Annotated in this window: 48 protein-coding genes, 1 tRNA gene and 1 riboswitch (2 of these 50 running past the window's edge); of the genes, 23 read left to right on the forward strand and 26 right to left on the reverse strand. The window is 61.8% G+C overall.

Annotation, left to right across the window (positions count from 1 at the left end):
- On the reverse strand, positions 1-817 hold the 5' portion of the coding sequence (locus WNY80_RS15680) for an MATE family efflux transporter (protein WP_342888455.1). It extends 476 nt beyond the left edge of the window; the window shows 817 of its 1,293 coding nt (coding positions 1-817); the start codon lies at positions 815-817; the stop codon falls past the left edge of the window.
- Between the two features lie 348 nt (positions 818-1,165).
- Here WNY80_RS15680 and WNY80_RS15685 point away from each other — a divergent pair, with 348 nt between their 5' ends.
- Entirely contained in the window at positions 1,166-2,371 is a 1,206-nt protein-coding gene (locus tag WNY80_RS15685) for a GGDEF domain-containing protein (RefSeq protein WP_342888340.1), read from the forward strand.
- A gap of 60 nt (positions 2,372-2,431) precedes the next feature.
- The gene (locus WNY80_RS15690) at positions 2,432-3,337 is read left to right on the forward strand and encodes a histone deacetylase (protein ID WP_342888341.1); all 906 of its coding nucleotides are present in this window, start codon (positions 2,432-2,434) and stop codon (positions 3,335-3,337) included.
- A gap of 9 nt (positions 3,338-3,346) precedes the next feature.
- Here the strand turns inward: WNY80_RS15690 and WNY80_RS15695 are convergent, their stop codons facing one another.
- The 3 genes from WNY80_RS15695 to WNY80_RS15705 form a co-directional block, all read right to left on the reverse strand.
- On the reverse strand, positions 3,347-3,613 hold the full coding sequence (locus tag WNY80_RS15695) for a DUF6460 domain-containing protein (RefSeq protein WP_342888342.1): 267 nt from the start codon (positions 3,611-3,613) through the stop codon (positions 3,347-3,349).
- Positions 3,614-3,676: 63 nt separating this feature from the next.
- The gene (locus tag WNY80_RS15700) at positions 3,677-5,290 is read right to left on the reverse strand and encodes a cisplatin damage response ATP-dependent DNA ligase (protein WP_342888343.1); all 1,614 of its coding nucleotides are present in this window, start codon (positions 5,288-5,290) and stop codon (positions 3,677-3,679) included.
- 3 nt (positions 5,291-5,293) lie between these two features.
- A complete protein-coding gene (locus WNY80_RS15705; RefSeq protein ID WP_342888344.1) occupies positions 5,294-6,304 on the reverse strand; it encodes a ligase-associated DNA damage response exonuclease in 1,011 nt (336 codons plus the stop codon).
- A gap of 104 nt (positions 6,305-6,408) precedes the next feature.
- Between WNY80_RS15705 and WNY80_RS15710 the strand changes: the two genes are divergently transcribed.
- Positions 6,409-7,407 carry a methyltransferase domain-containing protein gene (locus WNY80_RS15710; protein WP_342888345.1) on the forward strand — a complete coding sequence of 333 codons (999 nt, stop codon included), beginning with the start codon at positions 6,409-6,411 and terminating at the stop codon, positions 7,405-7,407.
- Between the two features lie 38 nt (positions 7,408-7,445).
- Here WNY80_RS15710 and WNY80_RS15715 read toward each other — a convergent pair whose 3' ends face one another.
- Together WNY80_RS15715 and WNY80_RS15720 are read right to left on the reverse strand one after the other, a co-directional pair.
- Positions 7,446-7,907, reverse strand: coding sequence for a carboxymuconolactone decarboxylase family protein (locus tag WNY80_RS15715; protein WP_342888456.1), 462 nt, complete (start codon positions 7,905-7,907; stop codon positions 7,446-7,448).
- Positions 7,908-7,909: 2 nt separating this feature from the next.
- Positions 7,910-8,437 (reverse strand): Rrf2 family transcriptional regulator, encoded by a 528-nt coding sequence (locus WNY80_RS15720; RefSeq protein ID WP_342888346.1) that lies wholly within the window; start codon positions 8,435-8,437, stop codon positions 7,910-7,912.
- Positions 8,438-8,622: 185 nt separating this feature from the next.
- Between WNY80_RS15720 and WNY80_RS15725 the strand changes: the two genes are divergently transcribed.
- The 3 genes from WNY80_RS15725 to WNY80_RS15735 all read left to right on the forward strand — a co-directional run bounded on the left by WNY80_RS15725 (position 8,623) and on the right by WNY80_RS15735 (position 13,035).
- Entirely contained in the window at positions 8,623-11,109 is a 2,487-nt protein-coding gene (locus WNY80_RS15725; protein WP_342888457.1) for a ligase-associated DNA damage response DEXH box helicase, read from the forward strand.
- Between the two features lie 11 nt (positions 11,110-11,120).
- Positions 11,121-11,849: a ligase-associated DNA damage response endonuclease PdeM gene (pdeM, locus tag WNY80_RS15730; protein WP_342888458.1), complete on the forward strand. Its 729-nt coding sequence runs from the start codon at positions 11,121-11,123 to the stop codon at positions 11,847-11,849.
- Between the two features lie 256 nt (positions 11,850-12,105).
- A complete protein-coding gene (locus tag WNY80_RS15735; protein WP_342888347.1) occupies positions 12,106-13,035 on the forward strand; it encodes a hypothetical protein in 930 nt (309 codons plus the stop codon).
- A 58-nt stretch (positions 13,036-13,093) separates the two neighbouring features.
- On the opposite strand, the gene WNY80_RS15740 is transcribed toward WNY80_RS15735, so the two are convergent.
- The 3 genes from WNY80_RS15740 to WNY80_RS15750 form a co-directional block, all read right to left on the reverse strand.
- Positions 13,094-13,900: a TIGR02186 family protein gene (locus WNY80_RS15740; RefSeq protein ID WP_342888348.1), complete on the reverse strand. Its 807-nt coding sequence runs from the start codon at positions 13,898-13,900 to the stop codon at positions 13,094-13,096.
- Positions 13,900-14,826 (reverse strand): sulfite exporter TauE/SafE family protein, encoded by a 927-nt coding sequence (locus WNY80_RS15745; RefSeq protein ID WP_342888349.1) that lies wholly within the window; start codon positions 14,824-14,826, stop codon positions 13,900-13,902. The genes WNY80_RS15740 and WNY80_RS15745 overlap by 1 nt, the downstream gene beginning before the upstream one ends.
- 333 nt (positions 14,827-15,159) lie before the next feature.
- Positions 15,160-19,059, reverse strand: a complete 3,900-nt coding sequence (locus tag WNY80_RS15750; protein ID WP_342888350.1) for a peptidoglycan-binding protein — start codon at positions 19,057-19,059, stop codon at positions 15,160-15,162.
- Positions 19,060-19,393: 334 nt separating this feature from the next.
- Between WNY80_RS15750 and WNY80_RS15755 the strand changes: the two genes are divergently transcribed.
- The 6 genes from WNY80_RS15755 to WNY80_RS15780 all read left to right on the forward strand — a co-directional run bounded on the left by WNY80_RS15755 (position 19,394) and on the right by WNY80_RS15780 (position 27,309).
- Positions 19,394-19,795 carry a MerR family DNA-binding transcriptional regulator gene (locus WNY80_RS15755; protein WP_342888351.1) on the forward strand — a complete coding sequence of 134 codons (402 nt, stop codon included), beginning with the start codon at positions 19,394-19,396 and terminating at the stop codon, positions 19,793-19,795.
- Positions 19,796-20,136: 341 nt separating this feature from the next.
- A complete protein-coding gene (locus WNY80_RS15760) occupies positions 20,137-21,933 on the forward strand; it encodes an acyl-CoA dehydrogenase C-terminal domain-containing protein (RefSeq protein ID WP_342888352.1) in 1,797 nt (598 codons plus the stop codon).
- 75 nt (positions 21,934-22,008) lie between these two features.
- Positions 22,009-23,181, forward strand: coding sequence for an acyl-CoA dehydrogenase family protein (locus WNY80_RS15765; protein WP_342888353.1), 1,173 nt, complete (start codon positions 22,009-22,011; stop codon positions 23,179-23,181).
- Positions 23,182-23,185: 4 nt separating this feature from the next.
- The gene (locus WNY80_RS15770) at positions 23,186-23,839 is read left to right on the forward strand and encodes a glutathione S-transferase family protein (protein ID WP_342888354.1); all 654 of its coding nucleotides are present in this window, start codon (positions 23,186-23,188) and stop codon (positions 23,837-23,839) included.
- A 31-nt stretch (positions 23,840-23,870) separates the two neighbouring features.
- Positions 23,871-25,079, forward strand: coding sequence for an acetyl-CoA C-acetyltransferase (locus tag WNY80_RS15775; RefSeq protein ID WP_342888355.1), 1,209 nt, complete (start codon positions 23,871-23,873; stop codon positions 25,077-25,079).
- Between the two features lie 16 nt (positions 25,080-25,095).
- Positions 25,096-27,309 carry a 3-hydroxyacyl-CoA dehydrogenase NAD-binding domain-containing protein gene (locus WNY80_RS15780; RefSeq protein WP_342888356.1) on the forward strand — a complete coding sequence of 738 codons (2,214 nt, stop codon included), beginning with the start codon at positions 25,096-25,098 and terminating at the stop codon, positions 27,307-27,309.
- A gap of 55 nt (positions 27,310-27,364) precedes the next feature.
- Here the strand turns inward: WNY80_RS15780 and WNY80_RS15785 are convergent, their stop codons facing one another.
- Entirely contained in the window at positions 27,365-28,174 is an 810-nt protein-coding gene (locus WNY80_RS15785; RefSeq protein ID WP_342888357.1) for a class I SAM-dependent methyltransferase, read from the reverse strand.
- Between the two features lie 202 nt (positions 28,175-28,376).
- On the opposite strand from WNY80_RS15785, the gene WNY80_RS15790 reads away from it, so the two are divergent.
- From WNY80_RS15790 to WNY80_RS15805, 4 genes are all read left to right on the forward strand, one after another.
- Complete coding sequence (locus WNY80_RS15790) at positions 28,377-28,994, forward strand: 2-hydroxychromene-2-carboxylate isomerase (RefSeq protein ID WP_342888358.1); 618 nt, start codon at positions 28,377-28,379, stop codon at positions 28,992-28,994.
- 139 nt (positions 28,995-29,133) lie between these two features.
- On the forward strand, positions 29,134-29,805 hold the full coding sequence (locus WNY80_RS15795; RefSeq protein WP_342888359.1) for a helix-turn-helix transcriptional regulator: 672 nt from the start codon (positions 29,134-29,136) through the stop codon (positions 29,803-29,805).
- Positions 29,806-29,923: 118 nt separating this feature from the next.
- On the forward strand, positions 29,924-30,337 hold the full coding sequence (locus WNY80_RS15800; protein WP_342888360.1) for a tellurite resistance TerB family protein: 414 nt from the start codon (positions 29,924-29,926) through the stop codon (positions 30,335-30,337).
- Positions 30,338-30,443: 106 nt separating this feature from the next.
- Entirely contained in the window at positions 30,444-31,289 is an 846-nt protein-coding gene (locus WNY80_RS15805; RefSeq protein WP_342888361.1) for a sterol desaturase family protein, read from the forward strand.
- Positions 31,290-31,302: 13 nt separating this feature from the next.
- Here the strand turns inward: WNY80_RS15805 and WNY80_RS15810 are convergent, their stop codons facing one another.
- The gene (locus WNY80_RS15810) at positions 31,303-32,070 is read right to left on the reverse strand and encodes a transporter substrate-binding domain-containing protein (RefSeq protein ID WP_342888362.1); all 768 of its coding nucleotides are present in this window, start codon (positions 32,068-32,070) and stop codon (positions 31,303-31,305) included.
- Positions 32,071-32,464: 394 nt separating this feature from the next.
- On the opposite strand from WNY80_RS15810, the gene WNY80_RS15815 reads away from it, so the two are divergent.
- Positions 32,465-34,252 (forward strand): glycosyltransferase family 2 protein, encoded by a 1,788-nt coding sequence (locus WNY80_RS15815; RefSeq protein ID WP_342888363.1) that lies wholly within the window; start codon positions 32,465-32,467, stop codon positions 34,250-34,252.
- Here the strand turns inward: WNY80_RS15815 and WNY80_RS15820 are convergent.
- Positions 34,218-34,291: transfer RNA gene (locus WNY80_RS15820), tRNA-Gly, on the reverse strand. The genes WNY80_RS15815 and WNY80_RS15820 overlap by 35 nt on opposite strands.
- A gap of 137 nt (positions 34,292-34,428) precedes the next feature.
- Between WNY80_RS15820 and WNY80_RS15825 the strand changes: the two genes are divergently transcribed.
- A complete protein-coding gene (locus WNY80_RS15825; RefSeq protein WP_342888364.1) occupies positions 34,429-35,232 on the forward strand; it encodes an ion transporter in 804 nt (267 codons plus the stop codon).
- A gap of 25 nt (positions 35,233-35,257) precedes the next feature.
- On the opposite strand, the gene WNY80_RS15830 is transcribed toward WNY80_RS15825, so the two are convergent.
- Entirely contained in the window at positions 35,258-36,346 is a 1,089-nt protein-coding gene (locus WNY80_RS15830; protein WP_342888365.1) for a 2'-deoxycytidine 5'-triphosphate deaminase, read from the reverse strand.
- A gap of 80 nt (positions 36,347-36,426) precedes the next feature.
- A riboswitch (SAM riboswitch) is annotated at positions 36,427-36,504 on the forward strand.
- Between the two features lie 45 nt (positions 36,505-36,549).
- On the opposite strand from WNY80_RS15830, the gene WNY80_RS15835 reads away from it, so the two are divergent.
- Positions 36,550-37,734: an O-succinylhomoserine sulfhydrylase gene (locus WNY80_RS15835; RefSeq protein WP_342888366.1), complete on the forward strand. Its 1,185-nt coding sequence runs from the start codon at positions 36,550-36,552 to the stop codon at positions 37,732-37,734.
- Here the strand turns inward: WNY80_RS15835 and WNY80_RS15840 are convergent.
- Complete coding sequence (locus WNY80_RS15840) at positions 37,723-38,346, reverse strand: CDP-alcohol phosphatidyltransferase family protein (protein WP_342888367.1); 624 nt, start codon at positions 38,344-38,346, stop codon at positions 37,723-37,725. The two genes, WNY80_RS15835 and WNY80_RS15840, sit on opposite strands and share 12 nt — an antisense overlap.
- A 169-nt stretch (positions 38,347-38,515) precedes the next feature.
- Between WNY80_RS15840 and apaG the strand changes: the two genes are divergently transcribed.
- Positions 38,516-38,908, forward strand: a complete 393-nt coding sequence (apaG, locus tag WNY80_RS15845; RefSeq protein ID WP_342888368.1) for a Co2+/Mg2+ efflux protein ApaG — start codon at positions 38,516-38,518, stop codon at positions 38,906-38,908.
- Positions 38,905-40,362 carry a TrkH family potassium uptake protein gene (locus WNY80_RS15850; protein ID WP_342888369.1) on the forward strand — a complete coding sequence of 486 codons (1,458 nt, stop codon included), beginning with the start codon at positions 38,905-38,907 and terminating at the stop codon, positions 40,360-40,362. The genes apaG and WNY80_RS15850 overlap by 4 nt, the downstream gene beginning before the upstream one ends.
- Before the next feature lie 6 nt (positions 40,363-40,368).
- Here the strand turns inward: WNY80_RS15850 and WNY80_RS15855 are convergent, their stop codons facing one another.
- The 5 genes from WNY80_RS15855 to WNY80_RS15875 all read right to left on the reverse strand — a co-directional run bounded on the left by WNY80_RS15855 (position 40,369) and on the right by WNY80_RS15875 (position 48,480).
- Positions 40,369-43,782: an efflux RND transporter permease subunit gene (locus WNY80_RS15855; RefSeq protein WP_342888370.1), complete on the reverse strand. Its 3,414-nt coding sequence runs from the start codon at positions 43,780-43,782 to the stop codon at positions 40,369-40,371.
- Positions 43,779-45,158, reverse strand: a complete 1,380-nt coding sequence (locus WNY80_RS15860) for an efflux RND transporter periplasmic adaptor subunit (RefSeq protein ID WP_342888371.1) — start codon at positions 45,156-45,158, stop codon at positions 43,779-43,781. The genes WNY80_RS15855 and WNY80_RS15860 overlap by 4 nt, the downstream gene beginning before the upstream one ends.
- 85 nt (positions 45,159-45,243) lie before the next feature.
- On the reverse strand, positions 45,244-46,236 hold the full coding sequence (locus tag WNY80_RS15865; RefSeq protein WP_342888372.1) for an Hsp33 family molecular chaperone: 993 nt from the start codon (positions 46,234-46,236) through the stop codon (positions 45,244-45,246).
- A gap of 112 nt (positions 46,237-46,348) precedes the next feature.
- Positions 46,349-47,272, reverse strand: a complete 924-nt coding sequence (argF, locus tag WNY80_RS15870) for an ornithine carbamoyltransferase (RefSeq protein WP_342888373.1) — start codon at positions 47,270-47,272, stop codon at positions 46,349-46,351.
- A 14-nt stretch (positions 47,273-47,286) separates the two neighbouring features.
- Entirely contained in the window at positions 47,287-48,480 is a 1,194-nt protein-coding gene (locus tag WNY80_RS15875) for an aspartate aminotransferase family protein (RefSeq protein WP_342888374.1), read from the reverse strand.
- A gap of 474 nt (positions 48,481-48,954) precedes the next feature.
- Here WNY80_RS15875 and WNY80_RS15880 point away from each other — a divergent pair, with 474 nt between their 5' ends.
- On the forward strand, positions 48,955-49,479 hold the full coding sequence (locus tag WNY80_RS15880) for a GcrA family cell cycle regulator (RefSeq protein WP_342888375.1): 525 nt from the start codon (positions 48,955-48,957) through the stop codon (positions 49,477-49,479).
- 95 nt (positions 49,480-49,574) lie between these two features.
- Here WNY80_RS15880 and phoB read toward each other — a convergent pair whose 3' ends face one another.
- The 7 genes from phoB to WNY80_RS15915 form a co-directional block, all read right to left on the reverse strand.
- Positions 49,575-50,258, reverse strand: a complete 684-nt coding sequence (gene phoB / locus WNY80_RS15885; protein WP_342888376.1) for a phosphate regulon transcriptional regulator PhoB — start codon at positions 50,256-50,258, stop codon at positions 49,575-49,577.
- Positions 50,259-50,287: 29 nt separating this feature from the next.
- Positions 50,288-51,010 (reverse strand): phosphate signaling complex protein PhoU, encoded by a 723-nt coding sequence (gene phoU / locus WNY80_RS15890; protein ID WP_342888377.1) that lies wholly within the window; start codon positions 51,008-51,010, stop codon positions 50,288-50,290.
- Positions 51,011-51,056: 46 nt separating this feature from the next.
- The gene (gene pstB, locus WNY80_RS15895) at positions 51,057-51,872 is read right to left on the reverse strand and encodes a phosphate ABC transporter ATP-binding protein PstB (RefSeq protein WP_342888378.1); all 816 of its coding nucleotides are present in this window, start codon (positions 51,870-51,872) and stop codon (positions 51,057-51,059) included.
- Positions 51,873-51,939: 67 nt separating this feature from the next.
- The gene (gene pstA / locus WNY80_RS15900; RefSeq protein WP_342888379.1) at positions 51,940-53,298 is read right to left on the reverse strand and encodes a phosphate ABC transporter permease PstA; all 1,359 of its coding nucleotides are present in this window, start codon (positions 53,296-53,298) and stop codon (positions 51,940-51,942) included.
- Positions 53,295-54,755 carry a phosphate ABC transporter permease subunit PstC gene (gene pstC / locus WNY80_RS15905; RefSeq protein WP_342888380.1) on the reverse strand — a complete coding sequence of 487 codons (1,461 nt, stop codon included), beginning with the start codon at positions 54,753-54,755 and terminating at the stop codon, positions 53,295-53,297. The genes pstA and pstC overlap by 4 nt, the downstream gene beginning before the upstream one ends.
- Before the next feature lie 92 nt (positions 54,756-54,847).
- Positions 54,848-55,876, reverse strand: a complete 1,029-nt coding sequence (locus tag WNY80_RS15910) for a substrate-binding domain-containing protein (RefSeq protein WP_342888381.1) — start codon at positions 55,874-55,876, stop codon at positions 54,848-54,850.
- A 145-nt stretch (positions 55,877-56,021) separates the two neighbouring features.
- On the reverse strand, positions 56,022-57,326 hold the full coding sequence (locus tag WNY80_RS15915; protein WP_342888382.1) for an ATP-binding protein: 1,305 nt from the start codon (positions 57,324-57,326) through the stop codon (positions 56,022-56,024).
- 140 nt (positions 57,327-57,466) lie between these two features.
- On the opposite strand from WNY80_RS15915, the gene fumC reads away from it, so the two are divergent.
- On the forward strand, positions 57,467-57,671 hold the beginning of the coding sequence (gene fumC / locus WNY80_RS15920; protein ID WP_342888383.1) for a class II fumarate hydratase. It continues 1,187 nt past the right edge of the window; 205 of the gene's 1,392 nt are visible here — the first part of the coding sequence; it begins with the start codon at positions 57,467-57,469; its stop codon lies beyond the right edge, outside the window.

Below are 57,671 nucleotides of genomic sequence, written 5' to 3' on the forward strand. Positions count from 1 at the left end.
AATAGCCCGCGACCATGAAAAAGTTCATCAGGATGGCATTGGCGGCCAGGGTCGTCTCGCCAAAGCCGGTGCCCAGGCGGGTAAACCAGGCGAAGGCCGCGATAAGGGCAAAGGAGCGGATCATGATGTCGCCGTTGAGCGCCATCAGCCGCATGACCGAAGGCCGGTCGATGATCTGCTTCCAGCTCGGGCTGTTGGCGCGATCGAACCTCAGACGGATGATCAGGAACCCAAGTGCGCAGCCGGTGATTTCCGCGATCACCGTAGCCAGCGCAACCCCCTCGAGGCCGTAGCCGAGCCCCAACCCGAACCAGACCGACAGGACGATGTTGGTGCCGTTGATGACCGACTGCAGCAGCAACCCCGTCCCGCCCATGCCGCGGCCGAGCACGTAGCCAAGAATGGCGTAATTGGCCAGCGCCGCCGGAGCCGACAGCGCACGGATCACCAGATAGGTCGAGGCGGCGGCCGCCACCTCGCCTTGAGCGCCCATGAATGCAAGGCCTGCGGCCAGCAAAAGCGGCGTCGCGGCGATGATGCCCACACCGGCAACGACCGAAATCATCAGCGAGCGCCAGAATACGGCCTGCTCTTCGAGAGGGTCATTGCGGCCCATGGCCTGGGCCACAAGGCCGGTGGTCGCCGAGCGCAGGAAATTGAAGGTGGTGAACACCAGGTCGAAGAGGATCGCCGCGATTGCCAATCCGCCCAGAAGTGCCGCATCGCCCAGTCGTCCGACCACGGCGGTATCGACCAGCCCCAGAAGCGGCGTGGTCAGAAACGCCAGCGTCATTGGCACCGCGATGGCAAATACCATGCGGTTGTTAACGTCGAAAGGGCGGCCCTCCGGCGGCAGAACATCGGTTTTGAGCAGCAGATCGGTCACGCAATAAGGGTCCGGCTGGAAAAGGTGCTTCTTTCCTCTTCGACTTCGATGCCGCTGTAAAGGGGGCCGCTGAAAACCGGGGTCGGGTTAAAGCGGAATGAGCGACCAGCGACCTCATTGTTTTTGATGAACCGGGGAGAACGGGCCCGGCCGCCCGGCAATGCATGGCCATGGTTCCCCGTCGGGGTGGTGTCCGATTATCGGACACTGCGCATTTCTGTTTCTTAACACCCCTCGGGTTATACCGCCGCGAAGCTCCGTATGGCTGGAGGCAATTGCGTGGATTCTTCGTATATTTTATCGACAATCAACCCGGTTACGGGATTTTTACTGGCACTTACATTCTTCCTGATCTGGAAAAACCATCCGGGGAAAAAGTATATCCTGAACTGGTCTCTGGCCTTTGCCGCCGGGAGTATTGGCTATGCGTTTGAATTCTTCAATTTCTTCATCGCAAATTTCCGTTTTGCCAATGGTGTCAACATCTTCCTTCCGGTCAGCATGCTGTTGATGGCGAGGGGTATCTGCCTGCGCTATGCCGGCCGCTCCCCGGACCGTTTGCTGCTGTCGGCCATCACCTTTTGCGGCATGATTGGCTGCTGGTTGTCGTTTGGCGATCACAACGCGCTGATCCGGGGATCGATCGTCAGCGCCGGAGCTGTCGTGACGATGATCGCGGCAATGACTGCAATCCTGAGAGCCCCGGAGCGGGACAGGATCGACCTTTCGATCTTCATGGTGCTGCTTGCGCTGACAATCCTGTTGCCGGTCCGGCCGCTCGTCTCGTTCCTGATCGAGGGCGCGCCGCACATCGATGCAATCGAGGTCACCTCGTTCTGGGCCGTCTCGCTGAAGGTCGGCGGCCTGTTCGCCTGGATTGCCTTTGCCCTGCTGTTCCTGTTGCGCATCGCCTCTGACCTTTTGTCCGAACTCAACGCGCAATCGGTCACCGATGCGCTCAGCGGGATGCTCAACCGCCGCGGATTTTTCGACACCGCCGGGCCGGTGGTTCGAGACGCAACGCCAAAACTGCCGGTATCGGTGTTCCTGCTCGACATTGATCATTTCAAGACGGTCAACGACACCTACGGCCACCAGGTCGGCGATCAGGTGATCCGGAACGTCGCAGCGGCCCTGCACACCAATGCTCCAGAAACCGCGATCAACGGGCGGTTGGGTGGCGAAGAGTTTGCAATTGTTCTGCCAAACACCAACCGCAAGGCGGCCTTGGCCTTCGCCGAAGCCTTGCGCATGAACCTGGAGCGCCTGAGCCACACCGGCGTCCCGGACGATCATCCGGTCACGGTCAGCATCGGGCTGGCCCAGGGAACGGGAAACGCGCTGGACGAATTGCTGCATGACGCCGACATGGCGCTCTACAAGGCCAAGAGCGGTGGCCGGAACAAGATCGAGGTCAACGGAGGCGAAGCTTTCAGGGACCAGTCAACGCGCATGCCGGGAAGGCTTGTCCGGGCGCTGCAGTGATGGCGATTTGCGCTGATTGTTGCGATGGACGATCGCGGCAACGCCGGGCATAAGGAACGAATGCCATTCCTGCCGATAGTTCACGCCCCCGACTATGACGCCAACTTTGCCCCGGACCACAGGTTTCCGATGGGCAAGTACACACGGCTGATGGAGCTGATCCGGGAGAGCGAAACAGGATCGCGGGCGGTCTTTCATGCACCCGCGCCGGCATCCGCGGAATGGCTGTCGCTTGCCCATGACCGCGCCTATGTGGATCAGGTTCTGGCGTGCAGGGTTCCGGTTCCAATCGAGCGGGAGATCGGGTTTCCCGTCAACGAGCGGGTGAGCCTGCGTGCGCGGCTCGCCACAGCCGGGACAGTGATGGCGGCACGGTTGGCGCTTTCTTCAGGCATCGCCTGCAACACGGCCGGCGGCAGCCATCATGCGCGGCGGGCGCAAGGGGCCGGGTTCTGTACTTTCAACGATGTTGCCGTGGCCTCGCATCTGCTTCTCGCCGATGGCGAGGTGGAACGGGTTCTGGTCATCGATCTCGACGTGCATCAGGGCGACGGCACCGCTGAGATCTGCAGCGGCATTGACGCCATCCGCACCGTGTCGGTGCACAGCGAGAAGAATTACCCGGTACGCAAGCAGGCCTCGTCGATCGACATAGCCCTGCCGGACGGTGTGCGCGACGAGGCTTACCTGGAAACGCTCGACTGGCTGCTGCCGCGCGCAATCGAGGATTTCAGGCCGGATCTGGTGTTCTACAACGCAGGCGTCGATCCACACGAGAATGACAGGCTGGGGCGGTTGTCACTGACCGATCAGGGGCTGAAGGATCGCGACCGGCGGGTGTTCTCGTTCTTCAGGCAACGCGACATTCCGGTAGCGTCGGTTCTGGGCGGCGGTTACAGCCGGGTTGTCGATGCGGTGGCCGGACGGCATCTGCTGACCTTCGAGGCCGCTTGCGAATTCGTCTGAGAGCGGGCGCTATTTGCGCAGGCTGAACAACCGCATGATGATGAAGACCGGGATCACCACACCAGCGCCGAGCAGCAGATAGCCACCAAAACGGCCGAGGGCCGCAAAGCCGGTTTCCCAGAGATTGATCAGGAAATCACGGGCGATGTAGAGAAGGTCGACCGGATACCAGTTGAAAGCCGCCATCACCACGCCGACAACAAAGGACGCAACCAGCAGCTTGAGTGCGGTGCGGCCCGGCGTATCGCCCAGAAAGCGTGTCAGACCATTGCTCATCGTGGCAGTTCCCGTGTTCCGTTGGCTTTTACATAGTCATGGAGAGCAAACCGGGCAAGTGTGTCATGCGGCGCCATCAATCATCCGCTCGAGTGTTTCCAGCCGATCGGCCTCTGCCGGTGGCTTGTCCCAGCGCAACCGGTTGATGCGCGGAAAGCGCATGGCGACACCGGATTTGTGACGGGATGAGCGGTTGATGCCTTCGAAAGCAACCTCGAAGACCAGCCCCTTGTCTGCTCCGGCGCGTACCGATCGCACCGGGCCAAAGCGCTCGATGGTGTTGTTGCGGACATATTTGTCGATCTCGACAAGCTCGTCATCTGTAAAGCCGAAATAGGCCTTGCCGACCGGGACCAGTTCACCCGGCTCGCGCCAGACCCCGAAAGTGTAGTCGGAATAAAAACCCGAGCGCTTGCCGTGGCCGCGCTGGGCGTACATCAGCACCGCATCAATCAGGAATGGATCGCGCTTCCACTTGAACCATTCGCCTTTCGGCCTGCCCGGAAGATAGGGCGCGGCCTTGCGCTTGATCATCACGCCCTCGATCACCGGCAGCGGAGGATCAGCACGGAGTGCCGCGAGATCATCCCAGCTGTCGAATGCCAGCATCTGCGAGCAATCGAAGCGCATCGGATCAAGTTTCGAGACAAAGGTTTCAAGCCGTTGCCGGCGTTCGATGAAAGGTTTGGAGCGAAGGTCTTCCGCGCCATCCTGCAGCAAATCATAGGCACGGAAGAATGCCGGGTAATCGCGCAACTGTCTGGCGGATACGGTCTTGCGGTTGAGGCGTTGCTGCAGATCCGAGAAGCTGCCGGTTTCGACACCCTCGCCGGCGGGGCGGACGACCAGCAACTCGCCATCGAGCGCTCCGTCAAACCCAATCGCGTCGACCAGATCAGGAAAGGTTGCGGAGATATCATCGCCGGTGCGGGTGTAAAGCCCGCTGATGCCGCGCTCGGACGAGGCCTGCACCCGGATGCCGTCCCATTTCCATTCGGCTGCGAATTCCGCCGGATCGAGTTTTTCGAAATCATCGGTGTCTATGGCGTGTGACAGCATCACAGGACGAAACGGTGCGGCAGACGCATTGACCGGCTTGGGTCCCGATCCCTCGAGCCATGCGAACAGATCGGCATAGGGCGGGGTCAGCCCGTGCCACAACTCCTCGATCTCGTTGACATTCACATCGCCGAACGCTGCCAGTGCCTGCTTGATCAGGCGGCCCGAAAGCCCCATGCGGAAGCCGCCGGTGACCAGCTTGAGCAACGCATATCGTCCCGGAGGATCGAGCCGGTCGAGCCAGTCCTCGACCAGCCCCGGCCCCTCCCGGCGTGACGATGCCATCAGGGTCTCAACCACCTCGGTCAGTCCCGGCGCGTCGTTGCGGCCGGCAATGACCTCGTTTTTCCGGGGCCAGGCGAGCGCAATGGTTTCAGCCAGGTCACCGACATAATCATAGGAATAGCCGAACAGTTCGGGATCCATGCGGGTCGAGATCAGTTCGCGCAATTGTGCCGGCTTGACCGCCGGGATGTCCAGGTCCCGGGCGATGGCGGCGAGTGCATAACCACGTTCGGGATCAGGCACGGTTCGGAAATGATCCTGCAACAGCGAGAGCTTGGCGTTGCGCGAGGGGGTGAAGGCCAGCATGTCGAGAAGGTCGGCGAAGCGGTTCATGGCTCAATCCCCCTCATCTTCATAGCCAACCAGATGCAGTGGCTTGGCCGGGATGCCCTGCATTTCGCACCAGCGCACCAGCGCTTCCTCACGGCCATGCGTGACCCAGACCTCGCCTGGCGCGACCGCCTGAATTGTTTCAGCCAGTTCATCCCAATCGGCATGATCGGATATGACCAGCGGAAGCTCGACACCGCGCTGGCGCGCACGCGCCCTCACCTGCATCCAGCCCGAGGCAAAACTGACCAGCGGATCCGGGAACCGGCGGGCCCACTTGTCGCCAAAGGCCGAGGGTGGGCCGAGCACGATGGCCCCGGCGAAGTCACCCTTGGCGCCATTCTCGATCGTCGCCGGGCGCAAGTCCCCGAGCGCAATGCCCTGGCTCTCGTAGTAGTCGCAAAGCTTCTGCAGTGCGCCGTGAATGTAAAGCGGTTCACTATATCCGGCATCGCGGATCAGCCGGATCACACGTTGTGCCTTGCCAAGCGAATAGACCCCGACCAGGTGCGCACGCTCGGGATTGCGCTTGACCGAGCGCAGCAACCGGTTGATCTCATCGCCCGCGTCGGGGTGGCGGAACACTGGCAATGCAAAGGTGGCCTCGGTGATGAAGACATCGCACGGCACGGGTTCAAAAATGGCGCAGGTCGGGTCAGGGCGAGGCTTGTAATCGCCTGATGCGACAATGCGCATACCGTCCATTTCAACCGAGATCTGCGCAGAGCCGAGCACATGCCCGGCGGGGTGGAATTGCACGGTTACATCCCTGATGCGGATTGCCTCGCCCGGTCCGGCCGGCTGGGTGGCGCCGGCATGGTCCGCACCATAGCGGATTGCCATGATGTCGAGGGTTTGGGGCGTCGCCAGCACTTGGCCATGGCCGGCGCGGGCGTGGTCCGCATGGCCATGGGTGATCAATGCCCGATCGACACCGCGCACCGGATCGATGAAGAAATCACCGGGCTGACAGTAAAGCCCCTCGCGGCGGGGGATGAGCAGGTCTTCGGGTTTCATTGCCATACCTGTCAATTAGGGCGGCGGGGCGCATCGAGAAAGGGCTTGCGTAATTCACCCGCTCAACGCATAGGCTGATGTCTCCGTTCCTTTCTGGTCCAAACATGGCATCCCACCAGCTTTCCTCGGGCGATCTGACTGCCGATCGCCGCGCCCACTATGCTCGTCAGTACGCCGAAGGCGGCGATCTGGGTGCGGCTGTGGACTTGCAGACCCAGGCGCTCGAACTCGCGCCGGACTGGGCCGCGGGCTGGCAGGCGCTTGGCGACTATCAGCAAAAGGCCGGAGATCTGGCCGGTGCGGCAAATGCATGGCGCAAGGTGCTGGCGCTTTCGCCGGTCGACATTTTCGGCGCGGGCCTGAAACTGTCGCTGACCGGACAGGCGAAAACGCCGCCGGCTCCCCCTTCCGAGTATGTCGAAGCGCTGTTTGATGGCTACTCGAACCGCTTCGACACGGCGCTTCTGGAAGACCTTGGCTATTGCGTGCCGGAGCGGCTGACCGCACTGCTCAATGACGTTGCCGGCATGGATGCAAAATTTGCCAAGGTGATCGACCTGGGCTGCGGCACCGGTCTGTTCGGCGAGCAGATCCGGCAGATGACCTCCTGGCTGGAAGGCTACGACCTTTCGCAGGGCATGCTGGCCAAGGCCGGAGACAAGGGCGTTTACGACCGGCTCGGGCAAGCCGACATTCTCCATGGAATTCCTGCAGCGCGCCTGCAGGGCGCCGGGCCGGCCGACCTGGTGGCGGCAGCGGATGTGTTCGCCTATTTTGGCGATCTGGACGGTGTCATGGCGGTGGCCTCGGACCTGACAGCAAAGGGCGGATTGCTCGCCTTTTCGCTGGAAGCCGGACAGGAAGACTGCGATTGGATGCTGCAATCCTCGCTGCGCTATTGCCACGGCGAGACCTACCTCAAGCGGTTGCTGGATCAGCACGGCCTGGACCTGGTGAAACTGTCAAGGGAACCAATCCGGCGCGACGGACACAACACCATCACCGGACTTCTGGCCATTGCCCGCAAGCGGCTCAGCGCGACGGTGAGCGAAGACGTGGCCAGCATGGCAAAGGCAACGCCGCTGACCATCGCTCTCAACTGACAGCGATGGCGTAGCTGCGCTCGGCAGCAGGAAACAACTCAGGCGGCCGAGGCCGGCTGATCAACCGGATGCGGTGTCCGAAAGCCGACGGCGAGCCTGTTCCAGGTGTTGATGGTTCCGATCGCCACGGTAATCTTCATGATCTCCTCATCGGTGAAGTGCGCCTTGAGCGCTTCGAACTCTCCATCGGGAGCACCGGTTTGGGATACGTTGGTGATAGCTTCGACCCAGCCAAGCAATGCACGCTCCTTCGGATCATAGACACCGGATTCGCGCCAGACGCTCATCAGGTTGATCCATTGCTCGGCCAGCCCGTCGTGGCGGGATTCCTTGACGTGCATGTCGACACAGTAGGCGCAGCCGTTGATTTGCGATGCGCGCAGCTTGATCAGGTGGATGAAGCGGCGCTCGAGACCCGAGGTCTGAACATAATTCTCAAGCTGCAGAACGGCATTGAGGGCGTCGGGCGCGGCTTTGTAAAAATCAAGACGGGGTTGCATCATCAGTCTCCTATGGGTTGGGGCTGGCCTCGGCCGGCCGCCTTGCGTTGATGAAGGTCGAGAAAGGCGCAACCGCGGGCAACGATGCCGCCGTCGTCGGCTTCGGCTACTGCGGTGATCAGGTCGGCCACCGTTACCCTGGCAAGCTCGGCGCGGTAGGCCTTCTCGGCCCTGAGCATGGCGGCGTTGATGCCGCAGGGCGCGCTGAAGTAGCGCGCGGGCAAGGGATTGGGCCCACGTTGCCTGATCTCGTTGCAGCGGAATGCAGGTGCCGGCCCCTCAACGGCCAGCACGATATCGAGCAGGCTGATGGATCGGGGCACCCGGGCCAGACGATATCCGCCCCTGGGGCCCGGCACAGTGGCCAGAATGCCCGCGCCGGACAGAGCCTGCAGATGCTTGAGCAGATAGCTGGTGGAGACGCCGTGAAACTCGGCCAGGCTGGCAGCCGACAGCACCGCATCTGATTCAAGGCCTGCCAGCATGGTCACGCTGTGGATCGCCTGCTCTACCCCGTCACTCAGTTTCATGCCCTTCTCCTATCGTGGATATTTTTTATCCGTGATTCGGATACCTGTCAATCACTGCGTATTCCTGTTGCTCCAGTCTCTCGCGCTGATGATTACGCTGCGGCTTGGACTGCCAGCAGCGCTGCACTACATTGAACGGTGTGAAAGCCGAAACTCCCCCTCAATCCGGCACAACCGGCTTCGACCTGCCAGAACCGTTTCCGGGCTGGTTTGCCAGCCGTGGGTGGCAGCCACGCGCGCACCAGCTGGAACTGCTGGCCGAGACCGCCAAGGGGCGCTCGATGTTGCTGATTGCGCCGACCGGCGCCGGCAAGACACTGGCAGGCTTCCTGCCAAGCCTCACCGAACTTGCCACGCGCGGCAAACCCAAACCCGGCGCCGCCGGATTCAGATCACTGCACACGCTTTACATCTCGCCGCTCAAGGCGCTGGCTGTCGATATCGAGCGCAACCTGGCACGTCCGGTCGAGGAGATGGGCCTGCCGGTGCGGATCGAGACCCGAACCGGCGACACGCCGCAATCCAAGCGCGCGCGGCAACGCAGCGATCCGCCCGATATCCTGCTGACCACGCCGGAGCAGGTGTCGCTGCTGATCGCCAACCAACACGCCGAACGTCTGTTTGCCGGGCTGCGCTACGTGATTTTTGATGAGCTGCATTCGCTGATTGCATCCAAGCGCGGGCACTTGCTGTCGCTGGCGCTGGCCCGGCTTCGGAAATTGTCGCCGGGACTGCAGAGCATCGGGCTGTCGGCGACGGTGGCGGACCCCGAGGAACTGCAGCGCTGGCTGGTGCCGCAATCGCGCGAGAGCGAAGAGATGTCGGGGCAGATCACGGTGGCCGGCGGAGCCAGCCCGGTGATCACCATTCTCGAGAGCGAAGAGCGCATCCCCTGGTCGGGCCATTCGGCGCGCTATGCCATCCCCGATGTCTACCAGACCATCAAGGATCACCGAACCACGCTGATCTTCGTCAACACCCGCAGCCAGGCGGAACTGCTGTTTCAGGAACTGTGGCGGATCAACGACGACAGCCTGCCGATTGCACTGCATCACGGCTCGCTGGATGCGGCGCAGCGGCGGCGGGTGGAGGCAGCGATGGGGCGCAACGAGCTCAGAGCCGTTGTCGCCACCTCGACGCTGGACCTGGGGATCGACTGGGGCGATGTCGATCTGGTCGTCCATGTCGGCGCGCCCAAGGGCGCAAGCCGGCTGGCGCAGCGCATCGGCCGCTCCAATCACCGCATGGACGAGCCGAGCCGGGCGATCCTGACGCCAGCCAACCGGTTCGAGGTCCTCGAATGCCAGGCGGCAATCGACGCCAATTACGTCGGTGCGCAGGACACCCCGCCGGGCGGCGACGGCGGGCTCGACGTGCTGGCCCAGCATGTGCTCGGCATGGCCGCTGCAGCGCCATTCGATGCGGATGATCTCTACGCTGAAGTCACCAGCGCCTCACCTTACGCGTATCTTGGCCGCGAGACTTTCGACAAGGTGATCGAGTTTGTCGCCACCGGCGGCTATGCGCTCAAGAGCTACGATCGCTACGCACGGATCCGCAAACGCGCGGACGGTCTATGGCGGATCTCCAACCCGCAGGTGGCGCAGCAATACCGGCTCAACATCGGCACCATCATCGAAGCGCCGATGCTGAATGTGCGGATGACCAGCCGCAAGAACGGCACGCTGTCAGGACGCGGCGGCCCGCCGCTGGGCAAGGTGGAGGAATATTTCCTCGAAACACTGGCGCCCGGCGACACGTTCCTGTTCTCGGGCAAGATCCTGCGGTTCGAGGGAATCCGCGAGAACGAATGCCTGGTCTCCAAGGCCTGGGACCAGGACCCGAAGGTGCCTGCCTATGCCGGCGGCAAGTTTCCGCTGTCGACCTATCTCGCCGAGGGTGTGCGGGCGATGATCGCCGATCCGGCCAAATGGGGCTCGCTGCCCGACCAGGTTTCCGACTGGCTCAGAATGCAACAGCAGGTCTCGCAATTGCCGGCCCGGGACAGCCTGCTGATCGAGACGTTTCCGCGGGCGGAACGGTTTTTCATGGTGCTCTATCCGTTCGAAGGCCGCATCGCCCACCAGACCCTGGGTATGTTGCTGACACGAAGACTGGAGCGGCTGCGGGCGCAGCCGCTCGGCTTCGTCGCCACGGATTACTCGCTCGCCGTCTGGGGGCTGGAGGACATGGGCGCGATGATTGCAGACGGACGCCTGGATCTCGGCGAATTGTTTGACGAAGACATGCTGGGCGATGATCTCGATGCATGGCTGAATGAATCCTGGATGCTCAAGCGGACCTTCCGGGCCTGTGCCGTGATCTCCGGGCTGATCGAGCGGCGGCATCCCGGCAAGGAAAAATCCGGACGCCAGGTCACGGTGTCTGCCGATCTTATTTATGACGTTCTTCGCAGCCATGAACCGGACCATATCCTGCTGCGCGCAACCCGGGCAGATGCTGCCCAGGGGCTTTTGGATATTCAGCGGCTCGGGGCTATGCTCAAGCGAATCAAGGGCCATATACGCCACCGGGCGCTTGAACATATCTCGCCGCTGGCGGTTCCGATCATGCTGGAAATCGGGCGAGAAACGGTTGCCGGCGAGGCGCATGAAAGCATATTGGCCGAGGCGGCGGAGGACCTGCTTGCCGAAGCGCAGGACCAGACTTGAACGGAACAGCCATGCACGGCGCAAACGCGGCGCTCATAACAGACAGCCCGGCAACCGGCCCGGTGACAGTCGAGCTGATTGTCAACGCAACCGCCGTGGTCTGCGACCATGCGGGCGTGCTCTGGCTGCCCGGCAGCGGCGCCCTGGTGGTGTCCGACCTGCACCTGGAAAAGGGCGCGGCCTTTGCCCGTCGCGGCATGCTGCTGCCGCCCTATGACACCGCAGCCACCCTCGCCCGGCTTGCCAAGGCAATCGCGCGATACAATCCGCGCCTGGTGATCAGCCTGGGCGACAGTTTTCACGACCGGACCGGATCCGCGCACCTGCCCGAGTGCTACCGCGAACAGTTGCAGAGCCTGCAGCAGGGCCGCGACTGGGTGTGGATCGAGGGCAATCACGACCCCGACAGGCCGGTTGGGCTGGAAGGCCGTTTCTGCAGCGAACTGCATGTTGAAAGCCTGGTGTTCCGGCATGAACCGACTTCCGGCGCGGCGGACGGCGAAATCGCCGGGCATCTGCATCCCGCCGCCCGCGTCGTTCGGCGCGGAAAGGGCGTGCGCCGGCCGTGTTTCGCCAGCGACGGCAAACGCCTGCTGATGCCGGCCTTCGGCTCCACCACCGGCGGGCTGGAATTGCGCCATCCGGCGATGCGCGGATTGTTCAACAAGAGTGAACTGGTAGCGCATCTGATTGGCCGGGAGCGGATCTATTCCGTCGCGTTCAACCGAATGAACGGCTGATCCGGTTATCAACGCTTATAAAGCATAATACGATTGACATGATGGCGCTCTAGACTAACTAGATCTGTCAAATTGATCGGACACGGCACAACAGCATTTGCCGGTTGTTCGAAACCGCATCCCTTTTTTAACTGCTTGCGAAATTGCACCGCAAAGAGGTGCTGCACTGGATGTGGAATGCAGGCAATATCGAACGAAGAAACCAGACGAGCAAACGGATGTCTTGAGCAGGATTTTGATCCGAACGGGAGTGGCAATGCACAAACTCAACCTTTCACCTGACGTGTTTTTCTCCCTGTTCATTGATCCTGAACTTGGAAATGCCCAGGCACTCCAAGTCAACCGGGATGACTGCAAGGACGCCATGCTCGGCCTGATCGAGCGATATCAGCTCGCAGGCAAGAGCGTGCTTTCCCTCGGTTCGGGCCATTCGTTCGAGGAATTCTGGCTTCACGAGACCGGGTGCGACCTCACCTTGAACGACATCGACCTGCCGGTAAATGTCGATCTTTGCCAAGGCGACGGCATGACCTTTTACCACGGTGATGCCGCCGAAGCATTCGGGGACATCCCGGACAACCAGACCGACCTGCTCTATATCTCCAGCTTCCATCCTGATGAACTCCGGCGCGAAGCGATACAGGCGGACTTTGTTCCCCGCCGAACCCCTGAGCAGTCCAATCACTACGTGACGTGGCCCGACGGCGAATTGCCCTACCACCGCACGATTTACGATGCACTGGCGAAGATCAAGGATGGCGGGCTGGCCGTCTTCCAGCACTACCGAGGTGGCGTGTGCATCGACTACAACCCGCATTATCTCGACGCGATCAGAGATCAATTCGAAAGCGCGGGAGTTCAGCTGCTTGAAGTGTACGCATTCCGGCGCTCGACAGCGCATGTCCTGGTGGTTGGCTACAAAGGGGATGCCTCACACGCATTGGCGTTCAGCAAGTCCTTGCAGGGACGTCCTGAAATCAAGACATTCCACGGCCGCTATCAAGACAGGGAAATCTCCGCAGACGTCGTGAAGGCGTTCGATCTTGCGAATGAGCAGATCCGGCCGCGAGAAGTCTTTGGAATCGGCGCACCAGCCAATCCGGTGGAGCCCGATGAAAAGCCGCAACTCGCGTCTGCGGCGCCGATGGGTTTTTTCGACCGGCTTCGCCGCCGCTTTCTGAACTAGCGCCACCCCGCCGCGCACTACTGTCTGCCAGTGGCCTGGGCTGGCTGGTCACCGGGCCTCAGTCCTTGCGGAAGATGACGCTGCCCAGCCATCCGGTCAGCGTTGCCAAAAGCACCGCGATGATACCGTAGGCGAGCGAATAGACATGGGCGAAATTGTAGATGAACTGCTCCAGGCCGGTCTTGACCACCCGGAGCGGGATCACCTTTTCCATGACGAACTGGTTGTTCTTGTAAAGAACCGCGCGGACCTTGTGCTGACCGACCGGGATGTTGGCCGGAAGCCGGACGGTGGCGCGGAACAGCGCCTTTGAGATGAACTGAACACCAGTCGGGTCGCGCTGGTACAGCCCGCTTGCCTGCTTGATGCGCCGCAGTGCATCGCGGAACTCGGTCAGCCGCGAGCCGTCGCCGACGCCGCCGGTGGGCACAAGCCGGATGTTGTTGATCCCGATATCGCGCGAGGCAAGCTCCATCAGATTGGCGATATCGGCCAGAGGCCTCGTGCTCGACATCGAGTAGGACGCCGGAATCGGCTCAAAGCGGATCGAATGCCGGTTGATCCATATCCCCGCGACACGCTCCTTGCGCCGCACCGTCGAGGATTTGCGCGGGCCCTCCAGCGCGACGACAACGTCATAGGCGAAGGTGGCAAGCAGCAATTCGTCGGCACCGTCGATCGCGCCGAAAACGGTGATATCGGCGCCGGAGAAATCCGAGGTGATGGCGATCTCGTTGGTGGAAATTCCGATATCTATGCGTTCGGAGAACTTGTCGTTGACCGTCACCGTCGGATCGGCAAGCTGGGCCGCGGCAGGAAGACTGGCAAGCAATGGCAGGACAAAGAACAAAACCGCGGAGCGCATCAGAACCCGAAACTCCCGCTGACCACAGAGTAGATTTCATCGGGCGGCAGGACCAGTCCGAACCCGAGGCGAATGCCGACGCCCAGAACCAGCAGCGCAAGGCCGGCGCGCAATTGCTCGCCGCGCATCTTCTGACCGACGCGGACACCGTATTGCGCACCGATCACGCCGGCGACCATCAACAGCCAGGCGAGAACGATATCGACCGAGAAGTTGGTCGCCGCCTGCACAATCGTGGTGAAGGCCGTGACGAAGATGATCTGAAACAGCGATGTTCCGATCACGACGCTGGTCGGAATGCGCAGCAGGTAAATCATCGCCGGGACCATGATGAAGCCGCCGCCGACGCCCATCACCGAGGTCAGAACGCCAATGGCAAAGCCGAGCAGGATGACCGGGATCACGCTGAGATAGAGCTTGGAGCGCTTGAAGCGCATCTTGAACGGCAGCCGGTGCACCCAGTTGTGCTGACCCGGTTTGCGCATTGACACCGGCTTGTTCCTGGCCGCGCGGCGCAGCGAGATGACGCTCTCCCAGAGCATCAGCCCGCCGACAGAACCAAGGAAGACGACGTAAAGCAGCGAGATGATCAGATCCAGCTGACCAAGACGGCGCAGCATGGAGAATATCTGTATGCCGACGGTTGCGCCGGCCAGACCACCGACCAGGAGCACAAGTCCGAGCTTGATATCAAGCGTACCCCGCCGGAAATGCGCAAGCGCGCCGGAGACCGACGACGCAACGACCTGGTTGGCGCCGGTGGCAACCGCCACTGCGGGGGGAATATTGTAAAAAATCAGAAGCGGCGTGATCAGAAAGCCGCCGCCCACACCGAACATACCGGACAGGAAACCCACTGCCGCGCCCATCCCGAGGATGACGAAGATATTGACCGACAATTCTGCGATCGGCAGGTAAATGGTCACCTTGCCCCCCGGGCGTCAATGACGAGAAAAATGTTACGCGGGGAAAGCCCGACAAAACGGTTTTGCGCGTTTCGGCGGTGCGTGTCAAATCAGATGACAGCCCCCATGGACGGTTTTGGCGGTGTTCTTGACCTTTTTAAGGCCAAGCGGCGCATGACAGCGCCGAACAGGCTTATCGACCGGAAAGAGTTTCCGGTAACACTTTGAAATGACGCACATTCGCAACCGCCCGATTACGCCAGTCAATCAGACGTCTGCATTCACGCCATCACCAACGGACCGGAAAAACCGTGCCCGTTTGGGTTCACGGGCACAGGCCTTGCGCGGAATGGCTTAGCCGTTGCGGGCGAGCAGTTCCTGGACCAGCTTGTCGTCGACTTCACCGGTGGGTTCCATGCCGATGGAAGCCTGGAACTGCTTGATCGCGGAGACTGTCCGTTTGCCCATCACGCCATCGGGGGGACCGGCATCAAAACCATTGTTGTTGAGAATGGCCTGGATGTTGCGGATTGCCTTGCTCATGTCGACCGCAGCGGTTTCCGTGGACGCCCCTTGCCAGGACGCAGGAACTTCAACCTCATTGGCATCCGCGTTGATCGGCTGGGCCGTCCAGTTCGCGACCGAAGCGCGGGCTGCCTCGACCTGCTCGGGACGCAGCGCGTTGAAGACTTCGTCGCGCTTGACCGCGGCATCCTTGTCGCCGTCATTGGCGGCGATGGCGAACCATTTGTAGGATTTTTCGAGATCGCGAGGGACGCCATCTCCACGGGCATAGAGAATCGCCAGGTTGACCTGGCTGTCACGGACGCCGATTTCGGCGGCACGACCGAACCATTCGGCGGCGTTTTCGTAATCCGGCACGGCACCGGCCGTGGCATAGAGAACGGCGAGGTTGTGCATGGCGCTTGCGTTGCCCTGCTCCGCCGAGAGCTGGTACCATTTCTTGGCGGCATCGAGATCGCGCTCAAGCCCGCTGCCTTTTTCGTAGAAATTGGCAATCCGGTACTGGGAAGGTGCGTGGCCCAGATCGGCGGCACGCTGATACCAGGTCGCGGCTGACTTGAGATCGACCGGAACGCCGCGGCCTTCGGTGAAGCGCGCCCCGATTTCGTAGAAGGCCAGCGGATTGCCGGCAGCCGCAGCAGCCTTGAGCGCGGCGGTCGCGGCATCCTGAGGCAACGCATCCAGTGCAGCGGTCAGAACCTCATCGCTGAGCGGCTCCGCGGTCTCCTCCAGCGGGGTAATGGCCGCTGTCGCTTCCGGGGACGTCGCTTGCGGCGCCATTTCGGTCACCTGCGATGCAGGGTCCGTGCCGGGTTCGATCACCCTGACCTCGGGCAAACGCGTTTCAACAACGGGTTGCTGTTCCTCGATTTCGACCGGCCTGTCCGAAATGTCGCCAGACAATGCGGCCTGCTCGACCGTTTCGGCGGGCTCGACGATGGCCGGCTCGACAGCCGAGATTTCCTCATTGCCGCCGGAGAGCAAGCCGGAGACAAGCGGGAACGACATGACTGCCAGCAAAACCGCGCCGGCTGCCATCAGGATCGGACGGCGACGGGACTTGAGCACCTCAAGCATTCCGCCACCACCGCCGGAGCGGTTCTTGCCGATGGTTTCCACTTCGGCGGCCGCAGCCATGGCGGCGCGGCGGGCGGAGGCGAGAAATTCAGATTTCTCCGAGCCATTGTCGGCGGGGCTGCCGCCGCGCTGGCGTTCCGCTGCCTGGGCTTCGCGCACCTTCTGCAGGATGCGGTTGATATCAGGAGCGCCCGAACCCGGCTCGAGCGGCATGTTGGCGGTTTCCGCATCCATCTCCATGGACGGATCAAGCGGCGGGGAGTCGTCTTCGGTGAACTGGGGCTCGGCCTGTGACTTGGAAGTATCTTTGCCCGGCCGGATGCGTGCAGCCAGGCCGGAAAGGAAAGACTTGTCGCCAGCGCTGTCCGACCGCGATGCCACGTCGCCTTCCTGTGCCTCGGCCTCCTGGCTTTCCGCATAGGCCGCAGCCATGGCGGCGGCCTCGGATGGAGAGCGGGCGGCCTGGGCTTTCAACTCAGCCGGGGAGCGGGACAGTTCCGAAAGAGCGTCCTCATGGTCAACTGCCAATGGCATGACATCGTCAAGCGACCGGGACGATGCCTGCGGCATCGCGGCTTCGGCGGCGCCGTGCGCATCAGCCGCATTTGCATGAGCGGTCTCGGAAAATGCCGACGCAGGCGCACCGAGGCGCTCCAGCCGTTCGGCAATCTTCAGCATGGTCTCCTGGACCGCCTCGAAGGCACGGGTGGTCCGGTCCTCGGTCGTGCGGCTCAGACCTTCGAGCGCCTTGAGATCGTCGGCCAGCGCGGTGATGACTTCCATGTTGGCGAGCGATTGTGGCGACGGGGCGCTGCCCATCTGGCCGGAATAGGCCGACAGCGCCGCTTCGGCTGCCTGACGGGCGGCTTCGACGACAAATTCATCGCTGGTTGCCAGATGTTCCTCGATGGAGGCCAGGCGCTCCTCGATAACCTCGGTACTCCCGCCTGCCGGCGAAGAGCTGATCAGGCGGGAAAGATTGGCGATCTGGTCTTCAAGCCCACGCATTGCCTGGTCGCTGGCGCCGGCTCCGGCATTGCTCGACATATCCAGCCGGTCGGCGATATCGGCGAGCCTGGCTTCCAGGTTTTCGATCCCGGGCATCATCGCCGGGGCCTGCTCCAGATAAGGCCGGTCGAGCCGGGCCGAAATTTCGGCCAGCTGGGCTTCGACATTTTCCAGCCCGCTCACCGGCTGCAGGGCGTTGCCAGCAGCAGAGATTTCAGCCTGCTGCAGCCTGTTGGCAATCTCTGCCAGCCTGGCGTCGAGGGTTTCAAGTCCGGGCAGCGGATCAATGTCGCGCGAGACAGTCGCTTCGGCGCGGCCGATCAGCGCTTCGAGACGGCCGATGACTGCTTCCGGCACACCACCTGTTTGCGGGGCGGGGATCGAGAGGCTCTCGATCTGGTGGGCCAGATTGTCCAGCCGTGCGATCAGGGATTCATCCACTCCGCGCGCGTCGAGAGCTTCGATCTTGCCGGTGATGTCGTTCAGGTGGTCGGCCAGTTCCGGCATGCGGTCTTCACGGGCGCCGTTCTCGAGATACGACTGGAGTTTTTCAATCCGTGCATCCAGGCGCGCGATGGCTTCCTCGTCGGCCAGCTGGGCGACACGCGCGGCAAGATGTTCGATGCGGCTGCCGATTTCCGTTTCAACGGCAGCGGGCTCGAGTTCATCGATCTTCTGGGCGACCGACGCCAGCCGGGCCTCAAGCCGTTCGAACGGCGCATTGTTGACCGCGGGCGCCGTCTGAGCCGGCATGGCTGCAATGGCCCGGGTGATTTCATCAAGACGGGCACCGAGCATATCAAACTGCTCGGGCAAATCCGGGCTGGCGGACACCGTCTGCCGGGTCATGGCCTCGATCGTATTGGAGAGTTCGGCGATCTTGTCCTCGATCGCCTGCCCCTGGCCGGATGCGGGCATGCTGGCCAGGAATTCGCGGATTTCGTCGACGCGATAGGCCAGATTGACCAGCTCTTCGCGGAGCGCGGTCATGTCCAGGCCGGAGACCTGTTCTTCCATCGACTGCCAGCGTGTTTCAAGCGAACGGACACTGTCTTCCCGGGCCAGTTGATCGACCATGTTGCGCATGGAATCGAGTTCAAGCCGGAGCGCATCGGCTCCGCCGTCGTGTGCGCCGAGCGCATCGATCGAAGCCGAAATGCCGGCGAGGTCGCGGCGCAGTTCCCTGGGCAGCGACTGATCGCGGGCTTCCTTGCGCAGTTCACCCATTTCGCGGCGCAGCGCCGCCATTTCATTGACGAGCTGCTGGCTCAGGTCCGGCCTTGGGTCCTGGCGCGCGGCGGCAAACGTGTCGGCGGGTGCGGATGTCCGGGAGGGCTGGCTTGCCTGCGCCTGGCGGCCTGCCGGCATCGCGGTCTGGGCTGATCCGCCGCGCTGCGCTTCTTCAAGCGCGCGCTGCCGGGCACGAATGTCGTCAAGCAGATCGCCGCCGAGACCGGAAGACTGCGGCTTGGGCGCCGCGGCTTGCGGTGCTTTTGCCGGATATCTGCCACCGGGCGCGGCATTGCCGCTGCGGCCCATCATGGTTTCAATTCGCGCTTCCAGGCTCTCTATAGTGCGGTTGAGCGAATCCAGCGAGGATCCGCTTGCACCGGGCCTGCTTGAATGAGATCGCGATCCGTTCATTTTTGTTTCCGCTTCGCGTTGTTGACCAGGGCTCGTCGCCCCACCCCCGTCCGCAGCACATCCATATCGCTCTCCGGGCCGCAGGGACTAAATCCCGAACACCGAAAAGCCAGACTTCAAACCGGCAAAAAACAAGATACAACGAATCCGGGCTTACTGCTCTTCAGGCCCACATTCCGCGAAACGTGGTAAACAACCCGTTAACCAAGGTTACTTTTCTCTGTGTTTGTTTGCGAAGCTGCTGCGACTTGACGTGACGTAAGGTATAGTGTCACACCGCAATTCAGCTTACCGGAAAACAGAGAAACGGCGGCTTTGGCCAACGATGAATGACATGACTGACACCAGCGTCGACCATGATGAAGCGGTCTACAGGATCGGCGACCTGGCCGAAGAATTCGGCGTCACGCTCAGGACCTTGCGATTTTACGAAGACAAGGGCCTGCTCAAACCGACGCGGGTCGGGGTTACGCGGCTCTTCTCGAAACGCGACCGGGCCCGGCTCAAGCTGATCCTCCTGGGCAAGCGGGTCGGGTTTTCGCTGAACGAGGTCAAGCGGATGATCGACCTGTATGATCCACGGGGCAAGAATGTCACCCAGCTCAAGGTCGCCTTGTCGAAGGGCGAGGCGCAGATGCGGGTGCTTGAGGAACAGCGTGCCACCATCAACACCGCGATCGAAGAACTTGAACGGACCATTTCAGTGGTTCGCGAGATGCTGGCCGAATCAGAATAGCTGCGATCCGGCAGGCATTTACCTGACGACAACCCGCCCAAGAGGCGGTTTTTTTGTTGCGCAGCGCGTTGGCCGCCCCGCTTCAAAGTGCCACAACCCCTTTTTTCCGACATCGCCAAGATTACATTTTCGCTTACACAGCTTGATGTTTTTTCGTTTTTTTGCGCGCCCCGCCTCGAAAAAACACTGGTTTTTAAGAGATTTTGGGATCAGGATGCTGTTGCTGACCCAATGAGCTCCATTTTTGACGTTTACGCAAACGTCAAAATTTAGTAAGCAGCGACACGAGGATCGCCGGGCTATTGTGCCTGCGGCGACGAAACTACAAGGGATGAGGATCCATGCCAGTCTTCAAGGCGCCGGTCGATGATACGCTTTTCATTCTCAACGATGTGCTCGGCTATGAGCGCTACATGAATCTGCCGGGATTTGCGGATGCAAGTCCGGACATCGTCGAGGCCATCCTTCAGGAAGGCGCGCGCATTTCCGAAGAAGTGCTGTTTCCGCTCAACCAGGTCGGTGACCAGGAAGGCTGCACCCGGCATGACGACGCGACAGTGTCGACGCCGAAGGGCTTCAAGCAGGCCTACAAGCAGTACTGCGAAGGCGGCTGGCTCGGTCTGGCAGCATCCCCCGAATATGGCGGCCAGGGCCTTCCCTACGCGCTGCACACCGCCGTTTCCGAATACATGATCTCGGCCAACCTGTCGCTGATGATGTATCCCGGCCTGACGCAGGGCGCTGTGGCCGCGATCCACGAACACGGCTCGGACGAGCAGAAGGCCAAATTCCTTCCCAAGATGATCGAAGGTATCTGGACCGGCACCATGAACCTGACCGAGCCGCATTGCGGTACGGATCTGGGTCTGTTGCGCACCAAGGCCGTGCCACAGGCAGACGGCAGCTACAAGATTTCCGGCCAGAAGATTTTCATCTCCGCCGGCGAACATGACATGTCCGACAACATCATCCATCTGGTTCTGGCCCGCATCGAGGGCGCTCCGGAAGGGGTGAAGGGCATCTCGCTGTTCATCGTTCCCAAGTTCATGGTTGGCGACGACGGCTCGCTGGGTGAGCGCAACCCGGTGACCTGCGGCTCTCTCGAAGAGAAGATGGGCATCCACGGCAACGCCACCTGCGTGATGAATTACGATGAAGCCACCGGCTATCTGATCGGCACCGAAAATGCCGGCCTGAAGGCAATGTTCGTGATGATGAACGAGGCCCGCCTCGGCGTCGGCCTGCAGGGCCAGGCGATGGGCGAGATCGCCTATCAGAATGCCGTTGCCTATGCGCGCGAGCGGCTGCAGGGACGGTCGCTGTCCGGTCCCAAGTTCCCGGACAAGAAGGCCGATCCGATCATCGTCCACCCCGACGTGCGCCGCACGCTGATGACCATCCGCGCCTTCAATGAAGCCGGACGCGCCTTCATGCTGTGGACCGCGCTCAAATCCGATGTCGCCCACAAGTCCGACGTCGAAAGCGATGTCCAGCAAGCCGATGACCTGCTGACGCTGGTCACCCCGGTGGTCAAGGGCGTGCTCACCGACAAGGGCTTTGACCATGCGGTGATGGCACAGCAGATGTTCGGCGGCCACGGCTACATCGAGGAATGGGGCATGAGCCAGTATGTCCGCGATGCCCGTATCGCCATGATCTACGAAGGCGCCAACGGTATCCAGGCACTCGACCTGGTGGGCCGCAAGCTCGGCCAGAACGGCGGCCGCGCCGTCATGGCCTTCTTCAAGGAAGTCGGTGATTTCTGCGAGGAGAACCGCGAAAACGAAGAGCTGGCGCTCTACACCAAGGGCTTGAAGAAGGGGCTGAACGACCTGCAGGCCTCGACCATGTGGCTGATGCAGAACGCCATGGCAAAGCCGGACAATGCCGGAGCGGCATCAACCGACTACATGCATCTCTTCGGGCTTGTTGCGCTCGGCTACATGTGGGCGCTGATGGCCAAGGCAGCGGTTGAAAAGCGCGATGCCGGCGCGGATGGCAAGGAAGAGTTCCTCGCCTCCAAGCTGCTGGTCGGCAAGTTCTACATGGAACGCATCATGCCGGAGACTTCGCTGCGCAAGACCCGCATCGAGACCGGTGCCGACACCATGATGGAACTGGCCGAAGAGGCATTTTAAGCGGCAATCCGCGGCTTGAATTGAAAATATCGGCGGGCGCGTTCATTCGCCCGCCCGGAGGTTCAGGAGGAAGACATGGCGACATTGCCATCAGAAGTGCTTGGCGTACCCCGTCCGGACTGGATGGAAGATGATGTCGCCATGCTCGAGGACATGGCCAGCCGCTGGCTGGAAGCCGAAGTTGTCCCGCATTACGACCGCTACGAGAAACAGGAAATGGTCGACCGCAGCGCCTGGGAAGGCGCAGGTGCCGCCGGCCTGCTCTGCGCCTCGATGCCGGAAGAATATGGCGGTTCGGGCGGCACCTACGCTCACGAGGCAGCGATCATCGAAGCGCTTGGCCGTACCGGCACCGACGGTTTCGGCATCGCTCTGCACAACGCCATCGTCGCCCCCTACATCCTGCATTTCGGTTCGGAAGAACAGAAGCGGAAGTGGTTGCCGAAAATGGCCACGGGCGAAATGATCGGCGCCATCGCCATGACAGAGCCCGGCGCCGGTTCGGACCTACAGGGCATCAAGACGACGGCAAAAAAAGATGACAATCACTATGTCATCAACGGCTCGAAGACATTCATCACCAACGGCCAGCATGCCAACCTGATCATCGTGGTGACCAAGACCGATCCGTCGAAGGGCGCCAAGGGCACCTCGCTGATGGTGGTCGAGACCGACGAGGTCGAAGGTTTCCGCCGCGGCCGCAATCTCGACAAGGTCGGACTCAAGAGCAACGACACATCCGAACTGTTCTTCGACGACGTGCGGATTCCGACCGCCAACATGCTCGGCACCGAGGAAGGCCAGGGCTTTGCCCAGCTGATGACGGAATTGCCGCAGGAACGGTTGCTGATTGCCAACCAGGCGATCTCGATGATCGAACGGGCGCTGGCGATCACCATCGATTACGTCAAGGAACGCAAGGCGTTCGGCAAGGCCGTGATCGAATTCCAGAACACCCAGTTCAAGCTGGCGGAACTGAAATCCGAAGCAACGATGGCGCGGGTGTTCGTCAATCATTGCGTCGGCGAACATCTGAAGGGCCAGCTCAGCTCGACCACCGCCTCGATGGCCAAGTACCTGACCACCGACCTGCAGTGCAAGGTGGCGGACGAATGCGTGCAGCTGCATGGCGGCTACGGCTACATGAACGAGTACCCGGTGGCGCGCATGTTCCGCGATGCCCGGGTGCAGCGGATATACGGCGGTACCAACGAGATCATGAAACTGCTGATCGCACGGAGCTTGTGAACCCATGACCGAATTCACGCTTGATTGCTTTCTGGAGAGCGGCAACGCCTACAAGGTGGCGCTGATGCTCGAGCTTGCCGGCGCTGACTGGGCGCCGCGCCGTGTCGCCTTCTTTACCGGCCAGACGCGCTCGCCGGAATTCCGGGAGCTGAACGTGATGGGCGAAGTCCCGGTCCTGACCCACCACAGGCCGGACGGCGATGTGGTGTTGAGCCAGTCCGGCGCCATCCTTGACTACCTGTCACGGGAACTCGATCGTTTCGGCCCCGCAAACGAGGCGGAACGCCGGGAAATCCTGCGCTGGCTGCTGTGGGACAACCACAAGCTGACCAGCTATGTGGCGACCTACCGCTTCATGAGCGTTTTCCAGAAAAAGACCGACGATCCCGTCACACAATTCTTCCAGGCCCGCATGGTCAATGCCTGGAAGGTGCTGGAAGCGCATCTCGATGGCCGCGACTTTGTCGCCACCGGCCACCCGACAATCGCAGACCTGTCGATCTGCGGCTACCTGTTCTGGCCCGACCAGATCGGCATGGACCTGAACGCCTACCCCAACATTGCCGCCTGGCTGGACCGCATCGCCGCCCTGCCCGGCTACAAGAGACCTGAAGAGTTGATGCCAAGCGGGATGGACCCCGCGACCGCAACCGCCTGACCCGAACACGAAAACCCTGGAGATCACCGCAATGGTTGATGTATTTGTCTACGATCACGTCCGCACCCCGCGGGGCCGCGGCAAGAAAGACGGCAGCCTGCACGAAGTGCCGTCAGTGCGGCTTGCCTCGCACATGCTCGAAGCCCTGCGCGACCGCAATGGACTGGACACCAGCAAGGTCGACGACATCATCATGGGCTGCGTCGATGCCATCGGCGAAGCCGGTGGTGACATTGCACGGGCGGCGACCTTTGAAGCCGGCTACGCCACCGAGGCACCCGGGATCCAGATCAACCGTTTCTGTGCCTCCGGCCTCGACGCGATCAACCTCGCATCCGGCAAGATTGCCTATGGCTCCGATGACATCGTCATTGCAGGCGGCGTGGAATCGATGTCACGCATCGGCATCGGCGCACAGGGCGGCGCCTGGTTCATGGATCCTTCGGTCAACATCCCGGCCTACTTCATGCCGCAGGGCGTTTCAGCCGACCTGATCGCCACCAAATACGGCTTCACCCGCGACGACGTCGACGCCTATGCGGTGGAAAGCCAGAAGCGTGCGGCGCATGCATGGGAGCAGGGCTATTTCAAGAAGTCCGTCGTCCCGGTCAAGGACATCAACGGCCTGACCATTCTCGACCGTGACGAGCACATGCGGCCCGGTACCGACATGCAGACGCTGGCAAGCCTCAATGCCTCGTTCGGCATGATTGCCGAGATGGGTGGCTTTTCCGCCGTCGCCATCCAGGCGCATCCGGAAGTCGAAAGCATCAACCACATTCACCATGCCGGCAACTCGTCGGGCATCGTTGACGGTGCCAGCCTGGTGCTGCTTGGCTCCAAGCGCGGCGGCAAGACAATGGGCCTCGAGCCACGCGCCAAGATCCGCGCCTTCGCCAATATCGGCTCCGATCCCGCGATGATGCTGACCGGCCCGGTTGACGTGACCGAGAAACTTCTCAAGCGCGCCAAGATGAAGATCGAGGACATTGATCTGTTCGAGCTCAACGAGGCCTTCGCCTCGGTGGTGCTGCGCTTCCAGCAGGCCTTCGACATTCCGTCCGACAAGATCAACGTCAATGGCGGGGCGATTGCCATGGGTCACCCGCTGGGTGCTACCGGCGCAATGATCCTGGGCACCGTGCTTGATGAACTCGAGCGCCGTGATCTCAACACCGCCCTTGTGACGCTGTGCATCGGCGCGGGCATGGGCACCGCGACGATCATCGAACGCGTCTGATACCGGGAGAAGAACAATGAGCAATGAAATTTACACAGTAGACGTCGACAGCGACGGCATCGCGCTTGTCACCTGGGACATGACGGACCGTTCGATGAACGTGTTCACGCAGGCAGCACTTGAACAGCTCGATGCGCTGGTCGACCGGTTCGTCGCCGATGACGCGGTCAAGGGCGTCGTGTTCACCTCCGGCAAATCGACCTTTTCCGGCGGTGCAGACCTGACCATGATGAAGACCATGCTGGCCGGCATGGCGGAAGAGAAACGCAACAACCCGGAAAAAGCCCAGCAGATGCTGTTCGAACAGGTGGGCCGGATGAGCTGGCTCTACCGCAAGATCGAAACCTGCGGCAAGCCGTGGGTCTCGGCGATCAACGGCGTGTGCATGGGCGGCGCGTTCGAGCTGTCGCTGGCCTGTCACGGCCGCGTTGCCGCGGATTCGCCATCGGTCAAGATGGCGCTGCCCGAGGTCAAGGTCGGCATCTTTCCTGGCGCCGGCGGCACCCAGCGCGTGCCGCGCCTGACCAATGCCCAGGACGCGCTTCAGATGATGACCACCGGACAGTCGCTGACGCCGGCAAAGGCCAAGGCAATGGGCCTGATCCACGAGGTTGTCGAACCCAAGAAGCTGATTTCCGCCGCCAAGGCGATGATCAAGAACGGCCTGTCGCCGGTCGCTCCCTGGGACGTCAAGGGCTTCAAGCTGCCCGGCGGCAAGGTCTGGTCGCCTCAGGGTGCACAGCTGTGGCCTGCAGCATCAGCCATCCTGCGGCGTGAAACGCAGGACAACTATCCGGCCGCCAAGGCGATCCTGCAGAGCGTTTTTGAAGGCCTGCAGGTGCCGATCGACACCGGTCTTCGGATCGAGCAGCGCTATTTCAGCCATATCCTGCAGACCCCTGAAGCCCAGTCGATGATCCGCTCGCTGTTCGTCTCGCTGCAGGAGATCAACAAGGGCGCACGCCGTCCCGAAGGCATCAAGCCGACCAAGTTCCGCAAGATCGGCGTTGTCGGCGCCGGCTTCATGGGCGCGGGCATTGCCTATGTGACGGCCAAGGCCGGCATTCCAGTGGTGCTGATCGACCGCGATGTTGCCGCGGCTGAGAAGGGCAAGGCCTATTCGGAAGACCTGGTCAAAAAGGGTATCCAGAAGGGCAAGACCACCAAGGAAGATGGTGACAAGCTGCTGTCGCTGATCACCACTTCGGCCGATCACGCCGATCTGGCCGATGCGGATCTGGTAATTGAAGCCGTGTTCGAGGATCGCGACGTCAAGAAGGCGGTGACCGAATCGATCGAGGCGCAGATCCGGCCAACCACGGTCTATGCATCGAACACCTCGACGCTGCCGATCACCGGCCTTGCGAAGAACTCGAAGCGTCCGAAAAACTTCATCGGCATCCACTTCTTCTCGCCTGTCGACAAGATGCTGCTGGTCGAAATCATTCTCGGCCGCAAGACCTCGGACAAGGCGCTGGCCGTGGCGCTCGACTATGTTGCCGCGATCAAGAAGACCCCGATCGTGGTCAACGACACGCGCGGCTTCTTCGTCAACCGTTGCGTGCTTCGCTACATGAATGAGAGCTACAACATGCTCGTCGAGGGCGTACCGCCGGCGATGATCGAGAATGCCGCCAAAATGGCAGGCATGCCGGTTGGCCCGCTGGCGCTGAACGACGAGGTCGCCATCGACCTGTCGCTGAAGATCGTGCGCGCCACCATCGCCGATCTTGGCGAGAAGGCCGTCGACCCACGGCACCTGGCTCTGATCGAGCGGATGGTCGAAAAGGAAGGCCGTCTTGGCCGCAAGAACAGCAAGGGTTTCTACGACTACCCGGCCAAGCCTGCCAAGAAGCATCTCTGGCCGGAACTGAAGACGCTGTATCCGCAGCAGGATCCTGCCAAGGTCGACGTCAAGGAGTTGCAGAACCGCTATCTCGCGGCGATTGCGCTGGAAGCCGCCCGCACGGTGGAAGAAGGCATTGTCACCGATCCGCGCGAAGCCGATCTCGGCACCATCCTCGGCTTCGGGTTTGCGCCCTACACCGGCGGTGCGCTGAGCTACATCGACACCATGGGCGCCAAGGCGTTCGTCGACATGTGCAAGGTGCTGGCCCGCAAGTACGGCAAGCAGTTCAAGGCACCGAAGCTTCTGGTCGAGATGGCCGAGAAGGGCGAAACCTTCTACGGCCGGTTCAACCCCTATCGCGAGGACAAGGCCGCCGCCTGATTGCGCAGCCATTGTGACGATTTCTCAAACGGGCCTTCGGGCCCGTTTTTTATTGTCAGGATTTGGTTGCCACCAGCGTGTAGCACAACGGCAATTGCGCCTCGTTGCCAACATAGATGTCGTAGGCAACCTCGCGGTTGGAATGCGGGTATTCCTTGAGTTCGGCAATCTGCAGCCCGGCCCTGACGCAGCCGGTAACGACGTCACCCATGGTGTGAAACTGCCACCAGGATGGTGGCGCCTTGCCGGCAACCGATCCGTCATAGACGATCTCATCATCGGTGATGAAGGGCTCGGCGCGGAAGTAGGAATATGCCGGAGCATGCGGGTTTTCACCTTCCGGCTCGAACATGTCGAGGACGGGATGGGTCTCGTAAATGACCAGCCGTCCCCCGGGCGTCAGCAGCGAGGAGACCACCGCGAGGAAGCGGGGCAGATCCGGCATCCAGTTAAGCACCCCGATGGTGATCAATGCCAGATCGAAGCCCGCCGCGAGCGCATCGGGCAAGGCATAGACATTGGCACAGACAAAGCTTGCCTTGCCGCCATGGGGGGAAACCGCGCGCAATTCCCCGGCCTGGGCGATGAAGGCATCGGACTGGTCAATGCCGGTGGCGTGCTCAGCACCAAGAGCCAGCATCGACAGGGTTTCGCGGCCATTGTTGCAACCGACCTGCACGGCGCGAGCGCCCCTGACGCCGTTGCCGGCGAGAATGCTTGCCGCGACTGGATCGAAGGTCGAGAATGACGGATCGGCAAAGCCGGAAAGCTGCCGCTGCCATTCGTCGCTTTGCCGGTGGCGATGGGCTGACGCATTCCAGGCAAGCCTGTTGGCCTTGGTTGCTGTGTCCGTGTCCCGTGTCATCGGCAAAAGCTCCTGATCAAGCGCCATTTCGAAATGCACATTCAAAATTCATGCGCGAACGGCCGCAAGGGCGCATGGATCGTTTCATGCTTGTAGCCAGATTATTAACTTCGGAGAAGCATGATAGAGGGTCAAGTTGCCCGGAGAGCCTTGCCGGACATCGGTGCTTCCGATACTGCCGGCAAAAAGGGAGGACCATCCAATGCCCGTCATCGACTACTACTTCCATTGCGCGTCGCCTTTCACCTATCTCGGCCACAACCTGGTGTGCGACGTGGCGGAGAAGCACAAGGCCACGCTGAATTACAAACCGGTCAACCTGACGGCCCTGTGGGATGTGTCCGGCGCGGTTCCCCCCGGCCAACGGCCGCCGGTGCGGCAACGGCTGCGGCTGATCGAACTGCAGCGCCTCGCCGCCTGGCGCAAGGTGCCGATCAAGACCACGCCTCTGCACTGGCCGGTGGACGCATCGCTTGCCGACAAGATCATCATTGCGCTGGTCGAAACCGGCCATGATCCGCGATATTTCATGAACAAGGTGCTCTCGGGCTGCTGGGCCAATGATGACAACATTGCCGATGAGGCGGTGCTGACATCCTACCTGTCACAGGTCGGCCTCGATGCCCGGCCGGCAATCATGGAAGCCAAAACCGAGGAAATCACCGCCATACGCGAACGCAATTCCCGCGATGCCATCGCCGCGGACGCCGTCGGGGTGCCCACCTATGTGCTCAATGGCGAGCCGTTCTGGGGCCAGGACCGGATCGAATTGCTGGACGAGGCGCTGACAACCGGCCGCAGTCCGATCCGGGCGCACTGAAAGCGGAGCGGACACCGGCAAGAGTGAGGATATTTTTCCTAATTGGCTTTACTCGACTGCCGCTGATCATGTAGAAAAGCCATATTCGGGCCATGAATACACGGTCCGGCTTTTGTTCTGAACAGCGGGAACCTGGACCATGCTCTCGCATGAACGCATCTGGTCGGCGCTCGACGCGCTTGCCGAACGTCACGGGTTGACGGCCTCGGGACTTGCCCGGCGTGCCGGGCTGGACCCGACCGCGTTCAACAAGTCCAAGCGCTGCGGCGCTGATGGCCGCGACCGCTGGCCCTCGACGGAATCTCTTGCCAAGGTTCTCGACGCCACCGGCTCCTCGCTCGAGGAGTTCATGGGGCTGGTGCGCGGTGACCAGCCTTCAAGCGAAAGCAGTTTTCCCGAGGGCGCGTTTCCGCCGCAGGCGAGCTCGATCCCGCTACTGGGGTTTGCGCAGGCTGGCTCCGGCGGTTTTTTCGATGATGGTGGCTTTCCTGCCGGCCAGGGCTGGGACGTTGTGGATTTTCCCGCCCAGCCGTCCGACAGGCCCGGTGTCTATGCGCTGGAAGTGCAGGGCGACAGCATGCTGCCGCTTTACCGGGATGGCGACATCCTGATCGTCGAACCCGGAGCCCAGATCCGCCGCGGAGACCGGGTGGTGGTCAGGTCCCGCGAAGGCGAGGTGATGGCCAAGGTGCTCAACCGGCAAACCCCGAAATCGGTCGAGCTGATCTCGCTCAACCCCGAGCACCCGAACCGCAGTTTCGATGTCAGCGAGATCGACTGGATTGCCCGCATCATCTGGGCGAGCCAATAGCAGCAAGCCCGGCAACAGGCGGGGCCGGTTTCGGCCGCCAGGTGTTTTGCGCTCCAACAGCTTGTGCGATGCTGCCACGGTCCTTATCTAACGGGAACATTCAGGAGAAAAACTGCCCATGACCGAACGTGTTACCACCCATGACGCCTTGATCTATCTGATGGTCACCATGTCTGCCGTCGACAAGGCCATGAACGACGCGGAACTGGCACGCATCGGTCGTCTTGTTACCTTCCTGCCGGTGTTTGACGGGTTTGATGCGGAGCGGCTGGTCGGCGTCACCCGTGCTGCAGCCGAATTGCTCAAGGGGCCTGAAGGCCTCGATATCGTGCTCGAGGTTGTCCGCGACGCCGTGCCGCCGAAATTTTACGATACGGCCTATGCCCTAGCAGTCGAGATCGCGTCGGCTGACTACAATATTCAGCAGGAGGAAATCCGGTTGCTGCAGATGCTGCGCGACCGGCTTGGCCTCGACAAGCTCACCTGCGCCGCCATCGAACGTGGTGCCATTGCCCGGTTCAAGAGCGCCTGATCATCAACGCCCGCGCCGACGTGTCACAGGCTTTCACCGGATCGTGTTTCGCCACCGGTTGCAGGCTGTGGCATGACAAGATCCTAGCACGACATGGAGGCGCAGAATGACGTTGTTCGGCCTGTCCGAGCCGGTAATCCGGCTTCTGGCATTTTCCACGATCTTCATCACGCTCGCGGCCATTGAGCTGCTGGCGCCACGGCTTGAGCGTGAGGAGATGCGCGGGGCGTTCAAATCCCGGCGCTGGGTGACCAATCTGGCGATGGTGGTCTTGTCTTCCGTGGCCTTGAGGATCGTGTTTCCACTGGCCGCGGTGGGCACCGCGTTATGGGCGCAATCGCAGGGCTACGGATTGTTTCCGATGCTGGGACTTCCGCTCTGGGCCGCCGGCATCGTGTCCTTCATCCTGCTGGATTTCGCGGTCTGGCTCGAGCATGTGGTCAGTCACAAATGGCCGTGGCTGTGGCGCATCCACCGCATGCACCATGCCGATACCGGATTCGACCTGACGACGGCGCTGAGGTTTCATCCGCTGGAAATCGTGTTGTCTATGTTCTGGAAGGCAGCCGTCATCATTGCGCTCGGGGTGCCGCCGGTGGCAGTTCTGGTCTTTGAAATCGTGCTCAATGGCGCAGCGATGTTCAACCACGCCAATATCAAGTTGCCCAAGCCGGTGGACGCCGTGTTGCGGCTCATCATCGTGACGCCGGACATGCACCGGATCCACCATTCCACCGATCCGCGCGAAACGGATTCGAACTACGGGTTCAACCTGGCGATCTGGGACCGGCTGTTTTCAACCTACACCGAAACGCCGCGGCGCGGTGACACCGGCATCGAGATCGGCCTGTCGGAATGGCGCGACAAGCGCACCGCCAGCCTTGGCTGGGCACTGGCCCTGCCGTTCAGGTTTGCACCAAAGGCCAGGCCCAAAGACACATCGGATCAGTAAAGGCCGTTGGGGATCAGTAAAGGCCGTTGGGAAACCAGCGCAAATAGAGTTCGGTGAAGCGGCCGTTGCGGTTGAGAGACAGGAGCGCATGGTCAAAAGCCTGCCTCAAGGCCGCATTGCGCGGACGCACCGCGATGGCCAGCCCTTCGCCAAGATGGGCTTGCGAGAAGTACGGGCCGTCAAGAAACCGGCAGCAGGCATCGGCCGACTGGCTGGAAAGCCAGAACGACAATTGCAGCCCGTCGCCGAACACGGCATCGATGTTGCCGGCCTTGAGCGCCTTGAACATCCAGTCCGGCCTGGAAAAGGTGACAGGTCTTGTCCCGGAGAACCAGTCGCGCAACATCGCCTCATGCGCTGTCCCGTCAAGGACGCCGACACGCTGCCCCGCCAGCGCGCTGGCGTCCTCGCCCTGCGGACCTGCCTCCTTGCGGACGGCGAAGCGTGCAGGCAAGGCCAGATAGGGACGCGTGAAGCGGAACTTGCTGCGGCTTTGAGCGGTGATCGCCAGGCCTGAGATCAGCGCCTCGGCCTGCCCCTTGATCAAGGCGCCTTCAAGCTCGCCCCACGGAAGCGCCTGAATCTGGCACTTGGACAGCAGGTCAAGCTCTTCGCAGATCGCCCGCGCGAGATCGACGTGGAACCCGGCAAGATGACCGGTCTGATCAAGAAAACCGAAAGGCGGAAAATCCACCGTGGTGACGAAGCGAATGCGGCTGTAGGCCATGAGATCGGGAACCGGGATGCGTTCCCGCGGGTCGGTGTAGTTCGGCACAAGCATCTCATCGGCGCTCGCGACGGGTAGAGCGGCGGCCAGAAAAACAACCAAAGCGCACATTATGCGGGATATGCCCCAAAATTTCAGGGGTGCATTCACGCGCGTTTCCACTACCATAGATTTAATATCCTGCTGTAACCGCCCTGTATGTATCAGAGTCATGGCTCCAAGCAAAAGCTCAGATCGCCCTGTTCCCGGCACAGCCGACCGGCATTTGACCGCGGGCGAGCCCGCGGATGAGGAACAAGCCGCACGTATGCCACTCCGGGGCTGCCCGGAACCGTGGCAAGAAAGCTCCGAGGCGAGGTTTTTTCTCGGATGCGGAATAGGCAAGCCCCATATCAAAGCTGCGAGCGAAGCCGCGCGGGCCAACGGGACGACCATCGAAAACGAGCTGATGGCGGAAGGCCTGATTGATCCGGAGCTCTATTACCGCTGGCTGGCTGCCGAACTCGGACTTGCCTATCTCGATGAAATCGATCCCGATGAAGTGATCCGGTTGCCGTCAATGGATGTGCTTTTGTGCAGGGACGGGCCGCTCAGGCTGTCACGCGCCGGGGAGCAGATCACCGCGATCGTTCCCGAGGCGCGGCAACTCGACGACTACCGGGCCCGTCTGCGCAAGATGCCCGGATTGCGCGGCAGCCTCGCAGTCGCCTCCCCCGGGACGATAAGGAAGGCGGTCTGGCAGGCGGGTGCGAATGACCGGGTGAGGAAAGTCACCTACGAACTCGACCAGGACCGGCGCGATGCGAGTGCGCGGCGGGTGATGACCGGCCCGCAAGGTTTTTTGCTGGGAATGGCGGTGTACCTCTCCGCCACAGGATTCATGTTGTGGCCATTCGCTGCCTTCACCGTGCTGCACGTGGTTCTGACGCTGTTCTTCTCCGGCGGCATCCTGTTGCGCCTGAGCGCACTGGCCGCGTCCGGGTTCAAGCCTGCCCAACAACGCCATGCGGCGGAACTGAGAGGCCGCAACAGGCTTCCGGTCTATACGGTTCTGATCGCCTTGCACGACGAGGCTGAGATGGTGCCGGCGATTGTCTCGCGCATATCGGCACTGCGCTGGCCCAAAAGCCTGCTCGATATCAAATATGTCTGCGAAGCCGACGACGAGGCGACCATTCTGGCCCTGAAGGCGCAAAATCTCGGGCCGGAAAGCGAGATCGTCCGCACGCCGGATTTCGGGCCGCGCACAAAACCCAAGGCGCTGCAATATGCGCTGCAGGGCGCGCGCGGCTCGCTGGTCGCAATCTATGACGCGGAAGACAAGCCGGCGCCGGGACAATTGCTTGAAGCATGGGCGGCCTTTCGTGACGGCGACAAGCGGCTTGGCTGCGTACAGGCGCCGCTTGCGATCGCGAACCTGAGAACAAGCTGGATCTCGGGCCTGTTCGCCCTCGAATACAGCGGCCTGTTCCGTGTTCTCATTCCATTTCTGGCCCGATACCGCATGCCGATCCCGCTTGGCGGAACATCAAATCATTTCCAGCGGGCAGCACTAGAGGCGGCCGGCGGATGGGATCCGCACAATGTGACCGAAGATGCGGATCTCGGCCTCAGGCTCTATGCCCACGGCTATCTCACGGGCATGCTGAAATGCGCCACGGTCGAAACCGCACCGACCACACCTGAAGTATGGACCCGGCAGCGAACGCGGTGGCTCAAGGGATGGGCACAGACATGGCTGGTGGCCATGCGCCGGCCGCTGCACACCATCCAAGCGCTGGGATTTGGCGGGTTTGCGATCTTTCAACTGCTGATCGCCGGCATGCTGGTTTCGGCCCTTGCGCACCCTTTGATGTTCATCTTCATCGGGGTGACGCTGGCCTGGCTTGCCAGCGGATCGGCCGCACCGGTGTCGACCCTGCACAGCACGCTGATGTGGATCGACCTGGCCAATATCGGCGGGAGTTATCTGACCTTCATCGCGATGGGATGGCGCGGCTTCACCGGCCATGAAAGAGCCAGGCTGAAAGCTTGCTGGATGCTGCTGACACCGGCCTACTGGCTGCTGATGTCGGTTGCCGGATGGCGGGCGCTGGGCCAGCTGGCTTCAAACGCGCATCTGTGGGAAAAAACACCGCACCCGGCAGCGCCGGAATGGGCTGCAGCAGCAGGCGGCAACGAGCTTGGCAATGGGCAGGATATGGAGCGGGTGAAGGGAATCGAACCCTCGTCTTAAGCTTGGGAAGCTTCTGCTCTACCATTGAGCTACACCCGCTGACGCCGGACGATCCTTGGCGGTGTTCAGCGGCGGTGTCAAGTCACCCAGAGGCGGTAGTTGGACAGGTGTCGGGTTGACGGGAGACCGGCGCCACCTCATATCAGGGGCGCTTGCTTCCAACCCAGATACGCTTCATGGACCTGTTGAAAACCTTCCTGTCATCACGACGCTTCGAAAGCGTCATCACCGTCCTGATTGTCATCAATGCGATCACACTGGGGCTCGAAACCGTACCGGAAGCAGTGCAGCTTTTCGGCGGAGTGCTCATGCTGTTCGACCGGGTCATTCTCGGCGTCTTCGTGCTGGAACTGACCGCGCGGCTTGTCGCCTGGCGGCTTGATTTCTTCCGCGACCCCTGGCGGATCTTCGATCTTCTTGTGGTCGGCGTGGCGCTTGTTCCGGCAACCGGCGGGCTTTCCGTGCTCCGGGCGCTGCGCATACTCAGGGTATTGCGGATCATCAGCATCGTGCCGTCGCTCAAGCGGGTTGTCGGCGGACTTGTCAGCGCGCTGCCCGGCATGGGCTCGATCATGCTGCTGCTGACGCTGGTCTTCTACGTCTTCTCGGTGATGGCGACCAAGCTCTATGGCGACAGCTTTCCCGAATGGTTCGGCTCGATCCCGGCTTCGGCCTATTCGCTGTTCCAGGTGATGACGCTTGAAAGCTGGTCGATGGGCATTGTCCGTCCGGTGATGGAGGTCTACCCGCTGGCATGGGCGTTCTTCATTCCGTTCATCGCCTGCACCACCTTTACCGTGCTCAACCTGTTCATCGGCATCATCGTCTCGGCGATGCAGGAAGAGCATGAAGCAGAAGCCACGGCCGACCGCGAAGCGATGGCATCTGACCAGAGCGCCATGCTGGAAGAACTCAAGGCAATCCGCAGGGATCTGGCGGAACTGCGCGCAGCGCAGACCGGCACAGCCCGGCCGTCGTAATCAGCGTCGCGGAAATCTCGGGCTTTCAGCTACGGAAATGCTTGGACAGTTTCAGGCCCTGCGCCTGATAATTCGAGCCCAGGCCGGAACCATAAAGGGCCGCCGGGCGCTCCAGCATCCGCTCATAGATCAGCCGGCCAACGATCTGGCCATGCTCGAGAATGAACGGCACCTCGTGGCTGCGTACCTCGAGTACGGCACGGCTCCCGGCGCCACCGGCTTCGGTGTGGCCGAAACCGGGATCGAAAAAGCCTGCGTAATGCACCCGGAATTCACCGACCAGCGGATCGAACGGCGTCATTTCGGCCGCATAGAGCGGCGGTACATGCACGGATTCCCGGCTCACCAGAATATAGAATTCATCCGGATCGAGGATCAGATCGGCGGAACCGCGATTGTACAGCGGTTCCCAGAAATCATACACGTCCTGCGCCGCGCGCTTGTCGACATCGACGACGGCGGTGTGGTGCTTGCCGCGGTAGCCGATGAGGGCATCGTCGCCCTGCCCCATCAGATCGATCGACAGCGCGATGCCGCCGCCCGACACATTGGGGGTCTCGGAGGCGACCAGCGTTTCGGTGCGGTGGAGCTCTGACAGTTCATCCTCGCCAAGCACCGCATGGCCCTGGCGGAAGCGGATCTGCGACAGCCGCGATCCGGTGCGTGCGACAATCGGGAAAGTGCGCGGACTGACTTCCAACCACAGCGGGCCGGTGTATCCCGGAGCGATCTTGTCGAATTCCTGACCGTAATCGGTCATCACCCGGGTGAAGATATCAAGCCTGCCGGTGGAGCTCTTGGGATTGGCCGAGGCCGAGATCTCCGGCGGAAGCGCCAGGTTTTCGAGCAACGGCACGATGTAGACACAGCCGGTCTCAAGCACCGCACCTGCCGAAAGGTCGATCTCGTGCATGCTCAGCCGTGCGAGCTTGTCCTCAACCCTGGCGGACGGCCCGGGAAGGAAGCTGGCACGAACCCGGTAGGCCCGGGCGCCGAGCCGGAGATCAAGGCTCGCCGGCTGGATCTGGTCAGCATCCAGCGCACGGCCGGAGCCGAGCTTCCCGCCATCAAAGAGCGCCTGAATAGCGCGGTCAGAGAGAATTCCTGCGCCCAATTTTTACCCGCTCCATTTCAACTGATGTCTTGATGGCAAGGTGTGACGATTGACGCAAGCGCGGCAAGGTATTAAAAGGCAGGTTATCCCGTGGTGATTTGGCCGACCGGCTTGCAGCCACGTTAAACAAGTCGCTAAAAGGTCGGGTTGCAAAACCGGCTGGCGACTTCGCAGCCGGTTTTTTTGTGTTTTGGACGAAGATTATGAAAAACAGCCGCCAACTCCGCCCCGCCACCCAGCTCGTGCACGGCGGAACCACCCGCTCCGGGTTCGGCGAGACTTCCGAAGCAATTTATCTGACACAGGGCTTTGTCTATGACAGCGCCGAAGCCGCGGAAGCGCGGTTCAAGGGCGAAGAGCCGGGCTTCATCTATTCCCGCTACGCCAACCCGACGAATGACATGTTCGAAAAGCGCATGTGCCTGATGGAAGGCGCGGAAGAAGCCCGCGCCACGGCATCGGGCATGGCGGCGATCGCGGCGGCTCTCCTGTGCCAGCTTCGCGCCGGTGACCACGTGGTTTCCGCCCGGGCACTGTTCGGTTCCTGCCGCTGGATCGTCGAGACGCTGCTGCCCAAATACGGCATCGAGTCGACCCTGGTCGATGGCCGCGACCTGGCCAATTTCGAAGCCGCGATCAGGCCCAACACCAAGGTGTTCTTCCTCGAAAGCCCGACCAATCCGACGCTTGAAGTGACCGATATCGCTGGCGTGGCGAAACTCGCCAACCAGATCGGCGCCAAGCTGGTGGTGGACAATGTCTTCGCCACGCCGCTGCTGCAAAAGCCGCTGGAACTGGGCGCGCACGTGGTGGCCTACTCGGCGACCAAGCACATTGACGGCCAGGGCCGCTGCCTGGGCGGGGTGATCCTGTCGGACAAGGACTGGATCGACGAGCACCTGCAGGATTTCTACCGCCACACCGGCCCGTCAATGTCGCCGTTCAATGCCTGGACCCTGCTCAAGGGCCTGGAAACACTGCCGCTCAGGGTGCGTCAGCAGATGGAGAATGCCGGCCGGATCGCCGATTTCCTCGCCGACCACCCGGCTGTTGCGCGGGTGATCTATCCCGGCCGCGCCGACCATCCGCAGGCCGATATCTGCGCACGGCAGATGAAGGGCGGGTCAACGCTTGTGGCAATCGACCTCAAGGGCGGCAAGAAGGCTGCGTTCTCGCTGCAGAACGGCCTTGAAGTGGTCAAGATTTCCAACAATCTGGGCGACACCAAGAGCCTGATCACGCATCCGGCGACGACCACCCACAAGAACCTCTCGGAAGAGACACGCGACGAGCTGGGCATCGGCCCCGGTGTTCTGCGGTTCTCGGCAGGGATCGAGGATGTCGACGACCTGATCGAGGACTTCGACCGCGCGCTCTCAGGCCTCTGAGGGCTGGTTGGGGAACTCGGCCCGCGCCTGCATGATCCGCGAAAGCGCGGTGTAGAGGCAGATTGCGGCGAATACCCAGGCAACCGGCGCAAACCAGGCCGGCCAAAGGCAGAAGATGCCAAACACAATGTAGGTCTCGCTGGCTTCGGCGAGACCGGTGGTGAAGTAGATCGACTTGACGCCACGCGATGTCGTGCTGAGCCCGCGCTTTTCGGCAACGATGGCATAGGCAAGGAAGCTCGCGCCATTGACGTAGAACGAGAAGATCAGCGCGGCGCCCGCAAGCGCATTTGCTACGGGGTCATGGATGACAAAGGCCAGAGGCACGGCGCCGTAGAACACGAAGTCCAGGGTGATATCGAGATAGCCGCCAAAATCGGTCCTTTGCGACGCCCGCGCCACCGAACCGTCCAGCCCGTCACAGATCCTGCTGACGATGACAAGCACCAGCGCAATGAGCATGAAATCCAGCGCGATCAGTCCCGCGGCGGCAAGGCCCACGAGGCAGGCGAAGATCGTCACATGGTCGGCTTTCACGCCGCGCGCGGCAAGCCAGGTTCCGGCCTGATCGAGACCCGGCTGGATCATCTTGCGTGCGGTTCCGTCCATCATGGTGCAGCCTCCCTGTGTGGCCCAAGTGATAGCGTGGCAGGTCCACCCCGTCACCGGCAGATTTCATCACAATCAAGTCAACACAAACCGCCATTTCCGGCCCTTTGGCAGCGCCGGAACGCTTGACGCAAGGGCCTCACTGTAGAATGAGTGTCGCAAGGAGTGACAGATGTACCGTGCGCTAACACGCGATATCGAAGTGACGGTGGAGCCCTATTATCTCGAGGACCAATCGGACCCCGAGGACGGACGCTATGTCTGGGGTTACCGGATCGTCATCGTCAATCATTCCGACCAGATCGTTCAGCTGCAAAGCCGTCACTGGAAGATCACCGACGAGAACGGCCTGGTCGACGAAGTCCGAGGCCCGGGCGTGGTCGGCGAGCAGCCCGTGCTCGGCCCCGGAGACACCTACGAATATTCCTCCGGCTGTCCGCTGGACACGCCATCGGGCGTCATGGTCGGCACCTACCAGATGCAATCGGCCGCCGGCGAGCTGTTCGATGTCGAGATCCCGGCCTTCTCGCTGGACCTGCCGGGCATGGCAAGAACGCTGAATTGAACGCCTTTTCCGAATTCCGCCCGGTCATGCTGGTGACAGGCCTGCTGGTGGCAACGCTCGGGTTTGCCATGCTGCTGCCTGCGCTGGTCGATCTGGCGGCGGACAATGACGACTGGATGATCTTTGCCAGCGCCGGCACCATGACGATGCTGGTCGGACTAGGCCTGTTTGCGGCCAACCGCGGCATCCCGAAAGGATTGTCGACCAGGCAGGCAATGCTGATGACGGTGGTGTCGTGGGTTACGCTGGTGGCTTTCGGCGCCCTGCCGTTTCACTGGTCGGGGATCGTGCCGAGCTATACCGATGCGTTTTTTGAATCGATGTCAGGGCTGACCACCACCGGCGGCACGGTGATCACCGGTCTCGATCGTGCGCCGCCGGGACTGCTGTTCTGGCGCGGCCTGCTGCAATGGCTTGGCGGGCTGGGGATCATCGTGATGGCGATTGCAGTGCTGCCGATGCTGCAGATCGGCGGCATGCAGCTGTTCAAGGCGGAAGCTTTCGATACGGCGGAAAAAATCCTGCCGCGCGCCACGCAGATCTCGACCTCGATCACCTTGGTGTTCATCGCCATGACCGGAATCTGCGCCGTGGCCTACATGGCCGTCGGCATGGCGGCGGACGATGCGGTCATTCACGCCATGACGACGGTTGCCACCGGCGGCTTTTCCACCAAGGACAACTCCATCGGGTACTTCAACAATCCCGGTGTCGAGTGGATCGCGATCGTGTTCATGGTTCTCGGCTCCATCCCCTTCATCCTCTATGTGCAGATGCTGCAGGGACGCTTCCGGCCGATCCTGAAGGATGAACAGGTCAAGGCATTCATGAGCTTTCTCGGCGTCGCGGTTCTTGCCGGCTGGATGATGGCGCATTTCAGCGAAAACCATATCGGGCTCGAAGGTCTGCGGCACTCGGCTTTCAACGTGGTGTCGATCGTCACCGGAACAGGCTATGCCTCCACCGACTACGGGTTGTGGGGCCCGCACGCGGTGGCGTTTTTCTTCATCATCATGTTTGTCGGCGGCTGCGCCGGCTCGACATCCTGCGGCATCAAGATCTTCCGGTTTCAGGTGCTGATCGAGGCTGTCAGGCAACACATCTCGCAGGTGATGTATCCGAACGGCGTGTTTCGCGCGCGCTTCAACGGAAAGCCGATCCAGGACCGCGTCATCGCCTCGGTGATGAGCTTCTTCTTCCTGTTCATGGCTTCCTTCGTGGTGCTGGCGATCCTGCTCCGGCTGACCGGACTTGATACCATCACGGCCCTGTCGGGTGCAGGCACGGCGCTGTCGAATGTCGGGCCGGGCCTGGGGGACATCATCGGCCCGTCGGGCAATTTCCAGTCGCTCAGCGACGTTCAAAAATGGCTGCTTGCAGCCGGGATGCTGCTGGGACGGCTCGAGTTGTTCACCGTGCTGGTGCTGTTCCTGCCGCGCTTCTGGCGCTCGTAAGCCCGTTCACGCACGCTGCGCGTCAGGCCGCCTGCCGTAGATGTAGGAAAAGGCCCGGGCGATATCATCGCCGATGCCGACCAGTGCTGGCACCAGGAACAGGACCAGCAGCGTGGTCATCGCCAGGCCAAAGACAATGGTGATCGCCATCGGCAGCAGGAACTGGGCCTGCAGGCTGGTTTCATAGAGCAGCGGCAAAAGCCCGCCGATGGTGGTGAGCGAAGTAAGCAGCACGGCGCGCAGGCGGTCGCGGCTGGCCCCGACCGCGGCCTCGGCAAGGCTGTCACCTTCGGCGCGGCGTTCTTCCAGCCGTGCGACCAGAATGATGGAATCATTGACGAGAATGCCGGCCAACCCTAGCAGGCCGATGAAGGAGAGGATCGTCAGCTGGTAGCCCAGAACCCAGTGGCCGAAGATGGCTCCGACAACGCCGAACGGGATGATCAGAAGCACGGCGATCGGCCGCCAGTAGCTGGCGAAGACCCAGGCAAGAATGATGTAGATGACGCTGAGCGCCACGGCGACACCGAGTTGCAAATCGGCAAACGCGTTTTCCTGCTCCTCGGAGCGTCCGCCGAAGGAAAAGGTCACGCCATGCCGGGCCGCGATCAGATCGAGATCGCCGCTCGCTGTGAGCTGATCGACCACGGCACCGGTGGTTGTCACTGCCGTGTCGATGTCGCCCGTTACCGAGATCGTGCTCTTGCCGTCGCGGCGCTGGATGGCGGAGAAACCCTGACGCTCGGTCATGTCGACCACTTCGGACAGCGGCACAAAGGTGCCGCCGGGGCTCCTGAGTTCAAAATCGCGCAAGGCCTGCGAGCCGGGTGAGGCCGGCTTCTGCACCAGGCGGACGGTGACCTCGTCATCGCCACGGGGGAAGCGGAAGGGAATGGTTCCATCGAAGGCATTGCGGATCTGGCGGCCAACATCCTCGATGGAAAAGCCCAGCGCCGCACCATGCGGCGTCAGTTGCATGACCAGTTCGGGTTTGCCCCAGGGCAGGTTGTCATCAAGGCCGGTGATGCCGCTCACGCCTGCCAGCAGCGCCACCACGTCGGCGGCAGCCGTCTTCAGTGCCGAAACGCGCTCGCCCTGCAGCCGCACCTCGATATCCCTGCCGGGAGGCCCACCACGCGACTGGGCGACGGTGAAGCGGGTGACGCCGGCGATATCGGGAGCGGCCTTGCGCCAGGCGTTGACAATATCGGGAGTGCGGACGTCGCGTTCCTCGGATGTGGTCAGTTGCACCCGGATGCGGGCGGTGGCGCTGCCGCTGCGGCTGGATGCGCCGAAGGTGGTGAAAACCGCCTTGATGGATGACGGCCCGCTGCCCGCCAAAGCCCTGTCCGCCTGACGCAGGGCTTCCTCGTGGGCGGCAATGGCCTTCAGTGCCGTCTGTTCGGGGAGACCGGCGTTGAAAATGATGGTGCCGGAGATGTTCTCTGCTTCCGGCGAGGGGAAGAACACGAATTCGACACGCCCGGAGCGGGCCAGGCCTATGGCCAGCACCATGACCATGGCAATGGCGATCGACAGCGTGACATAACGCCAGTTCCAGGCCAGTTGCACCAGGCGTGAGAACGGGCCATCCCGGAACAGGTCAAACCCATGATCGAACGTGCGGCGGAACCGGCTTTCCCCGACCTCCTCGGCACGCTCGCCGGTACGGGCCTTACGCCGGCGCAAGACCTGCAAGGCCCATTCCATCAACGTTGCCACCGCCAGCGACAGCGTGACCACGATGGCCATTCTGCCCATTTGCGGCAGGGCCGCAAACTCGCGGGCGGCGCTACGCAGGCCACTCTCGTTTGCGCCCAGCGCCAGATCGACGGCCAGTCGTCCCGACAGGCCGGTCAGGAACACCATGACAATGAGGGCCACCAGGAACTGACGCCACCAGGACCAGCCGGGGGCCTTGCGTCCGGAGAGCGAATTGGCCAGATGCCCGGGAAGGATCAGGAAGCATTCGAGCAGGCTTGCCACCAGCACCGCGATCACCACCATCGGCAGGACCGCCATCATCTGGCCGATTGTATCGCCGATCAGCAGGATCGGCGCAAAAGCGGCCAAGGTCGTCGACATGGCGGCCATCACCGGGGTGAACATCATGCCGACGCCATTTTCCGCCGCCGTTTGCGGATCGTCCCCCATCTCAAGACGCGTGGCGGTGTGCTCTCCCACCACGATGGCATCGTCGACGATGATGCCGAGCATCATGATCAGGGAGAACAGCGACATCATGTTGATGGTCTGGCCGGAGGCGTACATGAAGCCAACCGTGGCGAGCATCGCCACCGGGATACCGGCCGCCACCCAGAAAGCGATCCGGGCGTTGAGGAACAGAAACAGGATGGCCACGACCACCAGCAGTCCGCCAAGACCGTTCTTGACCAAAAGCCAGATCCGCGCCGAGAGCGCATCGGACGCGACTTCATAGGTGGCGATCTCGACACCGGGCGGCAATCTGGGCCTGACCTCATCGATATAGGCCGAGAGAATGGCGGCAGTCTTCAGCGTGTCGGCGGTCGGGGCCCGGCGGACGTCGAGTTCGATGGCGGGCGATCCGCTGGCAAGCCCGCGGGTGTCATCGGCGTCGAACCCATCGGTGATGCTGGCGATATCGCCAAGCAGCACCTTCTCGCCGCCGGTGAAGGATTTGACTTCGACCCTGGCCAGTTCCCGCGCGCCCTGTGCGTCGGCCAGCGTGCGCAGCTGCCGGTCGACCGCACCTTCCACCGTACCGGACGGAAGATCCCGGCTGTTGGCGGCGATCGCCGATGAAACATCGGAAATCTTCATGCCCAGACGGCGGAGTTCAATCTCGGGGATCTCGACACGGATCTCCGCGCTGCGCAGACCGGTGAAGTCGATCTTGTCGATGCCGCGGTCGATGAGATCGTCTCGCATGCGTTTGGCCCAGGCACGCTTGACCACCTCGTCGGCGCTGCCAAAGACGGCAAGCTTGGCGACAGTATCGAAGAACTGCGATCTGGCGATTGTCGGCTCTTCGGCGTCCTCTGGCAGATTGCCCACTGCCTTGACCGCGGTTTCGACGTCGGTCATGGCCTGGCTCATGTCGGTGCCGTCGGCGAATTCCAGCCGCACGGTGGCCGAGCCTTCCGCCGCCGTCGATGTCATCCGGTCGACGCCCGAGATGTAGCGGACCTCCGGCTCGACCAGCGCCAGCACGTTGGTTTCGACGTCCTCGGCGCTGGCACCTGACCAGGCAATGCCGATGGTGATGGTCGGGCGGTCAATGGTGGGGAAGAACTGCGTGTTGATCCGGGCAATGGAAAAGGCGCCGAACAGGATCATCAGCACCATCAGCAGATTGGCGGCGTTGGGGTGGCGGATGAACGTGCTGACCAGACCGCGGCCGGCAAAGAGCCCCCGTCCCGGCGCGTTGCTGCCGGTCATTCCCCGGTATCCGGTTGCGCGGATGAGCCCGCCGGCGCTTCGGGCGTTTCTCCGGATGGTTCGCGAACACTAATGCCTTCGGATGCCTCTGTCAGCCGTGTGGCAAGCACGACATCGCCATCGTTGAGGTCACCATCGACAATCGCATCCTCGCCATCCCAGGCGATCAGGCGCACGTCCCGCCGTTCAAGCTTGCCATCGACCACGAGGAAAACGTGATCGGAATTGCGCACCGCTGTTTCCGGCAGGCGAAATGTCTCAGGCCAGATCCGGTCCGGCACGATGAGCGAAACGAAGGCGCCCGGGCGCAAGTGCACCGGATTGTCAGCCTCGCCAATGCGGGCAAACACCTCGACCCCGCCGCGCTCTGCAGTCACGCGCGCGCCGATCCGGTCGATGGTTGCAGGCCAGGTGTACCGGGTTCCGCCAACCCTCCAGCTCAGTTCGACCTGGCGGCCCACAAGCGGATCGGCATCCGTCGCCATACGGCCATACTGGGCGTTGGTCAGGGTGAATTTCACATCGAGCGCATTGTCGTCATAGATTGACGCGACCACCTCGTTGGCATTGACCGAGCGGCCGGTCTCGACGGTCTCGTCTGAAATGATGCCGTCAAAGGGTGCAATCAGCGCGGTGTCTTCCAGCCTGCGCCGGGCTTCGCGGACTTTCCATTCCAGCCGTTCGGCGTTGGCCTCCTGCTGGATGCGCTGCGCTTCCGCGATGAGGATGTTGTTGCGTCTGAGGCTCGAGGCCTGCTCGCGCTGGGACAGGATCAGACGCCGCGCATCGACCTCCTTGTCGGTCAGCGCGCCGGAACCTGCAAGCGACAATGCCCGTTCCAGGTCGGCGCGGGCAAGCTCGAGCTGGGCATCGGCGGCTTCAAGTTGTTCGCGTTCGGAAGCGAGCCGCGCATCGATCTCGGCAATTGCGGCGCGGGTGGAGGCGAGATTGGCGCGGGCCTCCACCAGGGCGCCTTCATAGGCAAAGGGATCGATACGCATCAGCACCGCGCCCTGGGCGACACGGCGGCCGGCGACCAGATCAGGATGGATTTCGACGACATCACCACTGACCGCGGTGCGCAGATCGACATTGCGGCCGGTATCAACCTGCCCGTAAAGCCTGATGTCGGGCCGGTTGCCGGCGCGGTGCGCGATTGTTGTCTCGACGGTGTAGACCAGCGGGGTGAACGGCCTGGGCGAGCGTTCCTTCCTGGAGGCTGCAAGCCGGTCCATCGCCACCCATGCACCGGCAAGCACGAGCGCCATCAACGCAATCTGCACCACCGGCCGGACGAATGCCCGGCGCGCTGGTGCAGGTTTTGCACGCGGTGTGTCCATCGGCAGGTCCAGACGATTGTCCGCCTTGTCGAGCATTGCGTCACTCCGTTAGAGATAAACAGGTAACGCAAAGACGGCACATGGCAAATTAAAGTTTCGTCATGTTGCCGCCTGGCGGGTCTCAGCGCTCGATTTCGGCCGGGTCAAAGCGATAGGCGGTCGAGCAGAACTCGCACTGCACGGTGATCACGCCCTCTTCGACGCTGTCCTTGAGTTCCTCGTCCGAAAAGCCGGCCAGAACCTCGCCCAGCCGTTCGCGCGAGCAGCTGCACTTGTCGAAAACCGGAACGGGCGGATAGGTTTTCGCGCCGCGCTCGTGAAACAGCCTGTAGAGAAGGCGTTCGGCGCCGACTTCAGGGTCGGTCAGTTCGCCCGGATCAACCGTGGTGACCAGCGCCTTGGCTTCCGCCCAGCTGTCATCCTCGTCATGCGTGGTGTCTTCCACACCTTCCGGCACATCGCCGCCGGGGAGATCGGGGCTGCGCATCCGGTCCGGCGCCTGGGGCAGGAACTGGACCACAATTCCGCCAGCGCGCCAGCTGTGACGCGGCTTGCCTTCGTCATCGCGGTCGATGAGCTCGGCCACGGCCAGCCGGACGATGGTCGGAATTTGTTCGGACTGGCGGAAATAGGTTTCCGCCATGGCTTCCAGTGTCTCGCCCTTCATCTCGACGATGCCCTGGTATCGCTGCATGTACTCACCCTGGTCAATGGTGAAGGCCAGCACGCCATTGCCAAGCAGTTCGGCAGGGCTGATCGTTCCCGCTGCCTGCGCGGCAGCAAGACGGTCTTCGTCAAAGCGGGCATAGGCGCGCAGGTTTCCCGGTGTGGAGAAATCCGCGACCAGCAGATCCACCGGCCCGTCACCCTTGGTCTGGACGATCAGCTTGCCCTGGAACTTGAGCGAGGTGCCCAGCAGCACGGTCAGCGCGATGGCTTCGGCGAGCAGCCGCGCCACCGGTTCCGGATAGGCATGCCGGGCCAGGATTGCATCGATCATCGGACCGAGCTGTACGGCCCGGCCACGCACGTCGAGGCCATCCACCTCGAACGGCAGAACGCGGTCATCTCCGGCGAAAACGGGTTCGCCGTTGGTCTGGATATCGGTTTCCATCATCAATTCCGATTGTTCATGGTGCCGGACCCAGGCTTCAATCGATCAGCCGGTCCGGTTTCACATTTCAAACGGCGCATATAGGTACTGACTCCGGCGAGCGCCAGTGGCGCTACAAAACGCCCATGCACCAGCGCATCACTGCCTTTTGCGCATGCAAACGGTTCTCCGCCTCGTCAAACACCACGGATTGCGGCCCGTCCATCACACCGTCGGTGACTTCCTCGCCGCGGTGGGCGGGAAGGCAGTGCATGAAGAGAGCGTCCGGGTTGGCCTTCTGCATCAACGATTCATTGACCTGGTACGGCACGAATATGTTGTGGCCGCGGGCCTTGTGTTCCTGGTTCATCGAAACCCAGGTGTCGGTGATGACGCAGTCGGCACCCTTTACCGCCCGGGCCGGATCGGCACTGATGTCGATTTCCGCGCCCAGCTTGCGGGCCCACTCGACAAACCGCGCATCCGGCTCAGAACCTTCGGGTGTTGCAATCTGCATGCGATAGCCGAACTGTGCCGCACCCTCGATGAGCGAATGCAGCACATTGTTGCCGTCACCCGTCCAGGCCAGTGTCTTGCCCTTGATCGGGCCACGATGTTCCTCGAAGGTCAGGACATCGGCCATGATCTGGCAAGGATGGGTGTCATCGGTCAGCGCGTTGATGACCGGCACTGTGGCGTGCTCGGCCAGTTCCAGCATGCGGGAGTGATCAAGTGTCCGGATCATGATCATGTCGACATAGCGCGAGAGAACCTTCGCGGTATCGGCGATGGTTTCGGCCCGGCCAAGCTGCATCTCCGTTCCCGACAGGAAAAGGGTTTCGCCGCCCAGCTGGCGCATGCCGACATCGAAGGACACGCGGGTGCGGGTCGAGGGTTTCTCGAAGATCATTGCCAGCATCTTGCCTGCAAGCGGCCTGTCGGCTTCGGTCGCAGTCTTGGCAGCTCGCGCGCCGTCAACAATGGCGCGCAAGTCGGCTGCGCTGAGGGCTGACAGGTCCGTGAAGTGGCGTTTGCTGGCGGATTTGGTCTGTGTCATGGAATCCAGTCCGTTTAGTTGGCTGCACCGTTGCGGGTCAGCATGTCGAGCGCGGCCTCTATTCTTGCGAGGGCCTCACGGGCTTCTTCGGCAGTCACGATCAGCGGCGGAAGCAAGCGAACCACATTGTCGCCGGCCGGTACACCGAGAATGTTTTCATTGCGCATGGCCACTACCAGATCGGCATTGGATTTTGCGCATTTGATGCCAAGCATCAGGCCGGAGCCGCGTACATCCGAGATCAGGTCGGGATAGCGGTCCTTGAGCGAGGCCAATCCCTGCCTCAGCACCAGGGCGACATCGTTGACGTGGGGCAGGAAGCCGGGCTCCAGAATGACATCCAGAACCGCGTTTCCGACCGCCATTGCAAGCGGATTGCCGCCATAGGTGGTGCCGTGGGTGCCAAGGGTCATGCCATCTGCAGCAGAGGCCGTTGCAAGGCAGGCGCCAAAGGGAAAGCCGCCGCCAATGCCCTTGGCAACCGCCATGATGTCCGGCTCGATACCGGCCCACTCATGCGCGAACAGCTTGCCGGTCCGGCCCACGCCCGACTGGACCTCGTCAAGGATCATCAGGATGCCCTGCTCGTCGCACAGGTCGCGCAAAGCCCGCAGGCTTTCATTGGACAGCGGACGAATGCCGCCCTCGCCCTGCACCGGCTCGATGAGTATGGCTGCCGTCTCGTCGGTGATCGCCGCCTTCAGGGCGTCGAGATCATCGAACGGCACCTGATCGAAGCCCTCGACCTTGGGACCGAAGCCTTCGAGATATTTCGCCTGACCGCCGGCGGCGATCGTCGCCAGGGTACGGCCGTGGAAAGCACCTTCAAAGGTGACGATGCGATAGCGCTCGGGCTGGCCGTTGACAAAGAAATGACGGCGCGCCGTCTTGATGGCGCATTCCAGCGCCTCGGCACCGGAATTGGTGAAAAACACCTTGTCGGCAAAAGTCACCTCGGTCAGGCGTTCGGCCAGACGGGACTGGTCGGGAATTTCGTGCACGTTGGAGAGATGCCACAGGCGATCGGCCTGGGCCTTGAGCGCCTCGACCAGATGCGGATGGGTGTGGCCGAGAGAATTGACCGCGATGCCGGCAGCAAAATCCAGATAGCGCTCGCCCTCGGGAGTTTCCAGCCACACGCCATGCCCGCGTTCGAACACGATTGGAACGCGGTTATATGTATCATAAAGCGGCTTGGCGTCGGCCATGGCGCTTCTCTCCCCTTTAGAGAACGGACAAAACAGCACGACCCATGCATTGCGAACGCCGCAGCGGTCACGAGGCAGGGCATGCCGGAAAACCAAAATGCCGCCCTTTCCGGGGCGGCGAGGGCACTATTTACATTTAGACGATGCCTGTCAATGAGACAGGATGCGCACGCGGTCCGAGCCGATTTGCATCGGCTCCGGGCGAGCATTTTCGATCTGGCCGGCGTTCCGTCACGGCTAAAGGGTAAGATTTTGTATCCGCCGCCTAAGTTGGGGAAAACCGCCAAAAGGGATCGGCATGATTCGGCTGACTCTTGTCACGGAGTCTGCCGACCACTAAGTTAAGACCATGAAATAGAGGTTCGCGGCGGACACTATTCACCTCATTGTAACCGAGCGTTCAAGTTCCGGTCATCCGGGACGACGGTGAGGGATTCTGCCATCCCGGGATACGGGATACAGGGAGAGCATTGCATGAACTGGACTGATGAACGGGTCGAAAGACTCAAGAAACTCTGGGCGGACGGGCTCAGCGCTAGCCAGATCGCAGCGCAATTGGGCGGCGTCAGCCGCAATGCTGTGATCGGCAAGGTGCACCGGCTCAATCTGCCCGGACGCGCCAAGAGCGGTGGACAGGCGTCGGTGCGCACAAAGCGCGCCACCGCAGCACCGCGTGCGCCGAACTACGCAGGCCGCACCGCAGCACAGGCAACCCGCACCATGAGCCGCTCAAGCGGCGGGGCGCAGTTGAAGGAAGACCTGGACGTTGTTGCCGCCGAAGAGATCGATACACGTCCGATGGAAGACGTGGTGGTGCCGATTTCGCGCAGGCTTACGCTTGTGGAGCTTTCGGAGCGGACCTGCAAATGGCCGGTCGGCGATCCGCTGCAGGACGACTTCCACTTCTGCGGCAATGATTCAGGCGATGCATCGCCCTATTGCGGCTATCACGCCAAGATGGCTTTCCAGCCGTCAAGCGAGCGCAAGCGGGCACGCTGAGCGATATCAATTCCGAAACTGAAAGAGCCCGGGTTCATCGCCCGGGCTCTTTCTTTTTCTGCTGTCCTGACCCTGAAGTCTGATTGTGGCCCGTGTCAGCTTTCGATCGAGTAGCCGGCGCCGCGCACGGTGCGGATGGTATCGCGCATGCCTGACAGATTGACTGCCTTGCGCAACCTGCCGACATGCACATCGACCGTGCGCTCGTCGACATAGACGTCATGCCCCCAGACACCATCGAGCAGCTGCGCGCGGGAATAGACCCGGCCGGGCGAGCTCATCAGATATTCAAGCAGCCTGAATTCGGTCGGTCCCAGCTTGATGTCGCGGCCGCGCCGTTTGACCCGGTGGGTTTCGCGGTCAAGTTCGATATCGCCGACCTTGAGCTGGCTGGAGATGACCTCGGGCCGGGCGCGGCGCAGCATGGCCCTGACGCGGGCGAGCAGTTCTGGCGTTGAAAACGGCTTGACGACGTAATCATCAGCGCCTGTCGCCAGCCCCCGCACCCGTTCGCTCTCCTCGCCGCGGGCGGTCAGCATGATGATCGGCAGACGCTCGGTCTCGGGCCGGGCCCGCAGGCGGCGGCACAGTTCGATGCCGGAAATTCCCGGCAGCATCCAGTCCAGGATCAGCAGATCCGGAACACGCTCCTGCAGCCTGATCTCGGCCTCGTCACCGCGCAGCACGGTGTCGACCTCGTAGCCTTCAGCTTCCAGATTGTAGCGAAGCAGCACAGACAGCGCCTCTTCGTCTTCAACCACAGTGATATGCGGGCTCATCGCCATGTTTCATGCACTCCGTAACGCTGTCAGGCCGAACCCGGTGCGGGTGCGATCATGGTGGCGGTGTCATCATCCTTGGGGCGCTCGTTGGCAAATTGCTCGCCGGTGGCGACGTAATAGACCGTTTCGGCGATGTTGGTGGCGTGATCGCCGATCCGCTCGATGTTCTTTGCGCAGAAGAGCAGGTGCGTGCAGGCGGTGATGTTGCGCGGATCTTCCATCATGTAGGTCAGAAGCTCGCGAAACAGCGAGGTGTAGATCGCGTCGATCTCCTCGTCGCGCTCACGGATCGAATTGGCGAGATCCGGCGAGCGCGTGGCGAACGCGTCCAGCACTTCCTTGAGCTGTGTCAGGGCCAGTTCGGCCAGGTGCTCGAGACCGCGAACCAGCTTGCGCGGCTGGGCCATGGTGTGAACCGCAATCACCCGCTTGGCGATGTTCTTACCAAGATCGCCGACGCGCTCGAGATCGGAGGCAATGCGGATGGAACCGATGATCTCGCGCAGATCCGAGGCCATCGGCTGACGCTTGGCGATCACCAGAACGGCCTTGTCGTAGATCTCGCGCTCGCCATTGTCGAGCAACAGGTCTTCGGAGATGACGCGCTGGGCGGACGCCGTGTCGGCATTGACCAGGGCGGCGACGGCATCGGCAACCATACGTTCGGCGATGCCGCCCATTTCAGACAGGCGGCGGGTCAGGAAGCGGAGCTCGTCATCATAGGAGGTGACTGTGTGGGCTTCGGGCATGGTTTGATCCTTCAATCCTGTATTCACGATGCGAAAGGCAACCGGATTAGCCGAAGCGGCCGGTGATGTAGTCCTGAGTCAGCTTGTTGTCCGGATTGGTGAACATCTTGTCGGTGTCCCCCTCCTCGACAAGCTTGCCCAGATGGAACATCGCCGTGCGTTGCGAGACGCGGGCTGCCTGCTGCATCGAGTGGGTCACGATGACGATGGTGTAATTGACGCGAAGCTCGTCGATCAGCTCCTCGACCTTGGCTGTGGCGATGGGATCGAGCGCCGAGCACGGCTCGTCCATCAGGATGACTTCGGGGCTGACGGCGATGGCGCGCGCTATGCAGAGCCGCTGCTGCTGTCCACCCGACAGGCCTGTGCCGGGTTCATGCAGACGGTCCTTGACCTCGTTGAACAGGCCGGCCTTGATCAGGCTGCGCTCGACAACTTCGTCCATCTCGGCGCGGGTGGAAACCTGGCCATGAATGCGCGGCCCGTAGACGACATTCTCGTAGATCGATTTGGGAAACGGGTTGGGTTTCTGAAAGACCATGCCGACGCGGGCGCGCAGTTCCACGACATCGATCATCGGGTCATAGATGTTTTCGCCTTCGAGCGTGATTTCCCCGGTGACCCGGCAGATTTCGATCGTGTCGTTCATCCGGTTCAGACAGCGCAGAAACGTCGACTTGCCACAGCCGGACGGGCCGATCAGGGCCGTCACGCTGTTCTTTCGGACTTCGAGATTGACACCAAAGAGCGCCTGTTTTTCGCCGTAGAAGACGCTGACATCGGTGCCGCGCATCTTGATCGCGGATTCTGCGATCGCGGCATCGACCGCTTTTTCGGTAACCGCTTCAGACATGATGTTCATCTCCGTCTTCCCTTCAACAATTTCAGTATACTCAGGGCTTGGTTGTTTCAAAGGCAACTGCCGCATCCTACCAGCGGCGCTCGAAGCGGCGGCGCAGCAGGACGGCAATCACGTTCATGATGACCAGGAAAATCAGCAGCACGATAATCGCGCCCGACGCCCGCTCGAAGAAGGCCGGATCGCCACGCTGGGTCCAGTTGTAAACCTGAACCGGCAGGGCAGAGGCAGGATCAAAGAAGCCTTCGGGCGGCGCGCCGGGATATTCACGGACGAATGCCACCATACCGATCAACAGCAGTGGCGCCGTTTCCCCCAGCGCCTGGGCGAGACCGATGATCGTGCCGGTGAGGATGCCCGGGGCAGCCAGCGGCAGGATGTGATGGAAGATCGCCTGCATCTTCGATGCGCCGATGCCCAGCGCAGCATCGTTGATCGACGGCGGAACCGCCTTCAATGCCGCGCGTGTTGCGATGATGATGGTCGGCAGCGTCATCAATGTCAGCACAAGTCCGCCGACAATCGGGGCCGATTGCGGCAAGCCGATGAAATTGATGAAGATCGCCAAACCGAGAATACCGAAGACGATGGAAGGCACGGCAGCCAGGTTGGCGATATTGACCTCGATCAGATCGGTCCAGCGGTTTTGCGGCGCGAACTCTTCGAGGTAGATCGAAGCCGCCACACCGATCGGCAGCGCCAGCACCAGCACGATCAGCATCATGTAGGCCGAGCCGATGATGGCGACGCCGAGACCGGCCGCTTCAGGCCGTGTGTCGGACGCGTCGGGAGCGGTGAAGAACGACCAGTTGAAGCGGGATTCCAGAATGCCCGCCTGCTTGAGCTTGTCGGCCAGCACCAGCTGTTCGGGCGAGATGTTGCGGTCGAGCGCGGCGGATTCCATGCTCACGCGGCCCTTGTAATAGCCGTCGATGCGACCAGACGCGAGCAGGTCGAACGAGACAGTCGTGCCGATGGCATCCGGGTTTGCCAGCACGAAACGGCGCAGCTGGGCCGGCGCTTCCTTGGAAATCAGCTCAACCGCCTTTTTGGCATTGAGCCCTTCGACAGCGATGCCCTGCTCCTGCATCGTCTTTTGCAGCGCGGCCTGGATCAGCGGCTGGATGGTGAACGTGGTGATCTTCTCGATATCGGCCGGGTTGCGATTGCCCTTCTTGTCGAGCTTTGCGGCATCGAGATGCACGTCCATCGTCACGTAGGTCTGGCGGAAGGATGACAATCCGTTCGACAGGATGGAGGTCATCAGGCCGATGAGCGCGAGAATGGAGAAGATGACCGCCGCGAGGCCCATCATCCTGAAGTGGCGCTCGGACGCCTGGCGCTTGCGGGTGCGCTCCCCGACGTTGAAAAGCGACTTGCCTTGCAAGCGGCCTGATCCTGTCATTGTACCGGTGGAGACTTCGGTCATTCGTACTGTTCCCGATATTTGCGCACGATGTAGAGCGCCAGAATGTTCAGGCAGAGGGTGAAAACAAACAGCGTCAGGCCAAGCGCGAAAGCCACCAGGGTTTCGGGACTGGCGAATTCGGTGTCGCCGGTCAGCTGGCTGACGATCTTGACGGTGATCGTGGTCATGGCCTCGAAGGGATTGAGATCGAGGCGCGCGGCCGCTCCGGCACCCATCACCACAATCATCGTTTCGCCAATGGCCCGGCTGGCGGCGAGAAGGAATGCGCCGACAATACCCGGCAGGGCCGCAGGCAGGATCACCTGCTTGATGGTTTCCGACTTCGTTGCGCCCAGGCCGTAGGAGCCGTCGCGCATTGCCTGCGGCACGGCGTTGATGATGTCATCGGACAGCGAGGAAATGAACGGGATCAGCATGATGCCCATGACCAGACCAGCCGTCATCACCGAGGAAGAGGAGCTGCCCAGACCTAGCGGCTGGGCTATCCAGTCGCGCAGGAACGGGCCCACCGTGATCAGCGCGAAGAGACCGTAGACGATGGTGGGAATCCCGGCGAGCACCTCGATGGCAGGCTTGGCAAAACTGCGCAGCGTGCTGCCGGCGTATTCGGCAAGGTAGATCGCGATCATCAACCCAAGCGGCACAGCGAGCACCAGCGCCACGAAGGAAACGTAGAGCGTGCCCCAGAGCAGCGGCAGGAAGCCGAGATCGGAGCCACCCCGGAACTGCGGGTTCCAGGTGGTGGACAGGAAGAAATCCGCGGCCGGGTACATCTTGAAGAACGAGATCGATTCAAACAGCAACGATCCGACGATGCCGACCGTGGTCAGGATCGCGACCAGGGACGATCCCATCAGGAGCGCGGCGACGAATGTCTCGCTGATGTTGCGGGCGCGCAGTCTCGGCTGGATGCGCGCCAAGGCCCAGGCGCCAAAGGCAAGGGCGACCAGCAGGACGGCCAAATTGCGGAAGAATGAAGCCGTGAGTTCGATGCTGCGATATTGCTTGGCAGCCTCAAAGACCACCGGGCTCACATCGGAACCGAGCGCGACACCGACCTGTGCCAGCCGCGCGCGGACATCCGTCACATCGGCGCGCATGTCGACGAGATCATTCTCGGATATCTCGCCCAGATCGACGATCTGGCTCAATCCGCCGGCGATCCGGCGCACATCGAACATGACGAGGCTTTTTGCGCCGCCTTCGGGAACAGCGCTCTCAGGGATCTTGCCGCTGATGGAGCTCTCGATCAGAACCGGTTGCAGGAACAGCCATGCACCCAGAAGGAACAGTGCGGGGACCGCAACAAACAGGGCCACCGACTGGCCGTGATAGGAAGGCAGTGAATGGAGTTTCGCGCCATCCCGCTCAGCCGTCGTGACCGCACGGCGCCGGCCGACAAAATAGCCGATAGCTGCCAGGCCGAGCACGATGAGTACGATAAGACCGATAGTCATGTCACATTCGTCCTGTTTGCGCCCCGCCTGCGAGCGCGTTGTAAGCAAGCAGGGCGGCGCTTGCGCGCCGCCCCTTTGTCAGGTGAAACGGCTTAGTTGAGCGCAGCCATCGGGGTGCGGTTCTTGACCATTTCCTGGGTCTTGGCGAGTTCCGGGTCGGAGACGAGGCCGTAGGCAGCCAGCGGGCCGTCAGGGCCTGCGATTTCGTCGGAGACGAAGAACTCGATGTATTCCTGCAGGCCCGGGATCACGTCGAGATGTGCGTTCTTGACGTAGAAGTAGAGCGGACGCGACACCGGATATTCGCCCGAAGCAATGGTTTCGGTCGACGGGTTGACGCCCGACATGGTGGCAACCTGCAGCTTGTCGGTGTTGTTTTCATAAAACGACAGGCCGAACACGCCGATGGCGTTCTTGTTGGCGTCGATGCGCGCCAGGGTCTCGGTGTAGTCGCCGTCGATATCGACGGAAGCACCGTCGGTGCGCAGGGCGGTGCAGCCCTTGGCCTTTTCGTCGCCTGCAGCCTTGTAGGCTTCTTCGGCGCCGGTCGCCTCGCAGCCGGCTTCGAGAACCTTGACGTCGAAGACTTCGCGGGTGCCGTGCTTGGTGCCGGGGATGAATGCCAGGATGTCCTGGGCAGGCAGATCCGGGTTGACGTCAGCCCAGGTCTTTGCGGTGTTGTCGACCAGCGCGCCGTCCTTCATCACCTTGGCGGCAAGGGCGTTGTACCAGTCTGCAGGTGTGAAAGCGAAGCCTTCGCCGTTGATGTCGGAGGCAAACACGATGCCGTCGTAACCGATCCGGACTTCCTGGATTTCGCTCACGCCGTTGGACGCGCACAGGTCGATATCCGACTGCTTGATGCGCGAGGACGAGTTGGCGATGTCGATGGTGTTTTCACCAACGCCTTCGCAAAGCTTCTTGCGGCCCGCGCCCGAACCACCGGATTCAACAACCGGTGTGGGAAAGCTGAAGTTTTCGCCGAAGGCTTCGGCAACAATGGATGCGTAAGGCAGGACGGTCGAGGAACCGGCGATCTGGATCTGGTCGCGGGCAACAGCGGCGCCGGCGAAGGCCGTGGAGGCCACAAGTGCGGCAGCGGCGAATTTGAGTGCGTTCATGAGAGTCTCCCGTCGTGGGTCAGTGTGGCGTGGCTCTCTTGCAGAGCCGCTTGTCAGCCATCTAAGGCTGGCCCTTTCTAGGCCTTTCGGGATTCCGTTTTATGACAATTGGATCACTGTTTTATGACGGTTCATCTCATTGAATTTACTTATATAATTCCTCCTTCACCGAATCCTTGCCGGACTCGGAGGGGCTGAATTTGACACTGAAGGCCGATCCTTCGCCCGGCTTGGAGCGCACAACCAGCCGTGCCCGGTGGCGCGTAAGGATGTGTTTGACGATGGCGAGGCCAAGACCGGTTCCCTTTTTGGTCCGGCTGGTCTCCACATCGACACGATAGAACCGTTCGGTGAGGCGGGGGACGTGTTCCTTGGCGATACCGGGACCGAAGTCCCTCACCGTGACATGTGCGCCTTCGGCTTCGGTGTCGGCGACAATGATCTGCACGCGCTTGCCGGTCTGGCCATATTTGCAGGCGTTCTCAACCAGGTTGGAAAACACCTGGATCAGCTCATCGACATCGCCGGCAACGACAACCGGTTCTGCGGGCAGATCCAGCTCGATCTCGACTCCAAGATCCTTTGCCATCGGCTTCAAGGTGTCGACCACATGGGTGACGGTGTGGCCGAGATCGACCTGTCCTTCGGGCGCGACATGGGCCCGCATCTCCAGCCGGGACAGGGACAGAAGGTCGTCGATCAGGCGGGCCATGCGCTGCGCCTGATCCAGCATGATGGCGAAGAACCGGGTGCGCGCGGCTTCATCATCGCGCGCAGGTCCCTGCATGGTCTCGATGAACCCCATGAGCGAGGCGAGCGGAGTCCGGAGCTCGTGGCTGGCATTGGCTACAAAGTCGGTCCGCATCCGGTCCATGCGCCTTGCCTCCGTCAGGTCGCGGAATGTCAGAACGAAGAGCTGCTTGCCGGGCTCGGCTCCCGTCCACACCGGGGCACCCCGAACCTCGTGCCATCGCTCGGAAGGCACCCGCTCGGAGTGTTCCACGCTTTCAGGCATGCCGCGGGCCACAACCCGGGCGACCAGATCGAGGATGACGGGGGACCTGATACGCGCCGACAGGGCGGCACGTTCGGGGTAGGCACCAACAAGCAATCGCGAGGCGGCATTCTGATGCACAATCAGGGTGTCGCGGTCGAACACGATCGCCGGCATGTCCAGCGCCTCAATGACGGCGAAATCCAGCGCTGTCGATTTGGCGGCCTTCTTTTCCGCCCGCGACAGGGCGGCTGCCCTGTTGCCGGGCCAGAACAGAAGGCCTGCCACGTATACCCCATAGCCGATGGCGGCCTGCCAAGGTTGAAGCCCCGCAAACATGGAAGCAAGTGCCGCCACGCCCCCCAGAACAAGCGGAGGCATGTGGGCTCTGAGCCGCGAGGCCAGTCCGGTCCGGTCCCCCTCGCCTTCCGCCAGACCCTGTGTTTTTTCAGCCATGCAATTGCCCGCCTAGACTTGTCTGCTTCCCAGATGCTCTACTTGTTTAACCGCACAACTTGAAATCACAATGACGATGTGACCTTTCATATCAGAGACTGACCGCTCCGGCGTGCAGCCAAGTGAACAGGATGACCAGGATGGCCAAATACCGAACCGAAACCGACAGCTTTGGGCCGATCGAAGTCCCGGCGGACAAATACTGGGGCGCACAGGCCCAGCGCTCGCTCGGCAATTTCAAGATTGGCTGGGAAACACAGCCGCTTTCAATCGTGCGGGCGCTGGGCATCGTCAAGCGCGCCGCGGCGGAAACCAACATGGAACTCAAGCGCCTCGATCCGGAAA

It is taken from the genome of Hoeflea sp. AS16, assembly GCF_038900095.1.
In the GTDB taxonomy this organism is placed as follows: Bacteria; Pseudomonadota; Alphaproteobacteria; order Rhizobiales; family Rhizobiaceae; genus Hoeflea.

Bases quoted from the DNA above. Each gene is read 5' to 3' on its own strand.
- WNY80_RS15690 (WP_342888341.1), top strand. From the start codon at position 2,432: ATGCCATTCCTGCCGATAGTTCACGCCCCCGACTATGACGCCAACTTT.
- WNY80_RS15695 (WP_342888342.1), bottom strand. From the start codon at position 3,613: ATGAGCAATGGTCTGACACGCTTTCTGGGCGATACGCCGGGCCGCACC.
- WNY80_RS15700 (WP_342888343.1), bottom strand. From the start codon at position 5,290: ATGAACCGCTTCGCCGACCTTCTCGACATGCTGGCCTTCACCCCCTCG.
- WNY80_RS15705 (WP_342888344.1), bottom strand. From the start codon at position 6,304: ATGAAACCCGAAGACCTGCTCATCCCCCGCCGCGAGGGGCTTTACTGT.
- WNY80_RS15710 (WP_342888345.1), top strand. From the start codon at position 6,409: ATGGCATCCCACCAGCTTTCCTCGGGCGATCTGACTGCCGATCGCCGC.
- WNY80_RS15715 (WP_342888456.1), bottom strand. From the start codon at position 7,907: ATGCAACCCCGTCTTGATTTTTACAAAGCCGCGCCCGACGCCCTCAAT.
- WNY80_RS15720 (WP_342888346.1), bottom strand. From the start codon at position 8,437: ATGAAACTGAGTGACGGGGTAGAGCAGGCGATCCACAGCGTGACCATG.
- pdeM (WP_342888458.1), top strand. From the start codon at position 11,121: ATGCACGGCGCAAACGCGGCGCTCATAACAGACAGCCCGGCAACCGGC.
- WNY80_RS15735 (WP_342888347.1), top strand. From the start codon at position 12,106: ATGCACAAACTCAACCTTTCACCTGACGTGTTTTTCTCCCTGTTCATT.
- WNY80_RS15740 (WP_342888348.1), bottom strand. From the start codon at position 13,900: ATGCGCTCCGCGGTTTTGTTCTTTGTCCTGCCATTGCTTGCCAGTCTT.
- WNY80_RS15750 (WP_342888350.1), bottom strand. From the start codon at position 19,059: ATGAACGGATCGCGATCTCATTCAAGCAGGCCCGGTGCAAGCGGATCC.
- WNY80_RS15755 (WP_342888351.1), top strand. From the start codon at position 19,394: ATGACTGACACCAGCGTCGACCATGATGAAGCGGTCTACAGGATCGGC.
- WNY80_RS15760 (WP_342888352.1), top strand. From the start codon at position 20,137: ATGCCAGTCTTCAAGGCGCCGGTCGATGATACGCTTTTCATTCTCAAC.
- WNY80_RS15765 (WP_342888353.1), top strand. From the start codon at position 22,009: ATGGCGACATTGCCATCAGAAGTGCTTGGCGTACCCCGTCCGGACTGG.
- WNY80_RS15770 (WP_342888354.1), top strand. From the start codon at position 23,186: ATGACCGAATTCACGCTTGATTGCTTTCTGGAGAGCGGCAACGCCTAC.
- WNY80_RS15775 (WP_342888355.1), top strand. From the start codon at position 23,871: ATGGTTGATGTATTTGTCTACGATCACGTCCGCACCCCGCGGGGCCGC.
- WNY80_RS15780 (WP_342888356.1), top strand. From the start codon at position 25,096: ATGAGCAATGAAATTTACACAGTAGACGTCGACAGCGACGGCATCGCG.
- WNY80_RS15785 (WP_342888357.1), bottom strand. From the start codon at position 28,174: ATGACACGGGACACGGACACAGCAACCAAGGCCAACAGGCTTGCCTGG.
- WNY80_RS15790 (WP_342888358.1), top strand. From the start codon at position 28,377: ATGCCCGTCATCGACTACTACTTCCATTGCGCGTCGCCTTTCACCTAT.
- WNY80_RS15795 (WP_342888359.1), top strand. From the start codon at position 29,134: ATGCTCTCGCATGAACGCATCTGGTCGGCGCTCGACGCGCTTGCCGAA.
- WNY80_RS15800 (WP_342888360.1), top strand. From the start codon at position 29,924: ATGACCGAACGTGTTACCACCCATGACGCCTTGATCTATCTGATGGTC.
- WNY80_RS15805 (WP_342888361.1), top strand. From the start codon at position 30,444: ATGACGTTGTTCGGCCTGTCCGAGCCGGTAATCCGGCTTCTGGCATTT.
- WNY80_RS15810 (WP_342888362.1), bottom strand. From the start codon at position 32,070: ATGCTTGTGCCGAACTACACCGACCCGCGGGAACGCATCCCGGTTCCC.
- WNY80_RS15815 (WP_342888363.1), top strand. From the start codon at position 32,465: ATGGCGGAAGGCCTGATTGATCCGGAGCTCTATTACCGCTGGCTGGCT.
- WNY80_RS15825 (WP_342888364.1), top strand. From the start codon at position 34,429: ATGGACCTGTTGAAAACCTTCCTGTCATCACGACGCTTCGAAAGCGTC.
- WNY80_RS15835 (WP_342888366.1), top strand. From the start codon at position 36,550: ATGAAAAACAGCCGCCAACTCCGCCCCGCCACCCAGCTCGTGCACGGC.
- WNY80_RS15840 (WP_342888367.1), bottom strand. From the start codon at position 38,346: ATGATGGACGGAACCGCACGCAAGATGATCCAGCCGGGTCTCGATCAG.
- apaG (WP_342888368.1), top strand. From the start codon at position 38,516: ATGTACCGTGCGCTAACACGCGATATCGAAGTGACGGTGGAGCCCTAT.
- WNY80_RS15855 (WP_342888370.1), bottom strand. From the start codon at position 43,782: ATGACCGGCAGCAACGCGCCGGGACGGGGGCTCTTTGCCGGCCGCGGT.
- WNY80_RS15860 (WP_342888371.1), bottom strand. From the start codon at position 45,158: ATGCTCGACAAGGCGGACAATCGTCTGGACCTGCCGATGGACACACCG.
- WNY80_RS15865 (WP_342888372.1), bottom strand. From the start codon at position 46,236: ATGGAAACCGATATCCAGACCAACGGCGAACCCGTTTTCGCCGGAGAT.
- argF (WP_342888373.1), bottom strand. From the start codon at position 47,272: ATGACACAGACCAAATCCGCCAGCAAACGCCACTTCACGGACCTGTCA.
- WNY80_RS15875 (WP_342888374.1), bottom strand. From the start codon at position 48,480: ATGGCCGACGCCAAGCCGCTTTATGATACATATAACCGCGTTCCAATC.
- WNY80_RS15880 (WP_342888375.1), top strand. From the start codon at position 48,955: ATGAACTGGACTGATGAACGGGTCGAAAGACTCAAGAAACTCTGGGCG.
- phoB (WP_342888376.1), bottom strand. From the start codon at position 50,258: ATGAGCCCGCATATCACTGTGGTTGAAGACGAAGAGGCGCTGTCTGTG.
- phoU (WP_342888377.1), bottom strand. From the start codon at position 51,010: ATGCCCGAAGCCCACACAGTCACCTCCTATGATGACGAGCTCCGCTTC.
- pstB (WP_342888378.1), bottom strand. From the start codon at position 51,872: ATGAACATCATGTCTGAAGCGGTTACCGAAAAAGCGGTCGATGCCGCG.
- pstA (WP_342888379.1), bottom strand. From the start codon at position 53,298: ATGACCGAAGTCTCCACCGGTACAATGACAGGATCAGGCCGCTTGCAA.
- pstC (WP_342888380.1), bottom strand. From the start codon at position 54,755: ATGACTATCGGTCTTATCGTACTCATCGTGCTCGGCCTGGCAGCTATC.
- WNY80_RS15910 (WP_342888381.1), bottom strand. From the start codon at position 55,876: ATGAACGCACTCAAATTCGCCGCTGCCGCACTTGTGGCCTCCACGGCC.
- WNY80_RS15915 (WP_342888382.1), bottom strand. From the start codon at position 57,326: ATGGCTGAAAAAACACAGGGTCTGGCGGAAGGCGAGGGGGACCGGACC.